This window comes from Streptomyces sp. NPDC090077, from assembly GCF_044747545.1.
In the GTDB taxonomy this organism is placed as follows: domain Bacteria; phylum Actinomycetota; class Actinomycetes; order Streptomycetales; family Streptomycetaceae; genus Streptomyces.
Genome location: NZ_JBIVEG010000023.1, coordinates 1 through 54,351, shown reverse-complemented (window position 1 = coordinate 54,351; position 54,351 = coordinate 1). Strand labels below are relative to the sequence as shown.

Sequence of the window (54,351 nt, the reverse complement as noted above, 5' to 3'; positions counted from 1 at the left end):
ACCCGAGGCCATCTCCAAGCGGTGCTGCGCCGCGTGTCCGGCATCGACGTGACGATCGCAGAGGTCCACCTCGCGTCGAGCTTCACCGACCGGGCGATGCAGACGACGTCCTACCGGCGGGGACGCGTCCTGCTCGCGGGCGACGCCGCCCACATCCACTCCCCCCTCGGCGGCCAAGGGCTGAACACCGGCATCGGCGACGCCGTGAACCTGGGCTGGAAGCTCGCGGCGACCGTCCACCGGTACGCACCGGACGGGCTCCTCGACACCTACGCCGACGAGCGCCGTCCGATCGGTGCGGAGGTGCTCGACTGGTCGCGCGCCCAGGTGGCGACCATGAGGCCGGAACCCTACGCCCGGGCGATCCAGGCGGTGGTCCGCGACCTCATCGGGACCCGTGACGGGGCGACCTACGTGTTCGAGAAGCTGTCAGGCTCATGGATCCGGTACGACCTCGGCAGCGAGCACCCGCTGGTCGGCCGCAGCGCCCCCGACTTCCGTTTCGAGGACGGCAGCCGCCTCGGCGACCTGATGGCGGACGGCCGGGGTGTGGTGCTCGACTTCAGCACGGACCGAAGCCTGCGTGCTTCCGCGAGCCGCTGGGAGGACCGGATACGGTACGCGGCCGGGAGGGTGGAGAACGACCTCGGTCTGGGTGGCGCGCTGGTGCGCCCGGACGGCGTGGTCGCCTGGGCGGCCGACCGGCACCCGGACCCCGAAGGGTTCGAGCGGGCCGTGCGCCGCTGGTTCGGTGCTCCCTGTCCGGCGGGCCTCACCCCGGTCAGTGCGTCCTCCAGGGGGAGCTCGGGGGCGAACACGGCCCGCAGGGTGCGGTAGCCGGTCCGGACGTCGGCGTCGACGGGGGCGGCTGCGCCCCCGCGGGCCACCTCGAGGTGTCCGTCGGCCACCGCCACGCGGATCAGTGGGGCAGGATGCGCAGGACTGCCTCGCGTTCGCCGCTGAGCCGCAGGCCTTGCTGTTCCGCGGCGCTCAGGTCGAGGTCGCCGAGCAGGGTCGCGGCCAGCAGGTGCGGCGGTCCGGTCAGTGACGCGGTGGGGTGGTCGACCCGGCCGGCGTGCGTGTGTACCGAGCCGTCCTTGACTTCGATGACCAGGTCCTCGTTGCCGTCGGCGTGCAGCTGCAGGGCGATCGCCGGCTGGTCGGGGTGGCGGTCGATCAGTGCCCGGGCGGGCACGTCCAGCCAGTGGGTCCGGAACGTGTCGCTGCCGCCCGGCTCACGCAACAGCGGCACACCCCACCGGCTCAGCTCCTGCAGCACCGGCTCCAGCTCGCGGCCGCGCTCGGTGAGGGAGAACAGGTTGGTGGCCACCGGCGGCGGGGCGGCCTCGCGGTGGATCAGGCCGGCTTCCTCGAGTTCGCGGAGCCGGTCGACCAGCAGGTTGCTGGCGATCCCGGGCAGCCCGTTGCGCAGGTCGGTGTGGCGGCACGGCCCCAGGGCGAGCAGCTCACGGACGATCAGCAGGGTCCATCGGTCGCCGACGGTGTCCAGTGCCTTCGCGATACCGCAGTACTGCCCGTAGGTGCGCATGCCGCCACCCTACATCGCGGTGTTGATATCCAAAACTCGCTTGTTGACTTTCTCAACAAGGTCCGTCTAGCGTCGCTGCCCATGACCCGCACCCTTTCCGTACGTCGGCTGGCCTGGGCCGGCGTCGAGATCCGTCTCGGCGACACCCGCCTGCTGATCGACCCGCTCGAGAACGTCGCTCGGCTGGAGCCGGTGATGGGGCCGCCGCACCGGCCGGTCGACCCGGTCGACATCCCGCCCGGCACCCACGCCCTCATCACCCACCTGCACCCCGACCACTACGACCACGACCTGATTGCCCGGATCGCGGCCACCGGCACGATCGGCTGCCACACCCCGAGCGCGGCGGCGCTGCACGAGGCGGGCATCACCCCCGTCGCCCAGGACCTGGGCCGGTCACGCCGCATCGGAGAGCTGACCGTCACCCCGGTGACCTCGCTGGACTGGCGCGGCAACGACTGTGACCAGGTCGCCTGGGTCGTCGAAGGCGCCGGCCGACGGATCATCCACTGCGGCGACACCCAGTGGCACGGCAGCTGGTGGCAGATCGCCCGCGACCACGGCCCGTTCGACGTCGCGTTCGTCCCGGTCAACGGCGTCATCGCCCACTTCGAGGGCTACGCGGCCAACGTCCCGGCGACCATGACCCCCGAGCAGGGCGTCGAAGCCGCCGTCGCACTCGGCGCCTCCACCGTCTGCGCCATGCACTACGGCCTGTTCCACAACCCGCCGTTCTACACCGAACAACCCGACATCGAGCAGCGCTTCCGGCACGCCGCCGCCGAGCGCGGCATCACCGCGGCCCTCGTCGCCGACGGCCGACCCGTCCTGTGACCGTCAGAAACAAGGAGCAACACATGAAGATCGTCCTGTTCGGTGCCAGCGGCAACATCGGCCTGCCCGCCACCGAGGAACTACTGCGTCGCGGCCACACCGTCACCGCGGTCACCCGGGCCGGCCACGTCGACGGACTCGACCACAAAGCCCTGACCGTGACCACCGGTGACGTCACGGACGCCGCCGCGGTCGCCGGCCTCGCCGCCTCCCACGACGCCGTACTGTCGGCCGTCGGCCCCCGGATAGGCCAGGAGGACGACCGCGCCACGATCGTCGGTGCTGCCCGTGCGCTGATCGACGGACTCCGCCGGGCCGGCGTCACCCGCCTGGTCACCATCGGCGGTGCCGGCAGCCTGCGCACGCCGACCGGCGCCCGGGTCATGGACGACCCGGCCTTCCCCGCGCTGTGGAAGGCCAACGCCGAGGCCCAGTCCGAAGCGCTCGACCTCTACCGCGGTGTGCACGACCTCGACTGGACGTACGTGTCGCCCGCCGCGGTCATCGCAGCGGGCGAACGGACCGGGGCCTACCGCAGCGCCGGGGACACCCTGCTCACCGACGACGACGGCAACAGCCGCATCTCGTACGCCGACTACGCGATCGCCTTGGCCGACACGATCGAGAGCGGCACCGCGATCCGCCGCCGCATCACCGTGGCGTACTGAGCCATGAGCAACGACGCCGCCGGCCGGCAGACCCGGTTCATCGCCCTGCTCGCAGCGCTCGTGGCCCTGGGGCCACTGTCCATCGACGGCTACCTGCCCGGACTGCCGGACCTCGCCGCAGACCTGCGCGCCGGCGCCGCGGCCAGCCAGCTCACCATCACCGCCTGCCTGGCCGGGCTGGCCGTAGGGCAGCTGATCGCCGGGCCGCTGAGCGACACCTACGGCCGACGGCGTCCGTTGCTGGCGGGCCTCGCCCTCTACACGATCGCCAGCGCGCTCTGCGCGCTGGCGCCCGACGTCCGGACCCTCGTCTGCCTACGCCTGGTCCAGGGCATCGGCGGGGCGTTCGGCATCGTCATCGCCAACGCCATGGTCCGCGACCGCGCCTCCGGAACCCGCACCGCACGTCTCTTCTCCGCACTGACCTTGATCACCGGTCTGGCACCGGTGTTCGCGCCGGTCCTCGGCGGCCAGCTGCTGCGCGTCACGGCCTGGCCGGGGATCTTCGTGGCCCTGGCCGTACTCGGCGCCGTGATGCTGGCGGCCTCCGCCGCAGGACTGCCGGAGACCCGGCCCTCCGCGCCTCGTCAGCCGCTGCCGGCTGTCGTCGGTCAGCTGCTCGGCGACCGGGTCTTCACCGGGTACGTCCTGGCCAACGGCCTGGTCTTCGCGGCGATGTTCGCCTACATCTCCGGCTCGCCGTTCGTCCTGCAGGAGATCCACGGTCTGTCACCGCAGCAGTACAGCGCCGTGTTCGCCGTCAACGCCGCCGGACTCGTTGCGGCCGCCCAGATCAACGGCCGGCTGCTGGCCCGGGCCACCGCCCGCGTGCTGCTGCTCGCCGGTCTGCTGGGTGCGACCGCCGGTGGCACCACGGTCCTGGCCGCGGTGCTGACACGGGCACCCCTGCCCGTGCTCCTGACCGGCCTGTTCGTCCTGGTCTCCAGCGTGGGCCTGGTCATGCCGAACGCCGCGGCCCAGGCCCTGGCCGACCACGGCGGACACGCCGGGTCGGCAGCCGCTCTGCTCGGCTTCAGCCAGTTCATGCTCGGCGGGGCACTCGCTCCGCTGGCCGGCGCGGGTGGCGCCACCGACGCCTTGCCGATGGGAATCATCGTCGCCGTGCTGCCGGCGCTCGCTCTGCTCACACTCGGCGTCCTCACCCGGTCGAAGCCCATCAGTGCTGCGCCCGGCCAGGCCGCGCCCGCAGAGCCTGAGGTGCCCGCACACCGGCAGCAGCCGACCCCCGCCCGGTCTGACGGCCGGAGCCGGTGACGGGCCGGCCTGTGGAGGAGGGGCTCGGTGGCTTCTGCGTCGTCGGACTGCTTCAGCCGGATGTGCCGGCCGTGGTCGTGCGGGAGCGGCCTCAGCGGTGGCCCAGCACGTTGACCACCCGGCCGTTGGGGTCGCGGACGAAGAACCGCCGCACACCCCACTCCTCGTCCTGCAAGGGGTGGACGATCTCCGCACCGCTGTCCCGCACGGCGGCATAGGCCGCGTCCACGTCGTCCACTTCGATGCTCATGTCGGGCGCCATGGGAGCAGTCTTGTCGCAGGTCATGAAGCTGACTTGCGCCGCCGGACTGGACGTGGAGGCGAGCGTCATGATCCAGCCGTGGTTCATGACCTCCTCGAAGCCCAGCAGACCGTAGAACTCCCGGTTCTCCTGCACAGCCTCTGACTGAATGTTGGGCACGACACGGCGAGCGGCCATCGACGACTCCAGATGAGAACGGACATGCCTTCGGACCCTCCACAAGTACTACGGCACACCCGCCGCCGCACACACCTTCGCACCACATCGGGCTGGTGTCCGGCGCGGACCGGCCGGCGACGGTCGACCTCCCCTGGCAGTACGGGAGTCTGACGAAGCGTCGGCCGGGCACCTCGCCCTGGCGGTAGCGTCGGCCCTGGACCGACGGGGGAGGGGTTCGTATGAGCGGGGACGGGTCCGCGCGCTGGCGGGTGGGGGAGGTCGTCGACGGCCGGTACGAGGTGACGGCACTGCTCGGCCGGGGCGGCATGGGCGAGGCGTTCCGGGTCCGGCACCTCGGCTGGGGCACCGACCTGGCGGTGAAGAGCCCGCTGCTCGGCGGCGCCGACAGCCCGCGCCGCCGCGAGCTGTTCACCGCGGAGGCCCAGACCTGGGTCTCGCTCGGCCTGCACCCGCACGTCTGCGGCTGCCACTACGTCCGCACGATCGGGGGCGTGCCGCGGGTCTTCGCCGAGTACGTGCCCGGCGGCAGCCTGGCCGACCGGATCCGCAGCCGGCAGCTGTACGCGGGCGAGGAGGCGGAGGTGCTCGCCCGGATACTCGACGTGGCGGTGCAGACGGCCTGGGGCCTGGAGCACGCGCACCGGCGTGGCGTGGTGCACCAGGACGTGAAGCCGGCCAACGTCCTGCTCGACGACTCCGGCACCGCGAAGATCACCGACTTCGGCCTGGCCCGGGCCCACGCCGCCGCCCTGAGCGGCTCGGCCGACGTCCGGCCGGGAGCGAGCCTGCTGCTCACCGGCGGCGGGATGACCCCGGCGTACGCCGCGCCCGAGCAGGCGGCCGGCCGCCGGGTCGGCGCGCGCAGCGACCTCTTCAGCTTCGGTGTCTCGGTGCTGGAGATGTTCACCGGCGAAGTGCGCTGGCTGCTCGGGCCGCTCGCGGAGGGCGTGCTGGAAACCTGCCGCGCCCAGGGGTCCGCGGGCGAGGGGCTGCCGCCGATCCCGCCCGAGCTCGCCCGGGTGCTGGCCCGCTGCCTGCGCCAGGACCCCGCCGACCGGCCCGCCTCGGTGGCCGCGGTGGCGGTCGAGCTCGCCGCCGTGTACGGCCGCCTGCTCGGCCGCCCCTATCCGCGGCCGGAGCCCCGGGCCGCCGACTTTCTCGCCGCCGAGCACGGGAACCGGGCGCTGTCCCTGCTGGACCTCGGCTACGAGGAGGGCGCCGCCGCCGCGTTCGCCGCCGCCCTGGAGAGCGACCCGCAGCACCTGGCCACCCGGTACAACTCCGGCGTGCTGGACTGGCGGAGGGGCCGGATCACCGACGAGGCCCTGCTCGCCGACCTGGCGGCGGCCGGCGAGACCGGCCCGGGCGACGCCGGGCCGGCGCTGCTCACCGCCCAGGTCCACCTGGAGCGCGGCGACCTCACCGGGGCCGGGCGCCTGCTGGCCGCCGCCGAGGGCCGGCCGGGCCCGGAGCACCCGGAGCTCGCGGCTGCCCGCCGGGCAGCGGCCGCGCTCGGCGCCCCGGCCGACCGGGTCCGAGCGATCGGCTGGTACCACTGTGCGCCGAACAGGCTCCCGCCGGACTTCCCGGTGAGCACCGGCGCGGACGGCCGCCTGGCGCTGACCGCCGTGCAGGGCGGGCTGCTGCGCCTGTGGGACCTGACGACCGGTCAGTGCCTGCGTGAGCTGGACTGCGGGGAGGCCGGGGTGCCGGAGGCGGACCTCGGCGCTGACGGCCGCCAGGCACTCGTCGCGGGCCGCGACGGTGCCGTCCGGCTCTGGGACCTGCAGGACGGAAGCCGACTCCTGACCCTGCGTCCGGACGGGATCGGCCGGGCGGCCTGGATGCGGCGGCCGCGGCTGCACCAGGAGGCCGGGGTCGCGCTGGTCCCGATCGCCGAGCCGGGTGAATTCGGGCCGATGGACACCCGGGGCCGGGTGGAGGTGTGGGACCTGCGGACGGGCCGGGCCCGCTTCACCATCGACGACGGGCTCGGCTGGGAGGCCGCGGGCGTGCTCGGCCCGGACGGCCGGCGGGCCCTGGTCACCGGCTACGCGGACGGCGCCGCCCGGCTCTGGGACCTGGAGGCCGGCCGCCGCCTCCAGGCCCTGCCCGGGGCAGGGACCCAGGTGGCGACGGCCTCGTTCTCCGCCGACGGCCGGCACCTCGTCACCGGGGAGCACTTCTCCCGGGCCGGAGGCGCGCTGCGGCTCTGGGACCTGACGACCGGTCAGTGCCTGCGCGTCCTGACCGGCCACACCCACAGGATCACCACCGTGCGGCTCAGCCCGGACCTGCGCCTCCTGATCTCCGGCAGCCTGGACGGGACCGCCCGCCTCTGGGACCTCTCCACCGGCCGCTGCCTGCGCACCTACCGGGGCCACGGGCGGGACGTGGAGCTCGTCCGGCTGGACCGGGCGGGTGGGACGGTCACCACGGGCAGCTCCGACAACACGCTTCGCCGCTGGAACCTCCCGGGCCGGTACACCGCCCCCTACCTGGTCAGCCGCCCGCAGCAGCAGGGCCGGACGGCCGCCCTGGCCGGCCGGGTCCGGGCCCTCGTCGAGGAGGCGGAGCGGGCCCGGACGGCGGGCGACCACAGCACCGCGCTCACCCTGCTCGGCCGCGCCCGGGCCGTCCCCGGCCACGAGCGCTCCCCGGCCGTGCTGGCGGCCTGGCGCGGCCTGGCCCCCCACACCACCCGCACCGGGCTGCGCTCGGTCTGGTCGCGGCAGATCCTCACCGGGCACCCGTCCAACGTGCTCTCGGTCGCCCTCTCCGCCGACGCCCGGACCGCCCTCACCAGCGGCAGCGACCGCACCGTCCGGCTCTGGGAGGTGGCGAGCGGGGACTGCGGACACGCCCTGCCGACCCGCGACATCGGCCGGGCCGCGATGAGCGGGGACGGAAGCCGGCTGCTCCACTCCACCTTCGGTGGCGAGCTCTCGGTCTGGTCCGCGGAAAGCGGTGAGCGCCTCGTCCACCTCGACGGGCGCGAGGTCCGGGCCTCCCTCCCGGCCTCGTTCTCCGCCGACGGCCGGCACGCCCTGGTGATCGGCCCGGACCACGTCGTGCGGCTCTGGGATCTGGACCGCGGCCGGGTGACGGCCGAACTGGCCGGGCACGGGGCCCAGGTCCACACCGCCCACCTGGACACCGCGGCCGGGATCGCCGTCACCGGCGGCCGCGACCTGACGGTCCGGCTGTGGGACCTCGGCTCCGGCCGCTGCCTGCGCACCCTGCGCGGCCACGGCCGGACGGTGGTGGCGGCCCGGCTCTCCACCGACGGCCGGCACGTGCTCAGCAGCGCCGACCAGGAGCCGGCCCTGCGGCTCTGGGACACCGCGACCGGTGAACTCCTGCGCACCTTCGAGCCGCAGCCCCGCTTCGCCAACGCCGTCCGGCTCGCCCCGGACGGCCGGTTCGCCCTGTCGGCGGGCGAGGACGCGACGGCCCGGCTGTGGGAGACCGGAACCGGCCGCTGCCTGCGGGTGCTCCCGGGCCACGGGCAGCGGGTGATCGGCGCGGACTTCACCCCGGACGGCCGGTACGGCGTCTCCTGGAGCATCGACGCCGTGCAGCTGTGGGAGTTCGACTGGGAGCTGGCCGTCACCCCGGGCGTGCCGATCGGCGTACACGTGGTGCCGGACCCGTCCGAGCGATAGCGCGTGCGGGCGGGGGTTGCGGGGCCTGCCTCATAATCCAGACCCGACCGACGGGGACACACTCCTGAACGGAGTTGTCGATCCCCGGCGATTCGAGGATCTGGCAGCACTGCTGACCCGGTTCGGCTTGCGGTTCAGCCTCGAGCTCTATGCCGATGACGGGGCACTGCTGCGGGAGATCGAAGCCGGCACCCTGTCGACGCCTCATGGCTAGGGCCTGTGCGGAGGCGTGATCAGGAGCAGGTCGGAAGGTCCCGATGAGGGCCGGTTATGGTCGGTGCCATGTCATCTGCCTCTGAATCTGTCCACGTGGCCGCTCTCACGCTGCGCCCCGCGGCGCGCGCCGACCTGCCTGCGGTGCTCGCTCTGCTCGCTGACGAGGAGAACGTGGTGGACCCGGCGGCGCTCGTGGTTGACGAGGCGTACGAGCGGGCCTTCGCGGCAATCGACGCCGACCCGCGCAATGAGGTTCTGGTCCTGGTCGAAGGCGTAGACGGTCAGGGCGATGGCGGCAGAGTGGTTGGCTGTCTGCAGGTGACGTACATCCCGGGGCTGGGGAAGGGCGGGGCCGAGCGGGCCCTGATCGAGGCCGTGCGGGTCCGCGCGGACCGTCGGGGCGGCGGGCTCGGACGGATCCTGATGGATCGCACGATCGAGCGGGCCCGCACGCGTGGCTGCGCGCTTGTCCAGCTGACCAGCAACAAGCGGCGCGAGGACGCGCACCGCTTCTATGGCGGGCTGGGCTTCGCGCGCAGTCACGACGGGTTCAAGCTCGCTCTTTAGCCCCCGGCGCCAGTCACTGGCGAGCGGGACTGCCCCGTGGGCGGCGAAGCGGTCTGCGGTCGGTCACCTCAGCAGACGTGCTGTGCAGGGCCCACCGTTTCGGGTGGGCCCTGCCTGGCGGTCCGGGGTCAGCTCGCAGTCCGGCCCGCCGTTGCTGCCGTGAGGGGTTCTTCCGGTGCCGGCGGCAGGCCGCGCAGTCGGCTCACCGGGGACAGGGCGAGCGCGATCAGCACGGTGGCGGAGCCGATCGCGGCCACGGTCAATGCCCCGTGGGCGCCGATCCGGCCGGACAGCAGGCCTGCGGACAGGCCGCCGAGGGCGCCGCCGCCGAACAGCAGGGTGCGGAAGACCGCCGTCATCCGGCCCATCATCGACCGCGGGGTGCTGGCCTGGCGCAGGCTGACGATGACGACACCGGCGACGCCGAGTCCGAGGTAGGTGGTGAAGAAGGAGAGGACGAACATCCCCACCATCACCGGCCTGGGTCCGCCGGCCAGGACGATCAGGGTCGGGCCGACGAGCAGGGCCGACTGGGCCACGAGGTAGACACGGCCGAGCCGGAAGCGCCGGATGACCCTGCGGGAGATCGCCGCGCCGATCAGGCCGCCCACGGAGGCCGTGGCGAAGATGCCGCCGAGCGTCGTCGAATCCAGGTTCAGGTCGCGCGTTCCGTACAGCAGGAACATCGTCCACACGGTAACCATGGAGAAGTTGCAGCAGAACCCGATCAACGCCAGTGACCGCAGCACCGGGTTCCTCAACACCAGGCGGAGGCCGTCCCGGAGTTCGGTGGGCAGGTGCCGTGGCGCCGCGGGTGGCTCGGGAGGGGGTTCCGGCGTGCGGATGAGCAGCAACGAGATCACGGACACCAGATAGGAGAAGGCGTCCACGATCAGGGCCACGGGCGCGGTCAGGGCGCCGACCAGGACACCCGCGAGTCCGGGACCCGCCACGTCGGCGGCCGAGGAGCTCATCCCCATCTTGGCGCCGGCTTCCACATAGCGCTCGGGGTCGCGCACGAGAGTCGGTACGTACGACATCCAGCTCACGTCGAACAGCACCGAGGCGACGCCGACGGCGCAGGCGATCACCAGCAGAGCGCCCAGGCCGAGCGCGTCCGCCCAGTACAGGACGGGGACGAGGGCCAGCAGGATCATCCGGACGAGGTTGGCGCCCAGCATGATCCGTCTCCGTCGGGCGCGGTCCACCCACACGCCGAAGACCAGGGCGAGCCCGAGGTACGGCACGAGCTGCAGGAACCGCAGGACGCCGACCTGTTCGTCGGTGGCCTTGAAGGCGACGATGGCGGTGAGCGGCAGGGCGAGGTTCGTGACCTGGGTGCCGAGGAGCGAAAGGGTCTCGCCGAGCCAGAACCTGAGGAAGTCGGCGTTGCGCCAGAGGCTTTCGCCGGCCGGCTCCCCGGCCGGCTCCCCGGTCGGTTCCTCGGTGCGTGTCTGCGCGGTGGTCATCGCCGTCCCCGGCCGGCGAGCTCGGCGACCACGTCCGCGACGTGGTCCACCTCCTCCTCGGTGTTGTAGTAGTGCGGCGACAGGCGCAGGCACCAGTCGACGTCTTTGTCCCCGAAGTCGAACTGCGCGAACTCGCGGAAGCTGAGGGCGGAGTTGATGCCGCGGGCGTCCATGGCCGCCTTGAAGGGCTGCGGCTGCCAGCCCGCCATCCGGAAGGTGACGAGCGCGGCGAGGCGCGGGCCGCGGTCGAGCACGCGCACCCCCGGGATCGGTGCGAGCCGGTCGCGCAGGCGGGCCGCGAGCGCCGGGGTGCGCTGTTCGATGGCCCGGATGCCGACCGTGCGGGCATAGCGCGTGGCCGCGGCGCTGCCGAGCACCGTGGCGTACGGGAACTCCCATTCCTCGAACCGGGCCGCCGTCGCCACGGGTTCGTAGCCGCCCGGCTCGGTCCATCGGGCGCCGTGCATGTCGATGAACAGCGGTTCGTATCCGGCGCGCAGGACGCGGTCGGACACGTACAGGAATCCGGAGCCGCGCGGGCCGCGGAGGAACTTGCGGCAGGTGGCGGTGAGGAGGTCGCAGCCGATCTCCTCCACGTCGATGACGAACTGACCGACCGACTGGCAGGCGTCGACCAGGTAGAGCAGGTCCAGCTCCCGGCAGTGGCGGCCGATCTCGGCGACGGGCGAGACGAGGCCCGAGTTGGTGGGGACGTGGGTGGCGGACACCAGGCGGGGGCGGTGGCTCCGCATCAGTGCGGCCATCGCCTCCACATCGACCCCGCCTTCCGGAGTGTTGGGGGCGTGGACGATGCGTACGCCGAACCGCTTGCGCAGGGACAGGAAGGCGATCTGGTTGGAGACGAAGTCGTCGCGGGTGGTGAGGATGACGTCGTCGGCCTCGAACGGGATAGACGACAGGGCGTTGGCGTAGGCGTGGGTGGCGCTGCCGGCGAAGGCGATGTTGTCGGGCGTGGTGTTGATGAGGGCGGCGATCTCCGTGTAGAAACCGCGGACTTCGGCGGCCCGTGCGGCCGAGGCCTCGTAACCGCCGAGCCGCGCCTCGAGGTGCAGATGGCCGATCATCGCGTCGAGGACCGGGGCCGCCAGCAGCCCGCAGCCCGCGTTGTTGAAGTGGACGGCCTGGCGGCACCCCGGGGTGTCGGCCCGCAGGGCGGCGACGTCCAGCCGAAGTGCTTCCTGACCAGGACCAGAAGCGCTACTGTTGTCTCTCATGAATGACAGTAGCACTTCTGGTGAGTTGGCCGACAGCCTCCGTGTACTGCTCTCCCGGCTGTCGCCCGGAGACCGACTGCCGAGCAGCCGGGAGCTGACCAAGGAGTACCGGGTCGGCCCCGCGACCGTGGCGCGGGCCATCGCCGCGCTGGCCGCCGAGGGCGCGGTGGTGACCCGTCCGGGCAGCGGGACGTACGTGGCCCAGCGCACCCGGCGCCACGACGGAGGCGCTTCCGGCGACACGTCGTGGCAGACGGTCGCCCTCACCGACCGGGCCGTCGACACCCACCTGATCGCCGACCCGCTCGGCCCGCCGCCGGCTGGCACGATCACGATGGACGGCGGCTACGTGCACCGGTCGCTCCAGCCCACCCGGGCCCTGAGCGCGGCGATGGCGCGGGCGGCACGCCGGCCCGACGCCTGGGACCGCGCCCCGGCCGGCGGCCTGACGGCGCTGCGCACCGTGTTCGCCCGGGTCGTCGGCGGCAGCGTGGCCCCGGACGACGTGCTGATCACCGCCGGCGGGCAGAGCGCCCTGTCGATCGCGTTCCGGGCCATCGCCGGGCCCGGCAGCCCGGTCCTGGTCGAGTCCCCGACCTACCCCCGGGCCCTGGCCGCCGCCCGCGCAGCGGGGCTGCGCCCCGTTCCGGTACCGCTCGACGGCGACGGCCTCAGGCCCGACCTGCTGGCCGACGCGTTCGCGATGACCGGCGCGCGGCTGCTGTACTGCCAGCCGACCTACCAGAACCCGACCGGCACCGCCCTCACACCCGAACGGCGCCGCCAGATCATCGACGTGGCGCGCGCCTCGGGCGCGTTCGTGCTGGAGGACGACTTCGCACGGCACCTGGGACACGGCGGCGCCGTGCCGCGCCCGCTGGTAGCCGACGACCGCGACGGCACGGTCGTCCACGTCACCTCCCTGACCAAGCCCGCCGCACCGAGCCTGCGCATCGGGGCACTGGTGGCCCGCGGGCCGGTCATGGAGCGCATGCGTGCAGTACGTCTGGTCGACGACTTCTTCGTCACGCGCCCGCTCCAGGAAGCCGCGCTGGAGGTGCTCAGCTCCCCCTCCTGGGACCGGCACGTCCGCGCTCTCGGCGCGGCCCTGAGGGAACGGTGCGCCGTACTGGCCGCCGCAGTCACGCAGGAGATCCCCGGCGCGACGTTGACCGGCTTGCCCACGGGCGGACTGCACCTGTGGGTCCGCCTGCCGCCGGGCGTGGACGACACGGTCCTCACCGCCGCCGCCCGGCAACGCGGCGTCGCCGTGAGCGCCGGCAGCCGCTACTTCGCCACCGAACCGCCCGCGGCCCACCTGCGCATCGGATTCGCAGCGACCGCCGACCACGCCGAGCTGACCGAGGGCGCGCGCAGGCTGGGGGAAGCGCTTGCGGATGTCCGTCCTTGAGAGGAGCCACTCCTCCTCGGAGAGAAGTCCGTGGCGGGCGCGGTCGGGAGCGGTCGGGAGGCGGGGCATCGGCCGGATGAGGGAGGAGCCCCTCGGGCACGAGCCCGTCAGCGAAGGCCGTCGAGCACAGCCCCTCCACCGGCGCCGGACTCACCGATTCGTCCGGCTCCTTCGCGGGCGCTCCGAAACGCGCGAGGTAGTGCCACACCTTCTTGACCACCTGGGGGTCATGGATCCGGGGCGAAGATCCAGGCCGGGCAACCACAAGGCCGGCCGGACTGCCTATCCGTCAGTCGGGGGGCTCGGCGGGGCGGGGCCTGCCCGGCTCGGGGCGGGGAGGCTCAGGGCCGGGGGCGGGGCGGGCCGGCTGATCCGGCCCGGTCGGCGAGGTCGGCCCGGGTGGGGTCTGCGGTTCCCTCGGTTTCGGCGGCTCTGCTGGTTCCGGCGGGCTCGGCGGCTCCGCGGGTTCCGGCGGGTCCGGCGGCTTCGGAGGGTCGGGCGGTGGGACGGGGGTGATGTCGGGGTCGGTCGGTACGGGAACGGTTCCCATGGCTGTACTCCTTCACTACGGAGGCGCATTGCCCCGCCTCGTGATGACGATCGGCCTGTGCCTCGTACCGGTCGGCGGTCACGCCGGGTGGCCCGGGTCGATCTTCTTGACGTCGGCGTACCGCAGCAGGGCCGGGCCCGGCCGGGCCGGCGGTGACACCTCGGTGGGCGCAAGGACGAAGCCCACGTGGTCGCCGCCGTCGATCCGCGACTCGATCCGGCCGACGAACCAGGCAGGGACGTCGGCCAGCAGCGGGCTGCCGTCGGCACTGGGCCGCCAGGAGACGCGTGCGAACTTGTCCACCTGGTCACCCGTCTCGCCCCCGAAGAGTTCCGCCATCCACCGGTGGTCGTGATCGAGTAGGTGCACCGCCAGGTGCGAGGCTCCGAGGGCGACGTCGTACGTGCGGTTGAGCCGGGAGAGCCACACCGTGAAACGCGGTGGCCGGATCGAACACTGCGAGGCGAAGCCCACGAGGCAGCCGGCCCGCTCACCTCCGACCGCCACCGTGACCACGTACACGGGCGCGTCCAGGATGCCGGTGAACGCGTCGAGTCCCGTCTCCTTCACGACGTCTCCTTCGAGGTGCGTTCACGTCAGCCGCCTGCCCGTCGCGGGCAGCCGTACGGCCGGCTCCCCGGCCGGGGAGCCGGCCCCCGCCGCGATCAGGTCCTGCGGCGCTTGCCGCGCAGCGCGTCCTTGGCGTCCTCCTTGGCCTCCTTGGCCTCGCCCTTCACCTGGTCGATCTTCCCCTCGGCCGTCAGCCGGTCATTGCCGGTGACCTTGCCCACGGCTTCCTTCGCCTTTCCCTTGGCCTTGTCCATAGCCCCTCTGTCAGCCATGCCTGCCTCCTTCGCCGTTCGGATCTTCGCCGTGCGCCTGCCCCGAATGCCGCCGGACACACACCCATGCCGGAGACGGACGTAAACGCACTCGGCCCAGGTAACGGGGGCGGAATGTCTTCCTCGGGAGGACGCATGAACCGGCTGCTTCGTGGTAGGCGCCGAGTGTCCGTCCTTCCAAGAGGGCAAGGAGGCCTTCTCATGATCGTCCTCGGAGTAATTCTGCTGATCCTCGGCTTCGTCTTCGGGATATCGATCCTCTGGACGCTCGGCCTGATCCTCCTCCTGGTGGGCGTGGTCCTCTGGGTCCTCGGCGGGGTGGGGCACGCGGTCGGGGGCCGGCGGCACTACTGGTGACGCGCTCCTCTCCGGGTTCCTGCTGACGGTCGCCTTCACCCGGGTTTTGGCGGAGCTCGACCAGACCGACCGGACCATCTGCCTGATCGCCTGATCACCGTGGTGCTGGGCTCGCAGGCGACAGGTGCCCTCATCGGCCCGGTCGCCTTCCGCGCTCTTCCTCGTCCTGCCCGTGTGGGCACGGATCCGCTACACGGACGGTGGCGCCCACGAGGCCGAGGGCATGGTGCACTGGGTCGGGTGCGGGTTTGCCGTGCTCCACGTCGTCGGCGCCGGTGGTCACGGCGATGACGTCGTCGGCGTTCACGGCCCGCCGCAGGGCTTCCAGTTCTGCTGGCTGCGCGGGGGTGACCAGCACCACCCGCCAGCCCTTCCGGTCCACCGCGCGCAGCAGGTCGGCCGCCGAGTCCAGTGCGGGCAAGCGGTCGAAGTAGGTGCCGTAGAGGGTGTCGTGCGCGGCGGTCAGGATGTCGTCCTCGCCGGTGTCTTGGTCCTCGCCCAGCAGGTGGGCGAGCAGGTCCTCGCCGGGCAGGCCGATCGCGCCGTGTATGGCGTGCATGGCGACGTCATGGCCCGCCTGTCGCAGGGCCTCCCACCAGCAGGTGACGTGCAGGTGGTTGGTGTCGGCGAAGGTGCCGTCCACGTCGAAGAGCGCTGCCCGGTTCATGTGCGTGCCGTTCCGCTGGCCCGGTTCAGTGGCCGAGCTTGCGCTTGAGTTCGGCCTTGTCCATGGACGAACGGCCGTGCAGGTTACGGCGCTTGGCCTCCTCGTACAGCTGGTCGTACGTGGGCCCCTGACTGCCGCTGTGGGAGCGCTGTCCGCCCCACTTGTAGGAGGACATGTCCTCGGTCGAGGACTTGCTCGCCGGACGTGTCTTCTGCCCGGGCATGCCGCCTTCGCGCCGGATGTACTGCGTGAGGGCCCGGCTGCCCTTCTGGAACGGTGCCGCGTCCCGGCCCGACTGGTGGTCGCGGCGGACTCCGCAGGCGCCTGACCGGCCCGTACGACCCGTGCCGGGGTAATGCCGAGTTCGCCGAGCCGGGCATGCTGCTCTTCGTTCAGCCAGCGGCCGATGTCTTCGCCGTGCCGGGTGATCCCGGGGACGATGGCGACGAGGCGGGTGCCCTCCAGCTCGGCGGCCCGTTCCCCGGTCATCGCTCCGGCGCGGAAGGTCCTGCGCTGGTCGGAGAGCCACCACCCGAGCGGACAGGGGCCTTCGGTCTGGTCGTAGGGGACGACCTGGAGGCCGCCCTTGCGTTCGCGCTACCGGAAGGCCGCCTCGACGCCTTGGCGCCACTCCTGCCGTTCGGTGTTGAAGACCTGCCGGCTGATCCATGGCCGGAGGACCCGGCTGGGGCCGCGAGCCGACCCGGCGGCTCAGCACGCCCGACCGGGGAGTGCCCCGGGCAGCCCGGGGTCAGCCGCCACCCGAGCCGGCCGAAGCCGAACCGCCGGAAGTCCAGCCGGAGTGGGGTTGTGGCCGATCGCGCGTGCTGCGCTCGGTGCGCAGTTCCACCACGACCCCGGCCGGGCCGAGCAGAGCCTTCAGCTCATTGGCGAGTCGCTGCGGGTCGCCGCCGAACGGGAGCGCGAGCCGCTCCCGGACGCCCCGCACGACGAGTTCCAGCGTGAGCGTGGAGACGGCTGGCTTGCAGTCCCCCCGGTACGGTTCCACCACCGTGTGCGTCAGCCGCACCTCGCGCAGGGTCTTGACGGGCAGCCAGTCGTCCGGCCCGGCGGCCCGGACCAACCGCAAAGACGCGGGCACCCCGGCCGGTGCGAACTCCACCCGCAGGATCTCCCGGGCCCGGGAAGAGGCCAGCGCCAGCCAACCGATCAGGTACCCCAGCCCGGCCATCACCCCCACCACCACGAACACGGTCGACGCCCGCGCTCCCGCCAGGGCCATCCAGAAGGCGACGACCAGGGTCGGCACGCCGAGAGCGAGCGGAGTGAACAGCGCCGGCCCCGCCGAGGTCAGTACGTTCCACGTCGGCCCGGCCGGGCCGACGCGCAGGACCAGATCCGTTGAGTCGGGGCCTTGTCTCAGCAGGGGATCGGTGGCCATGCCTCCAGCGTAGGACCGGTCCGCAAGAGCGCCTCGACCATATCCGGCCGCTGGGGCACAACCCGCCGTAGCCCACAGCCGGCGGGCTACTAGGGCTCGAACCACTGCTCGGCGGCGGCCATCAGCGGGTAGGGGGTGGCGCTGTCCAGGCTCTCGTAGATGATGTCGGCGTGGCCACCCTGGCGTGCTGTCGCGGACCGATGAAACTGCGCAGTCGTCAGGTTGTCGACCTGCGGAGTTCTGAGCCTGGAACCCAGCTGCTCAGGTTGGCTGGTGACGCTCCCGCATTCGAGGAGGGTCATGGACCGGATACGGGTTCCCCGGCCGGTCGGCATGCCTCGGACCACACCAGCTGCTGTCCTTGCCGACAAGGCGGATTCGTCCCGGGCGATCCGCCGCCATGTGCGGCGGCGGGGGATCCGGGCGGTGATCTGGCAGCCCGTGGACCAGGCCGCCGACCGTGGGCGGCTGGGCAGCCGCGGCGGTCGGCCACCAGCCTTCGACCGCGAGGCCTACGAACAGCGGCGCGTGCTCGCAAAGGTCCGAACCCACCTGAGGTGGGCGACCGCGCTGCTGCAGGCCCTGCTCGTCCTGACGAACCGGCGATCTCCACCGATAGTCGGCTCCTGACGCAGGGTGGGCGCCGGGTTCAGACGTAGGTCCTGCGCCACTGGTCGGCCGCGCCGAGAAGGGTCATGCCGGCGGAGGTGTAAGCCTGCATGGCGCCGGCGTTATGGGTGTCCACGTCGACGCCGACCGTGCGGTGGCCGCGGGTGCGGAGGAGACTGAACACGGTGGTGAGGAGTTGGGCGCCGAGGCCGTGGCGGCGGTGGGCGGGGCGGACGCCGAACCAGGCGATCCAGGCGCGGTCGACGGGGTCCCGGGCGATGAGGGCGCCGGCGGGGACGCCGTCGAGTTCGGCGAGGAGCCACAAGTCGGGGTTGTAGCCCTCGCGTCGGCTCTGGGCGTCGTGGAAGGCGTCGAAGTCTGGGTGGGGGTGCGCCGGATCGTCGGTGAAGGCCTCGTTCAGCACGGAGTGGACGGTGCGGAGGTCGGTCTCGTTCCGGGCCGAGCGCACCGCAGGCGCGGGGCGCTCGGGGAGGCGGATGGCGTCCAGGCCGACGGTGAGGCGGCTGCTGCTGTCCACGACGGCCCAGCCGCGGCTGAGGAGCTGGTCGTGGGGGAAGCAGCCAGGAAGCAGATACAGCGTCACCGGCGTGTCAGGGGTCGGCAGGTCGTGGGCGGCCCAGACGTCGAGGCGGTCCAGGAGGACCGCGGTGACGGCAGGCGCATCCGGGGACGGCGCGACGACCAACTGGGCACGCAGCTCGCCCGGCTGAGGCGCGGGATGGAGGGCAGCGAAGCCGAGCAGGCCGCCGCCGGGGCCCGCTGCGGTCCACGTGCGGGAGGGCAGGTCCAGCCCGGGGGCGGCCAGCATCCTGCGCGCCTCGGCGGGGCCGGACTCGCGGCGACCGACCGTCGCCTCCTCGTCCCGGCCGAGCAGTTCGGCGAGGGCGTCGACGTCCGCCACACAAACGGCTCTCCACTCCATTCCCGCACTGTCGCAGGACGATGCCTTGGCCGCCAGCGGATTTAGGGCGGCGCTGCGACAGTGGGCGATGACGGGGGAGGGCGCCCACGCCTCCTCATCCTCACCAGCGGGGACGCCGGCCGCTGACCGGCGATCTCGACCGAAGTCCCCCGCCCGTCACCAGCATGAGTCCCCCGGAGCCGAGGCACACCAGGCCCGTGACCTGTTACTTCACGATGCACATCACTCAGTGAGGGCCTGGCATGCCACCTCAGCGGCGATGCCTGTTGGTAGAGGTTGTCGAGCAGGAGGAGTCAGCGGGAGGTGCGTTCCTCGTTCTGCAGTATTGGCTGGAGCGACGGTGTGTGGGGAGGGATGACATGTGGGATATGAAGGTCGCTGAGGGCGGTCTGGATGAGGTGGGGGACTTCGTGGCGATGCTCCACGACTACGATTCCTGGCTGGTTTCGGCCCAGTACCCCCACTTGTACGAGACGCTGGAGTGGGAGGAACCCCCGCGAGTGGTCAAGCAGGTGCTGCGCCATGCCCGGGCTGGGGAGACGCGGATCTGCTGGGACCTGCTGACCCGGATTACGGGTGGCTCTGTGCTGACTGGTGAGGCCCCGGAGTTTGCTCCGTGGGCCGGGGAGCCTGAGCTGTATCTGCATTTCCTGGTGACTAGGGTGAGGTTCCGGCAGCTCAGCATGGCGGCCTTGGTCGATGACGCCCGTGCACAGGCCGGCAGATGTGGTGTGAGGCTGCTGCGGACGCACTGCTGGACCGGTGAGGACGGCCGCTTTGTGCGGGAGTACGAGGAGTTGGGTTTCACCGCGACCCTGGAGTTCGAGGAGCTGCGGCTGGACGGGTCGTTCTGGCGGGGCCAGGTGCTGCAGACGCGGGTGTGAGCCGTTGGCCTTTTGATTTCGGTAGCCAAGTGTGGTGTGCCGTCCTGATCCCTAGGTTTGTCCAGCTTCCGGGTTGAGCCACCTGGACGTTGTCCGGGGTGGTGTGGTGGGCTGCTGGATCGAGCGGTGCAAAGAGCATGGCCGGGCTGGTGGGGGTGAAGGCAGTGGCTTGGGAGGTCAGGCGGGATGAGGATCGTGGTGAGTGGGTGTATGAGCCGTTGGTCGGTGTCGGTGGGCTGGTGTTTGGGATGCCACTGGTCGAGGCGGCTGCCCTGCTGAGTGGACTCCCTCCGGAGCCAGCCAGACCTGGTGACTGGATCGTGGACACGGAGCATTCGTTTCCCGAGCTGGGCGTGACGCTGTACGGGACGGATACGGGCCGGCTTGCGGCGGTTGCTGTGGATGCGTTGAGGGGTCCGCAGGTGAGGGCGGAGGGCATGCCGCTGGTGGGGCGGGTTCCTTCGGTGGTCGAGCAGTGGCTGGAGGAGTACAACGAGGAGCATGGTTTCGAGTCAAGGTTCTCCCCTGACGGGGGCCCGGTGTCGGCGGAGCTCGGGGTGTTTGTTCGGGTGCAGAGGGCGGGTGACATCCTCCTGACCCGTCCGATCTTCCTCGCTAAGGAGTGGACCCGGGACATGTGGGACTGCATGCATCCGAGCGAATGGAGGAACGGCGCGCACCACTCCTGATTCGCTAGACCATGGCATGGACGAGCGCGTGCGCTGTAGATCTTCATGGACCGGGGGACCTGCGTGGAGCCTAAGGAAGAGGCCGAGGCGGAGCTCCTGTACATCGTGGAGCAGGCATTGAGGATTCGAGGGGCGTGGGAGCAGGTCGCCATGACCCACTGTTGCCGTCGGCCGGAAGAGGTGCAGGCCGCGTACGAGGTAGCCGCGAGGCACTGGAAGGTCCAGCTTGACGAGAGGGTCGTCAAACTGTCGAGCTTGTGGATAGGGAAGTCTTCCTACTGGGAGTGACCTGCTTGCGGGGTGTCTGGGGAGGGTGGCGTGGTCGGGCTGGCAAGCGTTCCCCTAACGAGCTCGTGCATGGTTGGCGGTGCGACGCTGGATCGTGATCCCTGATCATGTTCGTGTGGTGGGGAACGGGACTCGTGCACTGATTGTCAGCGACCGGAGGATCACAGGGCTGTCGCCCAATGTGATCGCCGAACTCGTCGCGGAGGTCGGTCCGTTATGGCATGAACGGCATCAGGCGGGGCTGGAGTCCAGGCCACGTCAGCGGGCCGTCGGCGCCTGGCCACCACATCACCGCTGTCACTGCACACGCGCTTATTGATCACCTGGGGAGCCGACCGACGCCCACTTAGGCCGACGAATGAATATGCGAGCGGCGTGACGTCCTCCCAGGTGCCGGCCTTCCCAAGGAGACCGACGCGAAGTTCGCTTCGTATCGAGACCGGCGATGGCGCTTTCGAGCGCCACCCGCAGGCATGAGCTCACCGATCTCCGGTATCTCGCGAGCCACTTTCGCAACAGGCCCTAAACTTGTTCTTTATCTTCCGGCCTCGACGTCGAAGGTTGGGCAGGCAGCCGCGTGAGCTTTGATCTGCGATGCGCCACAGCGCTCTGACCTGGCAAGATGCTCACATGGAAACTGGGTTCCCCTGGGGTTCTACACCGACCGTCGATCTCCGCCTGTGGCGTGCTGACGCGATCGTGTTGTTCGACTGGCTGATGAGCACCGACCTGAACACCGTACCGATCACGCACCCGGCCCAGAAGCAGGCTCTCGTGGACCTGCTGGCACGCTTGGAGGACGTGGACGTCATGGAGTCCACTGAGGAAGAGATCGCCACAGCCCAGGCCGAGGTGGCCAAGGACATGGGCTGGTAGGAGCTCGCTCGAGGGGGTCCCTCGAAGGGCGCTTCGAACTTCGTCGCTCACATGGAGAATCCCCGGACATAGGGGCGGCCTTCGTCTGATCATGTGCTCCGACCAAGGTGCACGTGACCGCGACGAAGGCCGTGAGGTGAGTCTGCTGCCAGATGCTGTCCGGAGGAAAGCGTTCGCGGAAGCGATCAGGCGGCATACCTGGAGCGGCATGCCGATCGCGGCCTGGTAGCCGTCGAGGTCGGCCTTGTTCTCAGCGACCCCGGCCAGGACGAACCGCCGCACGCCGACGTCGAGGTAGTTGGCGGTCAGGCCGCGCAGGTTGCGCAGCAGCAGGCGGAAGTTGAACGGGTCCTCGTCAGGTGCTGGCCACGACTGGTTGAGGCGGTCCAGGTCCATGACCGCGTGCGGCACACTGGCGCCGGCTGGAGCTGTCCGGCCGATCATGTGACTGCTCCGTCTTGGACTCGTTGACGGGGAGATGGGGCGGGGTGATCCGAGTGACGCTGAGTGGGAACGGCTGCGGCCGTTCCTGCCGGTCAGCAACAGGCGCTGGGGCAGGTGGCGGGACCATCGGCAGGTGATCGACGGGATTCTTCACCGGGACCGGACCGGCGTGCAGTGGCGTGACCTGCCCGAACGGTTTAGGCCGTGGAAGACGGTCTGCGAACGACATCGCCGGTGGTCGGCTGACGGGACCTGGGAATGCCTTCTCCGGCAGGTCCAGGCAGAGGCCGATGCAGCGGGTGAGATCGACTGGGACATTTCTGTCGACTCGACCATCGTGCGGGCTCACCAGCATGCCGCCGGCGCCCGCACCGATCCGCCGCCGGCTCCCTCCGCAAAGGGGGACGTGCTGGCAGAACACCAGGGCGAGACGCCTTGGCGGAGCCTCGTCGCCCGCCTGGTGGAGGTGGTGCTGGAAGTGAGGGCCTGGGCCGCTCGCGCGGCGGATTCACGACCAAGCTCCACCTGAGCGCGGACGGCCGCTGTCGTCCGCTGTCCCTGGTCGTCACGCCAGGGCAGCGAGCGGATTGCACCCAGTTCAAGCCGGTCCTGGAGAAGATCCGCGTTCCCCGACTCGGGACAGGCAGGCCCCGCAAAAGGCCGGACAGCCTGGCCGCGGACAAGGCCTACAGCAACGGGCCCTGCCGCGACTACCTGCGACGCCGCGGCATCCGGCACACGATCCCGGAGAAGACCGACAGCCAGGCCGCCCGCCTACGCAAGGGATCGCGGGGCGGACGGCCCCCAGGCTTCGACGAGGACCGCTACAGGAAGCGCAACACCGTCGAGCGGGCCATCAACAAGCTCAAGCACGCCCGAGCCGTTGCCACTCGGTACGACAAGCGCGGCTACGTCTTCCTCGGCACTGCAACGGCGGCAGCCGTCGTCATCTGGCTCCGAACATGACCGCGCTTCACGACGTCATCCCAGCGATGCGTCTGGGGCCAACGCCAGGCCAGAGGCCGCGAGGAAGGCTTCAAGACTGATGACGCCGCTGCCACTGCCGTCGTCCCATTCGCCCAGAAGTTCCGAAAGACCCTCATTCCAGGACTCCGGTGTGTCGATGTCAGGGCCAGGATGCCGCTCGACGCTGCCTGCACCGTGCCGGTATCGAAGGGACAGGTACTGGCCCTCCGCCGTCCATGCATCCCACTGGGACGGGAAAGCAGAACACGTCTGCACAACCCGCACCAGCGTCAGAACCTCAACCTGATCCATCTAGAGATGGTCGCGCGCCAACGGAACCTGGGCAATCGACTTCAGCAAGGTCGACTCTGCCCATGATCGGCCGGACAGTTCCTAGTAGTGCTTTGTTAGCTGGTCTTGTCACGTCGGGTGTCTGGTAGTTCGCTGGCTGTATGAGGGTTGGGGAGCTTGCTGCGGTGCGGGGCCGGTTGGAGGAGTTCGCTTCCGAGGTGTTTGCGCCGCTGGTGCGGCGGGACCAGCGGGCGAAGGGCCAGTTGTATCTGCGGGGCCTGCTCCTGGACGGCCGGCGCAAGTCGATGCAGCCGATGGCCGAGCGGCTTGGGGTGGACCATCAGCAGTTGCAGCAGTTCGTGACGTCCTCGACCTGGCCGGTTGCCGACGTGCGGGCCCGGCTGGCCTGGCGGGCAGTGGCAGTGGTCCGCCCGCAGGTGTGGGTGGTGGACGACACCGGCTTCCCCAAGGACGGCACAGCCTCGCCCGGGGTGGCCCGGCAGTACTCGGGCACCCTGGGCAAGGTCGGCAACTGCCAGATCGGTGTCAGTGTCCACGCCGCATCCGACACAGCCTCGTGCCCGCTGTCCTGGCGGCTGTTCCTGCCACGGTCGTGGGACGGGCCCCAGGCGGCCCCGCGCCGGGCGGCCTGCCGGATCCCCGACAGCGAATGCCACCGCCCGAAGTGGCAGCTCGCCCTGGACATGCTCGACGAACTCGCCGGGATCGGCCTGCGGCCCGCCGCCCTGGTCGCGGACACCGGCTACGGCGCGAACGCCGACTTCCGCCGCGGTCTGGAAGACCGCGGGCTCGCCTACGTCCTGCAGGTCAAGGCCGAGATGACCGCTCATGGCGAGGAAGCGGTGCCGCATCAGCCCGCCTGTTCAGGGCTCGGCCCCCGCCCGCTGCCCCGTTACCGCACCCGGCCCGTGTCCCTACGCGAACACGTGCTGGCCGCGGGACGCCGACGGGGCCGGGCCGTGACCTGGCGCAAGGGCTCCAAAGCCGCGATGAGCTCGCACTTCGTGCTCCTGCGGGTCCGCCTTGCGGGCCGCCGGCCCAAACCCGCCGAGGACGGCACGATCCCGCTCCTCTGGCTGATCGCGCAGTGGCCCGAAGGCGAGGCGGAACCGGTGAAGTACTGGATCTCGAACCTGCCCGCGGACATTCCCGCCAAGGATCTGGTCCGCCTCGCGAAGTCCCGCTGGCGCATCGAGCACGACTACCGCGAGCTGAAAACGGCCCTGGGCCTGGACCACTTCGAAGGCCGCTCGTTCACCGGCTGGCACCGCCACGTCACCCTCGTCAGCGCCGCCCACCTGTTCCTGACCGAACAGCGGAGCAGCCCAAAGCCCCTGCCAGGGCCTGACCCTCTACCAGGCCCTGGACCTCCTCCAACACCTCATCGCCACCTGGACCGGAACCTGCCCCACCTGCCGACAAACCGTCCCCTGGCAGACCTACGACACCACCTAACAAAGCACTACTAGTTCACCAAGAGCGGTGGGCTGGGGTCTGACTGCCGACCAACAGCCGGCTGACACGGTGGTACTTCGACAGGCGTGACGCACTTTGCCTGTCCCCACAGGTGTGGGTGGTTCGCATACCTGTGGGGATGGCAGAGTCGCGGCTCTCTCCACGTTTGTCGCTCCAGCGTTGCAGGGGTGCGGAGAGCAACTGGTTGTGGACCCGTGCGGGCCAGGGCACGGTTGCCGCACCGCCGACCTGTCGGCGTCACGAGTGGGGCGAGATACCTTCCGGCCGGGACCTGGCCCCACCCCCAAGAACTGCTGCCGGCGGATCCTCTTGGGTTGCCCTGACAGCCGACCTGTTCGTAAGGCCGTGTCATCGGGCCAAGAGACTCAAGCGACTTGTTTCGGTGAGTGAAGCGGGGCGAGCTCTGGGCTTCCGTACACAGCGCCTCCCTTGTATCGTTTATCGATAGCATCGATAAACGATACAACGGGAGGCGCTGTGCCGGAGGACCGCAAGCTCCTTGAACCCCTCTCTACCGTGGTCTCGGGAGCCCTTCGCCTACTGATCGGTCTCCTCTTGATCAGTTTTGTCCTGAGTCTGTTCAACGGCGCGGTGCCGTTCTGGAGCGGCACGGACAACTGTGTCACTGCGGATTGGATCGCCGGCAGCTCTAGCACCGCCGACGCCCTGTTCGACGTACGGGGGGGAGCGCATGTCAAGGCCATCCCCCAGTACTGCGCTGAACACCCCAGCAGCCAACAGCGACTGCTTGCAGTGCTTGGCGACGTCCCGTCTCTCGTCCTGCTGACTGGTGGACTTCTCATACTCAATGGCCTCCTGCGAGCAGCTGCTCAAGAAGGCGTGTACACGCTACGTACTGCGTCCAGCCTGCGCCTGCTCGGCTGGTGGCTTCTCCTCGGCAGCCTGGCAGCCGCACTCACACAGGCCGGCGCTCATGCGGCACTGCTGGCCACACTCACCACAGAGGTCACATTCTCGGCCGACGCCGTGCTGCACACGTCGACATTCCCCTACCTGACGATCCTGACCGCCCTGGGATTGCTCACGTTCGCGCGCATCACGCGCGCCGGAGCCACCATGCGCGGGGATCTCGAAGGAACCGTCTGATGCCCGCCGAGGCGAACGACATCCAGGTACACCTCGATGACCTGCTCGCTGAACGAGGCATGACGCTGGCTGAACTTGCCGCTCGCGTAGGTGTCACCAACGTCAATCTGTCCGTCCTCAAGAATGGCCATGCGAGGGCGATTCGGTTCACGACGCTGACAAGCATCTGCCAGGCACTGAACTGCCAACCGGGCGACCTGCTCAGCTACCGTCCGGCCTGCGCACGAGGGGACTGAGCCGGGACACCGTCCTCGGCCCACCAGAGGAGTTACCCGCTCCGCAAAGCGACGACCAGGCGTTCGACCTGCCCACAAACAACGAGGGAGCCAACAGATGATCGGCATGATGGACACCGGAATGAAGGTCATGATGGTGATCACCACTGTGGTTGTAATCGGCCTGGCCGTCTCCATCGTCAAGTGGCTCAAGCGGCGCTGAAGCCTGACGTCACCCATGGTCCGGGCGCCCGCATCACTCGGACGAGAGAGGCTACTGATACAGCTCCTTCGTTCGCGGGATCAACGGCCCCAGTCGCTGCACCAGCTCTTCGGAGCTCAGGTAGCCCTTGTCGCTCAATTCATCCCAGCTCGCCACCAGCCTGGCCGGGGACAAACCGATATCGAAGGCTCGCCTGAGCATCCGGATCATGACAAACGAACTCGCTTCAGGATCCACACCCCTTCCCTCTAGATCGCTTTTCAGCCATCTGAGAACCGAAAGAGTGGAATCACCAGCGAGCACCCGCCGGCGCAAATCTTGAACGATCTCTCGCGTCAGTGAATCGCTATCCACGCGTAAACCTCACAAAGACTTGAGTGTAGTAGCCTGGTTCCCCGACGAGAATCTCAATGTCGACGTTCGTGAAACCGTGACGGGCTGCCATCTTTCCGGTGAAAGTGGAGAATGCCGCCTCCTCTTGTGTCGCCCCTAGCTGGGGGCTCCCTCCCTGTAGCGGAGGAAGACCTCCGAGGTCGCAGCGCCAGTCGGTGCGGCTGGTGTTGAGTGCCTTCTCCTGTGGGGAGGGTGCTGCGCGATCCGGTGCTCTTGCCCGTGTGGCTTCCTGCTGTCCTGTGGGGATGACACGTTAGGTTCCAAGTGGGGAGAGGGACGGCAAGGGTTCGCCGGGGTTGGCAGGGCGGCCTTCGGACAGCCAGAAGAGGTAGTGGCGGAGGTCCTGCGCGAGGTCCTCCGTCGATGTACGTGACGTACTCCCGGGCCCCGTCTGCTGCCTCGCGTTCTGCCTCCCGCTTCGAGGTTGACCAGGCGCGGTGCAGGGTCGCGGCCCACTCCCGTACCCGGCCGCGCTCCCTCCACCAGTCGCGGACGAGCTGGGGGGTCCAGTGGTCGTCACCGTCGCAGGCGTAGCCGGCCATCGGGTCTTGTGCGACCGCGCCGAGCAGTGCCAGCGCCTGCGCCGTGTCGCGGGGCTGGCGGTAGATGAACTCGGCGCCCCATTCGTCGTCGTAGAGCACGTGTGCGGGGGCGATCAGGCGGCCCATCCAGCAGTTGTCGGTCCCGGCCCCGTAGAACGGTCCCGGCACGTTGCGCCAGTCGTGTTCCGCCCAGTACTCGGGGCGGGTGTTCCACCAGTTGCCGCGGTATTCTGGGGCGGGCAGCCACGTGCCGCCGCCGGGGTCGGGCAGCGGCCCATTCTCTGCAGCCCGAACAGACGGCAGTGGGTCCCAGTAGCTCATGGTCGACATCCTGTCAGGTAGCCAAACCGGTTCCGGAATCGCGTGCGGAGACCGTCTGCGGTCCACTATCGGTGCCCGTGGACGGGTGCCTTGCCCTGCCCGGGTGTTGTGGGTCAGCAGAGCGGACCTTGGCTGTGGATCCCGAGTGGATCTGCAAGTTATTTTGAATCATGCTGGTACTACGCACGTCATTCGCAGCTTGGTGTGGAGGCGTGCGAACGACGGGGCCGGGCTGGCGAGTTTGTAAGAGGCCCTGGTTTTCCGGTGCTGGTTGGGCCGTGACCACCCCTGTGCAGACCGGGAGGACTGCCGTTGAGTTTCCAGTGCTGGATGCTTCGGAACCGACCCCGTCATCAGGGAACCCTAGGACTTGTCCGGCCGATCATGTGACTGCTCCGTGCGCGAGTCGTTGCTGTGGGCGTGGGGCGGGGTGATCTGAGTGATTCCGAGTGGGAACGGCTGCGGCCGTTCCTGCCTGTGAGTAACGGGCGTTGTGGCAGGTGGCGGGATATCGGCAGGTGATCGACGGGATTCTGCACCGGGTGCGGACCGGGGTGCAGTGGCGTGATCTGCCGGATCGGTTTGGGCCGTGGAAGACCGTCTACGAACGCCATCGCTTGTGGTCGGCCGACGGCACCTGGGAACGTCTGCTTCAGCAGGTCCAGGCCGCGGCTGACGGTTCTGGCGAGATCGACTGGGATGTTTCGGTCGGCTCCATCATCGTCCGTGCGCGTCAGCATGCGGCTGGAGCCCGAACCGGCCCGCTGCCGGCCTCGGGTTCAAAGGGGGGCCGCAGGGGTGGAACACCAGGACGAGACAGCGTGGCAGAGTCTCGTCGCCCGCTTGGTGGAGGTGGTGCGGGAAGCGAGGGCCTGGGCCGTTCGCGCGGCGGGTTCACCAGCAAGTTCCATCTGAGCGCGGACGGCCGTTGCCGCCCGCTGTCCCTGATTGTCACTCCAGGTCAGCGGGCGGACTGCACCCAGTTCAAGCCGGTCCTGGAGAAGATCCGAGTGCCGAGACCTGGCCTGGGGTGGCCGTGCAAGAAGCCGGACAGCCTGGCGGCCGACAAGGCTTACAGCAACGGTCCCATCCGCGAGTACCTGCGGCGGCGGGGAATCCGCCACACGATCCCGGAGAAGACCTACAGCCAGGCGGCTCGCTTGTGCAAGGGCGCACGCGCTGGACGGCCGCCCGGCTTCGATGAGGACCGCTACAAGAAGCGCAACACCGTCGAGCGGGCGATCAACCGTCTGAAGCAGTCCCGAGCGGTTGCCACTCGCTACGACAAACGCGGCTACGTCTTCCTCGGCACCGCCACCGCGGCGGCCGTCTTCATCTGGCCCCGAACATGAACTCCTAGGCAACCCAGCAGTAGACGCCCTGGTCGTGGCGCCGGGCGCTGCTGACGAAGCCGGCCAGATCACCCACGATCGCCTCGGCGATCTCCGTGTCGATGACCTCACCGTCCTCCGCACGCAGCTGAGCCCACGAGGCGGCAACGTCACGCAACCTGGAGGGCCCGGCGTCCGCGAGAGCAGTGGACAGACGAGGCGAGATCGCGAAGACGACGCACCCGTCATTGTCCTGGCCGGCAACGATGCGAGCCTCACCGGCATCGACGAGTTCCTCGAAGCTGCCACCGGCCAGAAGGCACTCCCACTCGATCACCGCCTCCTCGGGATCGAAGCTGCCGAACGAGACCGACTCGAATGCCCGTCCTGGCCCGGAGTGGAGGGCCAGACCCGCTGACGTGTCGTCCGGCGCCACGAAGAACTTCACCATGATGCTCACTCGGGCATCATGCCCGACTGCCCCCAACCATGATCGGCCGGACAAGTCCTAGGTGTATTGACCCACAGCGTTGTTGACGCGGCTGATGGGCGGGTGTCCGCCCAGTGCGGTGTGGCAGCGGTGGTGGTTGTAAGTGTGCAGGAAGTCTGCCAAGGCGGCTGTCCGCTCGTGGTTTGAGGTGTAGGGCCGCAGGTATGCCCACTCGTCGAGCAGGGTGCGGTTGAAGCGTTCGACCTTGCCGTTGGTCTGCGGCCGGTAGGCACGGGTGAGCTTGCCGGCCGCGCCGGGGTCGGCCAGGACGGCCTTCCATGCGAGGCCCTTGCGGTAGGCCCACGCGTTGTCCGTCAGGACTCGTTCGATGCGAGGGATGCCCTGGCTGTGGAAGAACGCGCCCGCGCGGGCCAGGAAGCCTGCGCAGGTCGCGACTTTCTCGTCGTCGTGGATCTCGCTGTAGGCGAGGCGGGTATGGTCGTCGACCGCGGAGTGGACATAGTCGAAGCCCATGCCGCGGACCGGGCGCCCGGCATCGCGGCCCAGGACCCGGTGGCCGCCGCCGTCGGGGATCCGTCCGAGTTTCTTCACGTCAACGTGGACGAGTTCGCCGGGTCGTTCGCGTTCGTAGCGGCGGATCACGGTGCCGGTGGGACGGTCGAACCAGGCCAGCCGGTTGAGACCGTGTCGGGTCAGGATCCGGTGGACGGTCGATGCGGGCAGTCCCAGGACGGGGCCGATCCGGGCGGGGCCGAGTTTGCGGGCCCGGCGCAGATCACAGACTCTCGCCTCGACCTCGGGCGGGGTCCGACGGGGTGTCGTGACAGGGCGGCTGGAGCGATTGTGAAGCCCGGGCATGCCCTCGGTCCGCCACCGACGTATCCATTTGTGGGCGGTGGCCCGCGATATGCCCATCTCGGCGGCGACGTGGGCGACCGGACGGCCGGAATCGACCCGTTCGACCAGCAGTCGCCTACCAAAGACGGTCAGCCGGGCATTACGGTGGGACACGAAGATCTCCGTGCGGTGAGTTCCTAGACAGCTCCCACCACACCGGAGGTCTTCGCCATGTTCAAGACCTAGCCAGTGTCAACAACGCTCGTGATCAATACACCTAGGCGGTACCACTGACGCTGTCTCGGGTGATTCCGTTTAGATGGTGTTGTAGTCCTTGCGTTGGGTGCCTGGGATCGGTTTGTTGGAGATCACGATGTATGCCTCGGCGTAGGGGCTCTGTGTCTTGACGAGCTCGAATTGGTCCAGGTCGTATGTGCAGAAGCGTCGCAGGAGAGCTTTGAGCTGTTCCAGTTCATCGTCTGTCAGGTTTTTGCCGGTGGTCTCGGTCTGATCGTTGTCCATGGGGGCACGATACTGATTCTGACGAGTACGTGTCGGGGGTCATTGAATCTGCGCGGTGTCGATGCTTCTGACCTGGTGTTATGCAGTTTCGGTGAGCGATTTTTTGGCTGGGTGGCTCATTGAATCTGTGCAGGGTTGGGATGGTCTAGTCGTTTGATGTGTGGTGCATTCTGGCTCTGAGGGTGTCGGCGCAGGTTGGTTGAGTGCTGCGCAGTTTCATTGGTCCTTGGTATGTGGCGGTAGCTACGGGTGCTTGGGCCAGCGATCAGTGCGTCGGCCAGGTCGAGGTAGGCCCGGCGGCGGGTGGGGCTGGGATGTACGGGAGGATCGCTTTGTGACCACTCTTATCCCGCCTCCCGGGCCAGACCGGCATCGGGCGATTGTCAGGGAGGTGGCCCTCTTGTGGGCCGCGCACCACCCTGGGCCGTTCCCCGACGTGCCGTTCGACGACAGGCACGATCTGGCGTACCTGGATTTCACCATGGCCGGCTGCGTCATGACCTACCTCAAGAACAGTGGCGTTGCCAGCCCAGGCCACACCGACGTGCTCCGGGACTGCCGTCCGAAGCTCCGTGCCGCCGTCGCGCTGCTGGCGCGCTCGGCGGAGTATCGGGAGGGACTCAGGGTCTTCCATGGCTTGCTTGCGATGGCCGAACTGATCCTCGCCGACGAGGCCTGAACTTGCCGTTTAACCTTCGGTGTCCGGCGGAGCAGGTTCAGTTCCGGCGGCGAGGGCGACTTGAGCGGTCCATGACCAGGGCTCCTGAGGGGGATCCCAGCTCACCTCGACGTCGGTGTCGTGGAAGTCGCGCGCCAGGTCCGTCACCATCCGGGCCGCCGCGGCTCGCGCCTCTTGTGGGTCGGTGTTGATCGGCACGTTCAGACGCCCGCAGAGCATGCCGCCTTCCATGGTGAGGACGCTGTGGCGCCAGCCCTCTGGCGTCGCCAACAGCACGATCCCCTTCGGGACGCCCCAGTCGGGCCGCTTCTTCTTCTCCTTCTTGCGTCGCACCATGCGGCTATCCAACATCGTCGGGGTCGTGGCGATGAGGTCGGGTGCAGCTCAGCCTGTCGGTTGCCCGGTTCTCCGGGGTTTGGTGCCGATCTTGTGGTGCGCCGGTCGGGTGTAGGACTCGCCGGTGGCGAGGACTCGTCCGACGTCGTAGCGGGTGGCGGGCCGCTTGTTCTTCGAGCCGGGCGGCCGGCCGGGGCCGGGCCCGTTGGGTTTCGGTGCACGGGCTGGCGTGCCGGTCTTCGCATGCAGGTTCCTGAACCCCCGGCGTACTCGGGCGGGGGTGAGTCTGTTCGGTTCAGCCGGTCGCTCCCACGGTCGTCGGAGATCGCGTGTGAGCGGTCGAGCGAGGCGGAGTTGGGCGTGTGCGGCCAGGACAAGCCAGGTCCAGTGATCGGCCGCGGCGGAGTCCCGGAGCTTGGGACGGGTCCAGCCCAGCGTCTGCTTGAGCAAGCGGAACGTGTGCTCCACGTCGAAGCGCCGCAGGAAGGCCTGCCAATAGCGGTCGACATCCTCGGGACGGGCGCCGGTGCCCGACCACCACAGCCAGACCGGCTTGTTCACGCCGCCGCTGGGCAGCTTCGCCACCGTCAACCGGATCACGGTGCCCTCGATGATCGGCAAGGGCCCTTCGTGGTCAGCCCAAGGCGCCCGGCGGGTCAGCCGGGGGTGCAGCCGATCCCACGCCTGTGCGGTCGCGGTCCCATACCGCTCGGTGTCGGTCACGGTCACCACCGCCGCCTCGCCCCAGGTCTCGGGGCGCCCGAACACGAACTCGCCGCCGTGTTTGGGCGGGCGCCCGCCCTGCGGCGGGCAGATCCACGGAACGGGGACCGGCTTGCGCATCACGCGGTCCGAGCAGAGCCGCCCCAGTACCTCGACCGGCATGTCTGCGAGAAGGTGTGCGATCCGGGGTGCGTCGTAGCCTGCGTCGAGAACGACCAGGACCTCGGGATCACCTCGGCGCCACTGGCCGGCCGCGACGAGGCGTTCGACGACCTCGCGGATCTGGTCGGCGGTGACCGCGGCCAGGTCGGCGCCGGGTTCCAGCCGAATAGCGTCCAGCAGCGCGGTCCAGGACGTGCGGCCGGTCTCCAGGGCTGCGACGATCGAGTACGGCCAGCCGGGCATCATCTGGTGCTTGCCCAAGCCCCGGCCGAAGGTGTGGCAGAACGACCGGTCCGAGCAGGTGTCGGCGTCGGGCCGTAGCCACGGCGAGACGTCTACCGCCAGCACCAGTCGGCCGTCCGCGGCGCGGGGCAACGGCACCTCGGCCAAGGCCCGGCGGAGTCGGGCGACGTCGATCCGGCCCTGGTTCAGCCCGGCATAGAGGGCGCCGTGCCCGCGCCGGTGCTCGGGCGCGAGCGCCAGGTCCGCGAGGGTGCGAACCGGCCTGTCGGTGCACAGCAGGGCGTCACACAGGTCGAAGAGGGCGTCGCTCCGGGAGACCAGGCACGCGTACAACTCGGACCGGAACGTCGTCACCGCCGCGAACGCGTCTCGTTGAACCCCGTGCTCGACCAGTTCCACGATCCGGCCTCCATGCCGCGCCGACCCTTCCCGCAGGACCATGCCCCGGCCCCACGGACACGCCGCGAACAGGGAAAACCCGAACAAGTTCGAGCTCAGTTCGACGCCGGACCAAAAACGACAAGCTGAGTACCTGATCCTGATCCATGCATGACAAAAGGCTGCCCCTTGGGCAGTCTTGTGGTCACCTGCGAGGTGTGACGTCGGAAGGTCGTCTCAGTTTTTGACGGCCTCGGCAATCAGCTGGGCGGCCTGGGCGGGGGTGAGGTGCGTGGTGTCGACGACCTCGGCCTCAGCATGCAGCCAGGTGCGGGCCGCTTCGGCGTAGGGCTCAAGGTAGTGGAGCCGGAACGGGGAGTTGGGGCCGAGAACGGTGTCGTTCGCGATGCGTGTGCGGAGGGTGTCCTGGTCAGCGTGGAGGACGAAGTGCCTGACCGGAATGTCGTGCTGGGCAAGGTCCACATCCGCCGAGGCGACCTCGACGCCGCTGTGAAGATAGGCCACGACCTCCTGGCCACCAGCCCCACCCTCAGCTCCGCGCGCGTCATCCACCAGCTCGACGATCTCCGCCGTGACCTGGAATCCCACCGGGCCTACACACCTGTCGCCCAGTACCTGCTGCGGTTCGACGACGTGCGCCGGGCCAGAATGCTCCTGATGGCTGACATCATCACCACGCCCAGGAGAGGCGACGTCCATGAGGCCCACGCCCGATGACCCCGACGCCTGGAACGCCTACCTCGCCGAGGGCAACCGCACCCAGTGCCGCAAACGCGTCGCGTCCGACGCGCTGATCCACAACCAGGCCGGCCACATCCTCCTAGTCAAGCCCACGTACAAGCCCGGCTGGGACCTGCCCGGCGGAATGGCCGAGGCCAACGAGGCCCCCCGAAGCCGCCCTCACCCGCGAACTACGCGAAGAACTTGGCCTGGAAGCCACCCTCCACGGACTCCTCGTCGTCGACTGGGTACCGCCCCACGGCCCCTGGGACGACCAAATCGCCTTCATCTTCGACGCCGGCACCCTCGACGACACCCAGACCGCCGCGCTCCGACCACACGACGCCGACCTCGCCGACCTCGCCTTCCTACCCCTCGACAAGGCCCACACGCTCCTGAGAGGCCGGATACGCAACCGGCTCAACGCCGGGGCCCGACCAATACGGTCGGGCCCTTCATCTTTGTGGATACGGTGCGTCACGGCTAGCCGTTCACCGTTCTTCGTTCGGCTCCTCAGCCGACGGCTCTCCGTGATCGCCGTTTGCAGCCCTGATGTCTCTGATCCCGCCCATATACTCTGGGGATTTCAGGAATTCACGCATGGCTGATATGACCTGCTCTCGGTCGGCCACGGTGTCCAAAATTACCGCCGCAGCGTCTGCCGGTTCCAGGAGGATCGCCAGGAAAAGGTGTTCGGAGCTGACATGCTGGTGCCCATGAAGGCGGGCAATTGTCCTGGCAGATCCCATCACCTGTTCAAATCGGGCGGTGTGCTTCAGATAACTGTCGCCAGTGTTGCTCATTCCGCTCCTTCGACTAGGCTTCCGAGCAGCGCCGAGCCCACACTACCCATGTAGATGGATGCTCAGCAGCCCTTCGGCGACAGGCATCCGTCGATCTGCTTCCAGGCCCACTCCGCGCTGGTCGCATTGGAGTTCCAGCTGCCACGGTGGTAGCCACACTGCCAGCGGTTGCCGTAGCGGTCATGGCGTGTGACTCCGGACAACCTGTTGTTGCACTCCGTGATGTCACCGCCCGGTGCGCACCAATAGAAGGTGCCCCCACCAGGCCGTGAGGAGACATACCAGCAGACCACATCGTACAAAGGAGCCGGTGTCACTTGCTGTTCAGCCGCCGGCCGCGGTACCCAGGGCTGAGGTGACGGCGCGCTCGCGCTTGCAGGTCCAGCCCCCGCGACCAGCGCGACTGCTGCAAACACCCCTAAGACGGCACTTCGAAGCTTCACGTTCTCCACCTAAGCGAATCTGTGAGATGGGTTCGACTTCCGATGAAGTTAACAATCAACGGGAAGGTTGCGGAAATCTCAGGGTGCCGTTCATCTGTTTTTTACAAGAGGAGTTGCTGGCGTGCGGTCGAAGTGTGGCTCAAATGAGGGTTTACGTAAGTTCGGATGGCCAATCCTGTGTGCTACATACATAGCCCGACTATGGATAATTATCACGATTTGAGAGGGATATTTCCTCCTGTGCTTCGTCATAGAGTCTGCCGAGCAATGCCGTGCGCACCTTGGTCGAGATCAAGTCGCCGGGACAACTGCGACACCGGCCTTTGACGGCCGTGGCAGCTGCGTCGAGATCACGACCACGGCCACACCGCCGGACAGCGCGCTGAAGCGATCGCCCACGCTCGCTGCCGCGGTCGCGCCGCCACAGTGGTGCGATCAGGCCAACAATCAGGTGTGGCCCCCGACACTTCGCCGCCATTTCCCGAGGCCCAGCCCTGCTGCCTCAACACGCCCGGCTACACCGCGCCGCCCGGGTCGTCCCGGCCCCCTTCGTCGGCACCGGCACCGCCGCGGCAGCAGCCAAGGCCCGCCTCGAAGCCGCCCGCCACGCCGAAGCCGAAGCCAGGGCCGCCCACGAACAGGTCCTCGGGGAGCTCGCTGAGGCCGCCACCGTCTTGGAGCGGGCCCGGGGTGAAGCGGCAGCCGTACGAGAGGAGCTCCACGGGGTCCAGGTGAGGCTGGAGGCCGCCGAGAAGGCGGCTGCTGCCGCTGCCTCGCACCACCACCGGGTCGAGGCAGTCGCAAGGAAGGCCGGATAGACAGCTGAGTCCGCACGCCTCAATAGGGCGTTCAACTCCTCAAGGACTGCGCCATGACCACCGCTGACAGGAGGAGTCCTGCACCGGCCATGATTTTGGCCGCGGTCCGACGTTCGCGCGGGTCCGCCCCGGTGGCCAGCAGGAGCTGCAGCGCCGAGGGGAAGAAGAGGAACATTCCTGCCATGGCCCCAACGAACGACCACAGCACCAGCAGTGCCGCGATGCTGCCCGTGACGTAGACGAAAGCGGACGGCCGGGCGTGAAGAAACAAGGGTACGGAGACCAACGCGGTGGTCGGGATGGCGAGGGTGAGGCCGACGGACCCCGCGAACCATACGGTCAGCACCGGCAGAGGGGTGAGCACGGCAGACAGCACGAGGCCGAACTGCCATGGATGAATGCCCGCTCGTGTAGTGGCCTGCATGACCCACCCCTGACTCCGATATCTTGAACGCGTTCAAGGTATCGGAGACTCGCAGGTTGCCCACAACCCGATACACACCCTGGCTAGGACGACCTGGGCAAGCCTCCCGCGCACCGGCTTGCCCACCCCGGCCGGGGCCCGCGCCATCGGTCACGGCCACCGCCGACCTTCACGGCCAGGATGCGGCTGACCGATGACGCCTGACCGATGACCGGTCACCGCGCAGAGCGGAGTTGCATGGACCGGTCACAGCGCTGCGCTGACGTGCTGGTTGACCGATCGTGGGAGACGGATCGCTCACCACCGGCCCGCAGACCGGTCACCGGTTCTGATGGGCAAGCCCTTGGCGCGGAGGGCTTGCCCAGGGTCCGGATCACGTGGCGGGACGGCTCCCGAAGTCGCGGCGTCACCCTTCGGGCCGCAGCTCTTTGGAGCCGGCCGACGCCTTCTCGTCGGTCGTACACCGGAGCCATGAGACGAAATAGGTAGAACAGCCCCGGGCCCTCGCCGAGCGCTGCGGGGGCCCCTATCTCCTTCGTCAAGCGATCGTGATGATGGCTGGCATGACGGATGAGAATCAGGGCTTGGGTCGTGAGAGCCGCGAGGGGTGGACGCAGCTGCACTTCGCGGCGGATGAGCAGGATGCCGCGGCTGTTGGTGCTCTCCTGGTGGCGGGTGTGGAGGCGGATGCGCCTGATGGGCAGGGCAATACGCCTTTGTGGCAGGCCGTGTTCACGTATCGAGGCGATGCTGCGGTGTTGTCCCTGCTGGTCGAGGCCGGTGCTGATCCGGACCGGGACAACTTTCATGGTGTGAGCCCGCGGCGTCTTGCTGGCTGGCGTATTGGCTCAGATGTCGCGGCGCATCTCGGGGACCGTCCTTCCTCATAGTCGAATTTCTGCAGGTCAGGCGGCCTTGGCGGGCTGGGGTTCGTAGAAGGTGCCGTCGCGGAGCATCGCGAAGAGGACGTCGGCCCGGCGTCTGGCGAAGCAGAGCAGGGCCTGGGTGTGGTGCTTGCCCTGGGCGATCTTCTTGTCGTAGTAGGTCCTGGATGCCGGGTCGCCCAGGGCGGCGAACGCGGAGAGGAAGAAGGCTCTTTTCAACTGTTTGTTGCCCCTCCGGGACGGCTGTTCGCCGCGGATCGATGAGCCCGAGCTGCGGGTCGCGGGGGCGAGTCCGGCGTAGGCGGCGAGGTGGCCGGCGGTTGGGAAGGTGCTGCCGTCGCCGACCTCGATCAGGATGCGGGCTCCGGTCCTGACTCCGACTCCAGGCATCGAGGTCAGGACCTTCGAAAGAGGGTGGGCGTCCAGGAGTTCCTCGATCCGTCCGGCCAGCAGCTTCCGCTGGTCAAGCACGGCCGTCAGCGACCCGGCAAGGCTCGGGACGATCAGCGCGGCCGCCTCGGTCCCCGGAACGGTGACGGTCTGCTCGTCCAAGGCCGCGAAGATCTCCTCGACCAGCCGCTCGGCCATCCTCGGAGCCTTCGGCCGCAGCAGGGTGACCAGACGGCGCCGTCCGGCCTTGCGGATCTGGGCCGGCGACCCAAACCGCTCCAGCAGGGTCAGGACGGCCGGGTGTTGCAACCGCGGCCCGAGCACCCGCTCCAGCGATGGGTGGATCTGGGTCAGCAGGCCGTGCAGCCGGTTGGCGACCCTGGTGGCCTCGCCTGCCAGATCGTCGTCGAAGCCGACGATCATCTCCAGCTCGGCGATGGTCTCGTCCTCGCCGTCGATCGCCCGCAGCGTGTGAGGCATCGCGCGGGCAGCGTCCGCGATGATGAACGCGTCCTTCGCATCCGTTTTGGCCTCGCCGGGATAGAGATCGGCGATCCGCCGCATCGTCAGCCCCGGTAAGTAGGCGACTGGGCAGCCCATGTCCCTCGCGACCGCCAGTGGCAGGGCGCCGATCGAGGCCGGCTGGTCGACCACGACCAGCACCGTTCCGTGCTTGGCCTGGAGCTTCGTGAACAGCTCGCGGAGCTTGGGTTCGGTGTTGGGCAGGCGCTTGTCGAAGGCTTTCTTGCCGGCCGGGGTGACGGCGGTGGCGTGGTGTTCGCCCTTGCCGACGTCCAGGCCGAGGAAGACGTCGATGGTGCTGGTGTCGATCACGTGCAGAGCCCCTCCATCACGCTTTCGTCCGGCCTTGCCTCGGCACCGAGCTGCCACACCCACGTTACGGAGAGCTCTTCCGACTCGGGTGAAGCCGGTGCTCAAGCCCCTCATCAGCGGTCCGTCGATGCCTCCGGACCCGGTGACGCCACCCCCCGGATCATCAACCGCAACAGGGGGGGGAAGTCATGCCGGACCTGAAGGCCGGTAGCCCCATTGCGGAGCCACGAAAACGGTAACGGGGGGCATGTGGCGCGCCCTCGCCGCTCTCCGCCGGACCCACTGCGAACCCGTCGGGCGCCTCGCCCCCTTCGAGTGCCCCGACGCACTGCTCTCCCTCACCCGGCCCGGCGACATCGCCTTCACCGCGCGGGTGGAGCTGTCCGGCGGGGAGACGATGGGCCACATCCACGACCTGATCACCACGGTCACCCGCGGCATCACCTACGAACTGGGCGCCGCCGCGCCGGGCACCGCGCTGGAGATCCTGCTCGGCAAGCGCCACCGGCTCGCCCTCCACACCGACCACGTGGACGGCCTCACCCACCTCCTGCGCGACGCCGTCACCACCATCGACGCGCCCAGCACGCCCGGCGGCGGACTGTGCTCCCACTGCCACGGCACCGGCCGTGCGCACCCCCTGTGGGCGCCGACGGCCGGGCAAGCCTGAGCACCTGGGCAAGCCGTAGGCGACCCTGGGCAAGCCCTCCTCGAAGAGGGCTTGCCCAGGGCCTGTGGCTATGGGGCTTCCCGTCCCGGGCGCAGGACGTCGGCGTAGATTCGGGCCCGGACGCCGGGCTCGCCGGGCTCCTGGCGCACCGGGCTGACGCCTGAGGTGGCCCAGCGCTCTTCCCGCGCGGCCATGACGGCGCGGACAGTGCACTCGTCCCGGCCGGTGATGTCCAGGACCACCAGGCTGGGCTTCGCGATGTGCTGCTCGTCGATTGGTTTCATGAGCTCTGCGACGGTGCTGGGACCGGGCTGGTTTGCCGCTGGTCCCGGGTCCACCCGCAAGAGGACCTGACTCAGGCCGTGGCGCGGTCGGTTCTGTCGGGGTGCGGCCCCCGTCGCGGCCCTGGTGGCCAGGGCCGCACCCCGTACGTCCGAACGTACTCTGTGGCCGAGACCAACGGTTTGGCATTTTCGCTGGCGGCCGCGCTCTGCGGCCTCACGCGTTCGCGTCTGGCCGGGTGACGGTGGGGTGCGACGGGGACAGGCTGGGCGCATGGTCGCGAAGCTGATCGTCTACCCGCCCGACGAGCAGGGTTCTCCAGACACTCGGAGATGCCTCATTTGGGAGGGCCGGTAGAGTGGCGGCAGTCAAAAGAAGAGATCCTCCGATGGACTCCCGGATATCCCGCATACGCTCCAAGCTGGCGAAGGCCCCGTACCAGGCGCAGCGCAGTCACTCGTCCGGTGCCTGGCGTCACCAGTTCCGCGTTGGCCCACGGCTCAGTTCCGCGCAGGCGGACGCTTTCGAGTCCGAGCACCATATCGAATTGCCTTCCGCCTACCGGAAGTTCCTTGTCGAACTGGGGGGCAGCGGTGCCGGCCCGTTCTACGGTTTGCTTCCGCTGGAGGAGTGCAGGCTGTTCACCATGGATCGACAGCCGTCGGACGGCACCCCGCGGGGGTTCCATCACGTGAGCCACGCGGACGCGATGCAAGGGGATCTGTTCCTCGAAATCATCGAGATGGGCTGCTCCGACCTGTGCCTCATCGGTGTGACCGGGCCCCTCACCGGCCGCATGGTCACTGGCAATGCCGATGGCTTCTGGCCTCCGAACGTCTCCTCGGCCCAGGACTTCCTGAGCTGGTACGAACGGTGGCTCAACCACATGCGGGACGGCAAGGACAACAAGGCTTTGGGGCTCACCTCCCCGGCGACCGTCGCAAGCGCCCCCTGGGGGCCCCGGGCCAGAGCTCGGAATACTGTGTGGTCGCAGGCCGCAGGGGGGTAAGGCGGCGGAACCCGGAACCGGGATCACCCCAGCGCCCCTGTCTCATGAGACAGGGGCGGAGTCTGGAGAAGCAGGGCTGGCGCCGGGTGCGCTACGACGGGGTCGCCATCGGGGTCGCGCACCGGCCAGCCGACATTCGGGTCTTCCTCGCGGTCGCCGGGCTGGAGAAACGCCGACGACGTGGATCTCACCGACCCCGACTTCGTGGAGTGGCGAGGCGCCGGCCCGGAAGCCTGAGAGCCTCTCCGCTGACCCTCCGCGGGGGTTGCACCGGAGGGCGGCTGGAGAGTTGTCTGCACGGTTGCTCTAGGCGGGGGACCGTAGGTGTGACCGACGGTGGGACCCCCCGAATCTTGTGATCTTGCATTCCTACAGGTCAGATGCAGTGGGCAAGCCCCCTTCGGAAAACGACACCTCTTTGTCCGCGATAGCCGGACGAAGAGGTCTGTCCCGTGTCCCGGGGGCCGGCGGCGCCGCAGGGGTACATGTACCGGTATGGCTCGTGAACGGATCCGGTGGCCCCTCGTCGTGGACCGCGCGCGGGAGCTCGTGGACGGGTACGCCCCGCTCAAGGTGCCCTTGAGACAGGTCATGTACCGCTTGGCCGCCGAGGGCGTGCTGCCGCACACGCCGCCGATGTACCGCCGCCTGTCCGCCCGGCTGGCCCAGGCCCGCCGCGAGGGCCGCTTCCCCGACCTGACCGACACCGTCCGCCAAGTCCACGTCCCGCCGGCCTGGCCGAGCGCGGACGCCTTCGTGCGGCAGATGCCCGACTGGTTCCGCCTCGACCGCACCGCCGGCCAGGAGCACGCCCTGTACGTCGCCGCGGAGAAGGACACCCTCCGGCAGCAGCTGACCGGCTGGCTCGAGTCCGCAGGCATCCCCGTCCTCATCGTCCGCGGCTCCAGCTCCCAGTCCTACGCCGACGTCGTCCGCGACCGTGTCGCCCACGAACAACGCCAAGCCCACCTCGCCGTGGTCGGTGACTACGACCCGAGCGGTGAGCACCTGTTCAACGCGCTCGCCAAGGACGTGATCGCGTTCGCCCAGGCCGCCAGCGCCGAGGTGGAGTTCGAGCGGGTCGCGGTCACCGACGAGCAGGTTACTGACTACAACCAGCCCACCGCCCCGCCCAAGGCCACCGACCGCCGCTCCTTCTCCGGCACCGCCACCACCCAAGCCGAGGCCCTGCCCCCGGACACCCTGGCCGCCATCGTTCGCCAGGCCGTCGAGGCGCACCGGGACCCGGTGGTCCACCAGCGGACCCTGGCACGCGAGGAGATCGAGCGCCAAGCTGTCCGCGACGGACTGGGACGGGGCTAGCTACGGCGTTGCCAGCCCATGAACTCGGCCAACGAGTACCCGGAAGTCTTGACCAGCTTGGCCGCGATCATCGGCTCCATTCCGTACTGCTCGGCTTCCGCCGCGATCGTGCGCGAGGCGATCGAGGCCCGCCGCGACATGGACATCCTCCAGCAGGTGATCGAGCGGGAGCCGGCCGAGCGGCAGGCCATCATCGACCGGTTGAGCAGCCTGGAATGAGCCTCCGGCTGGCCAGCGGCGAAGGTGTCGGCTGATCCGCTGAACCTCGGGGGCTCATTGTCGGTGGCAGCCGCCAGACTCTCGCCATGGAGACGATCCCTTCACCGGCCGAGGCCGGGGTCGACGCCGCGACGGAGGCGCTCACGCCGTTCGGCTGGCGGACCTACGAGCAGATCCAGGTCGGTGATCACGTCCTCGGACTGGACCCCGTCGACAAGCAGATCCGCTGGAAGAAGATCACGCGCGTCCACCGTCGTCATTGGAACTCGGCATCCGACGGGCCGCTGACGGCATGGCAGCACAGGGCCGTGAAGGCGCTCAGCGCGCCCGGCCAGCCCTGGCTCCAGCTGAATGACCTCGGGCGCAAGCTGGGCGACGACCGCCCCCACGACTGGGCCACCACGGGAGCCCTGGCGGGCCGCGGCTGGGTCAGGATCGTCTTCGGCGGCGGGGCGCCCTGCGCCTTCCCCCACGCCTCCCCCTACAGCAACGAGTTCGTCGAGCTACTCGGCTGGATCATCACCGAAGGCTGCTACCCCAAGCCCCGCCACGAGGGCACCTGGAACCACGTGCAGGTGTCTCAATCAGAGCGGGTCAACCCGGAGAAGACCCAGATGCTCCGCCGCCTCGCGGAGCACTTCCGCCAGGAGGGCTTCACCTTCAACGAGCATCGGCAGGCACCGACCGGCGTGGTCCCTTTCTACATCGGGGTGGACCTTGGAGCCCGCATCCGCCAGGCGCTGCCGGACAAGCAGCTGCCGCCGGCGCTCATCAGCTCGCTGACGGCCACCCAGGCCCAGATCCTCTACCAGTCGCTCATCCTCGGCGACGGGAACCAGCACGTCGGTGGCGGCGACTACTTCATCCAGCTGGACCAGGGGCGCATCGACAGCTTCCAGATGCTCGCCGCCATGCTCGGCTTCCGGACGGCCCAGAAGACCTGGGACGCGTTGAACGGCGTCTTCCGGACCACGGTCTACACCAGGGACTACGGCACCTCGGGCAGCACCAAGCCCGAGCAGCAGGACTACGTCGGCACCGTCTGGCAGATCAGCTTCGCCCGCCCCACAGCCTGGCTCGCCCGGCGGGACCGCACCACCTTCTGGACCGGGGCTGCCCAACCGAGTGAATCCTGAGCCCCGATCCGTGCACCACACCTGTTGCATGCGCTATCGTCATCCGGACCGCTTCTGAGCTGCGAGAACTCGAACCGCACGCTCGCGGCGCCCCGGAGAAACGTAGGCGACTTCGACTGCTCGGGCGAAGACATCGAACGCGACTGGGTGGAGCGGACCGGCTGCTGGAGCTCGGTCACCCGGGTGCTGCTCACCCACGAACAGGTCCGCGCGTACGGTCTCCCGGCGACCGAGGGCAAACGCGACGACCCAAGGTGGCCGGCCTTCGCCCGCCGCTACGTCTTCGACATCGAGCAACCGGTCCAATGGGAAGTCGAAGCGCTGGAGCCGGACGAACTCCAGTGCCTGGGCCTCGCCGCTGTCGACCCGTACATCGACCGAGACGCCCTCGCTCGGGAGATTGCCCGCGAGGAGCAGCAGCGCCGCGCCCTGGAGGACTTCGCTGGCGGGTGGGGAGCGGCGGGTGAGGGGCGGTTCTAGGCGGTGGCCCAAGCCGCACAACCCGGCGGCCAGGCCCTGGTGGAGAGCGGTACGCGGCGCATCACAATCCGCTGCAGGCGTTCCCGAGCAGCCGCAGGGCCCCGTTGCGGCAGAAGGTGCCCAAGCGGGCGCCGCGGTCTCTGCCCGACACGGCGTTCGACGAGCTGTTCGCCGCGATGAGGTACGACCGCGACCGCGCGCTTCTCGCCTTCTACGTCAGCAGCGGTGCCCGCCCGAGTGAACTACTCGGTCTCACCAACAGGTTGGTGGATCCGGAGAACCAGACGATCGGGGTGATCCGCAAGGGCACGAAGGCCCTGCAGCACGTGCCGGCCTCGCCGGACGCGTTCGTGTGGCTGCGGCTGTATCGGCGAGATCTGCCCGCCTTGTGCCTGCGCCGCTCCGCGCCGGTGTTCTGGACGCTCCGGAGACGGCTGCGCCCCTTGGAGTACGACGCAGCCCGCGCCGTGCTCCTGCGGGCCCAAGAGGCACTGGGAACGGACTGGTCACTGCATGATCTACGGCACACCGCGCTGATGCGGATGTCGCAGGACCTGAACCTGGTGGAGGTCCGGGACATCGCCGGGCACGGTTCGCTGCGGTCGACCGAGCCATATCTGCAGCCGCGACAGGAGGAGGTGCTGGCTCACGTGCGTGAGCACTTCGAGCGGCTGCGGGATCCGCAGCGGCGCCACGACGCCCAGCCGCATCTGCCGTCCTCGGTGCTCGGCTACGACGCAGAAGACATGCTCGAACTGTTCGGAGGAGTCCGATGAGGGTTGTTGCTCCTCCCACGCCCCTGCCACGGACCGATGATGCTGTTCCCGCCTCAGACGCGGCGCCGGGCGGTTCGGCAGCAGCAGAGTGGAAGCCTTGGCCGGCGACGCTCCTGAGCGAAGAGGACATCATCGACCGTATTGCTGCTCTGCCCGCGCTCTCTGAGCCGCGGCGGCAGGAGGCCGCACGGGGTGTCCGCATCGTCCTGGCGGCCTTGCGCCGTGCGGAAGGCTCCTGCTGGCAAGAGCGCTGGCACAGCGGCGGCTGGAACCAGGCCCCGGAGCTGGCGACCTTGTTCGGCGACTCCGTACGTGTGAGTGCCTTCAAGAGCTGCGAGATCATGCACGGTCTGGGTGTCTTGCTCTGCTTGGACGTCGTCCGTCCGTCTTATGACTGGCTCGGCCGGTTCCGCTTCACCGCGGGGTTCGAGCGACTGCGCCAGATCCGGGATGCCGAGTTCTTCGCCGCCGTCCGTGATGCGTGCCAGGGGCGGAAGGCCACCCGAGTGCAGGAGCAGCATGCCGTCCGCATGCTGCCGACCCTGCACGGCGCCCGGCGCCGGCAGCGGCCCAACATCCCCGACATGGTCGACTTCTACGGCCTGTCCTGCCCGGATGTCCGCGACCTGATCATCCGGTATGTCACTGAACGCGCCCCGGCCATCGACTACAGCACCACTCGCCAGCTGATCTGGAAACTCGCGAAGCGCTTCTGGAAGGACCTTGGAGAAGCACCACCCCGGCATCGACAGCCTGCACCTGCCCTGCGACGTCGCCCAGGCGTGGAAGAAGCGCATGGGACACGACAACCCGGACCGTCCCTACGAGGGCTACTCGGTACTGTTCGCCGTCCGCGCCTTCTACCTCGACATCTCCCAGTGGGCGCTCCACGACGCCTACTGGGCGCAGTGGGCGGCGCCGTGTCCGGTCTCACTGCAGGACACCAAGGGAGTCGCCAAGCACCGCAAACACGTCACCGCCCGGATGCACCAGAAGGTCCGCCAGCTGGCTCCCCTGCTGCCACAACTGATGGCCAGCGTCGAGGAGCGACTCCGCTTCCAGCAGGAGTTCATCGACCGGGCCCGTGCCGCCGCCCCGGGTGGGGAGTTCGTCCACGGCGGACGCACCTACCAGCGCCGTCGCTACCCGGCCGTCAGGGACCATGACCCGGCGGGGCTGCGCCGCCTGCACGCCACCGACCCGGACACCGGCACGCACATCGACCTGCTCCGTGCCGAAGAGCGAGGCTTTTGGACCTGGGCGGTGGTCAACACCTTCTTCTACACCGGCGTCCGGGTCGAAGAACTGCTGGAGATCACACAGACCGCGCTCACCACCCTGCGTCTCCCCGATTCCGGTGAGACGGTACCTCTGCTGCAGATCGTCCCCAAAGCCGACGCCGAGCGCGTACTGCTCGTCCCGCCAGAGCTCGCCCACGTCTTGGCCAAGGTCAAACAGCGAATCCGGGACGGCCACGAAACCGTCCCAGCACTCCAGCGGTGGGACCCCCACGACCGCGTACTCAGCCCACGACTGCCCTTCCTCTTCCAACGCCGCCACGGTCTCGAGCGCCGCGTGCTCACCGACAAGTACGTCCAGCGCCTGGTCAACGATGCCCTGACCGCACTCGGACACGGAGAACTGAAGCTCACCCCACACGATTTCCGAAGGCTGTTCGCGAGCGAGGCGGTCAGCAGCGGACTGCCCCCGCACATCGTCGCCAAGATCCTCGGTCACGAACATTTGTCCACCACCGAGCACTACATGGCGGTCTACCCCGAGGACGTGCTCCGGCACTACCGCGCCTTCCTCGCCCGCCGCCGCCAACTGCGGCCGAGCGAGGAGTACCGCGACCCCACTACGGAGGAATGGGAGGAATTCCACCAGCACTTCGTCAAGCGCAAGGTCGAGCTCGGCACCTGCGGCCGCGGCTACGGAACTCCTTGCGCGCACGAGCACGCCTGCCTCCGGTGCCCGCTCCTGCAACCCGACCCGGCCCAGAAGCGCCGGCTCGACGAGATCATCGTCAACCTCCGCGAGCGCCTGGCCGAGGCCCACGAACGCGGCTGGCTCGGCGAGGTCGAAGGGCTGGAGATCACCATCGCGGCGGCCGAACGCAAGCTCGCCGGCATGACCCGCCAGATCAACCTCGGCATGCCCGCCATCCCACCCGTACGCCCACCGGGCTCGTCCTAACTAACTGAACGGCGTTGGTACTAGCTACACGAGAGCAAACGAGTAACGGACAAGACGCAACTGTCACTGCAATGAACTATTGCGGCAGCAACGAACATACAATGCGACTATCGCGACCGAAGGGCAGGATTGATAGCAGGGGATGACACTAGCAGGCCGCACCCTCACCGCCCCTGGAGTGCGTGATGATCACACGAGGTAACACTGAATTTAAGAACCCTCACCACCCTGAACCAGATTATGTAGTCAGAGGTTTCGAGCTGCGCCATCAGGACCAGGAAGCAGATTTTCGGTACCGGATGCGCAAGGCAGAGATCGGCCGCCCAAGCGAGGAGCAGCGGGAATACGCCGCGAGGATTCGAGCAGCAGAGGCACGCTCCCAGGGCGTCGACCCAGAGGAGCAACAGAAGAAGGTACACGCTTGGAACGAAAAGCGGGTGGCTGAGTTGCGGGACCATGTCGAACAGGAAGGCGCCCGCGAATACCTAATTGACATCAGCCACATCTTGAATGGCATAGACTTCACAGACTTCGATCCCACCTTCTGGTTCGCTTCGGGGAAAATGGTCCCCGAGCCTCCCTTCGTTGGAGAATGGCCCCCGTCTGACACTTTGCACATCACGGGCAAGGAGACCTGGAGCGAGGGACGGCTCCATCAGCGCTACTTTGGCGCGAGGGTACGATTCGAGCTTCAGCCAAGAAGAATGCCGGATGCACCGACTGGCAGATACAGGTCTGATCCCACCATGGGTCTCGTCGGTGGAGTGACGGGGTACGTAGGCGACGGGGACTACCTGTCAGGCGACCGCTGGTCTAACTGCTGGCTGCACAGGAAGCAGACAATGTATCAATTTGGCTTTGCGGCACCAGGAGACGACAATCGAAAAATCATCGCCATCAGCGAGGCCCCGGCCGAGACGATCTTCTTCATCGAGAGAACTCTTGCCGATGATAGCGTCCTGGATTTTCACACGTTCAGCGGGCAATTTCCAATGCCATCCGTTACGTTCACCCGGAACGACATAGTTCCGACACAAAGCATATGGGTTGAGCTGGAACTCATGTTCCACGTGCAACTTGAAGGAAATAGCCTCTTCTGGATCGATAGAGAGCTCCTTCTTCAAGTATTCCAATGGCCCTTGATTGGCTCCTAACATCAGCGACTCGCCCGCCCTCGACGTCGCCCTGCGGATGCACCGCGCGGGCGCGGACGTCCGCGTCCACGACCCCAGCGTCAACGACCTGGTGCGACGCCACTACCCCGAGCTCACCGTGGTCAACGCCCCCGCCGAGGCCCTCACCGGAGCCGGAGTGCTGATCGTGGCCACCGACTGGCCGCGCTACACCGCCCTGGACCCCGCCTCCCTCGCCGACAGCACCACCCGCACCGTCATCGACGCCCGCCGCTGCCTGGACCCCGCCCGCTGGCAGGCCGCCGGCTGGGACCACCAGCAGCTCGGCGTATCCCCGCCACCACACGGCCCGAAAGGCCTGAAGACATGGACCTGTTCGCGAACGCCGCCGTACACCACGGCGTATCCGGCACCCGAGGCTGGGTCGTCGCCCCCGTACGAGGCGGTCGAGTCCGCTGCGGGCGGCGGCCTCGGTCAGCCCGAGCGCGGCCGCGGCCCGCGCGGGGGTCGAGTCCTGCTGGGCATAGCGGGCCGGGGCGTTCAGCCCCTCCGAGAGAACCCGTAGCCGCCGTGCCCGCGGGGCCGCCCGGCAGCCCGAAGGGCTGGCTCTGACGGCCGGGTCATCGCTGTGGGCGCGGGCGGGCGACGGAGCCCGTTGTCGTCGGCACGGGTCTCGCGGGCAGCGTGCTGCCCCCTGGCGGGCTGCTTCAGCGCGCCGAGCTGGGGATCGAGGGGGAGGAAGTGAAGTGAAGTGGAGCGGGTCCCTTCCCGTCGTCCTTCCAGTCCAGGATCAAGATCGGCTGGACCAGCGTGTCGAGTACGAGGCGGGCGTGAACGATCCGTCCTTCGCTCGGTTGCCCCGGCGCGCGGCGTCAGGTGGGTTCTGCCGGGTCCGGCCCCCAGCCGATGTCTTCGCGGTGCCCCAGCCGTGCGTCCGGATGTCGGGCGGCGCTATGCCAGAGCCAGGGCTGAGTTGGCGTGCCGTACGAACTCGCGGGCGGGCTTGTGGTTCTGCCAGGGCTGGAGGCTGTCGACGACTTCGTGGACGTAGGCGTGGGCGCGGTTCGAGCGGACGCGGGTAAGGATCTCGACGGCCTGGGCGCCGAGGTCGAGACCGTGGTCGAGTTCGCCGGCCCTGATGTGCGCGGAGCTCAGGACGGCCCGGCGGATGCCGACGGCCCGCGTGTAGACGCCGACGGGCATTACTTCGGCCTGCCGGCTCCAGCGCAGCGCGGTCTCCAGGTCACCGAGGTCGCGGCAGATCTCCACGGCGTCGGTGCTGATGCGGGCGTGGGTGAGGTAGCCGACGTGCTCGGCGTCGCGGATGCCCGGGCGGATCGAGGAGAGGAGGTTCTCGGCCGCGGCGAGCGCCTGCCCGGCTGAGCGGGCATCGCGGGCCCGGCCGTGTGCGCGGGCCTCGGCGAGTTTGGCGAAGGCCAGGACCCGGGGAGCAGCATCTTGCTTGCCCTGCTCGTAGGCGCCTTCGGCCATGTCGATTGCTTCGGTGACGTGGCCTTGGAGGTAGGCGTGCAGGCTCATGGTGGCCAGCACATATGAGCCGGTCTGGACATCGCCTGCCGAGCGGGCCAGGCGCAGGGCCTGGATGAAGTGCTGCTGGGCCGTGCTGTGCCGTCCCATGTCGACGGCGGCCCACGCGGCGACGCGGGCGAGTTCGGCGGTTGCGGAGAACAACTCGGCACCGATTTCGTCGGTGTAGGTGCCGCGCAGGAGTGGGGCCGCGCGGTCCTGCAGTACAGCGGAGACGGATGAGGCCATGGCGTTGCCGCCGCCGAACTTGGAGTCCCACCGCCGGGCGTCCTCGGAGGCCAGCCACAGCTCGTCCAGGTCCGCACGGCCCACCTGCCTGCCTCCGGTGCGCGGTGCGGGGGTGTCGGCCGGCTTGGCGAGCCAGCGTCGGACCGGGGTGTGGTAGGCGGCGATGGCGAGCGGGCCACCGGTCAGCAGGGTGCGGCGGTGCATGCTGCTCCAGTATTCGGCGGACAGACGGAGGGCCTCATCGGGGTCTCGCGGGAAATCCAAGCCCATGTCCGCCCAGCTCTCCCGCAGCTCGCCCATCCCGATCTCGTCGAGCGTCACCGTCCGCCCTAGGCGTTCTCCCAGCACAGCGGCGATCAGGGCGGGTACGGGGGCACGGGGGGTCATGCCGCGATCGATCCAGTTCGAGACACTCGTATGGGTGTAACCCCGTGACACCCCTGCCTGGCTGCTGAGGGCGTTGACCCGCCGGGCGAGGCCCTCCCGTGTGACCCCGGCGAGCTCCAGCAGGCGCTTGAGTGCCGCGTTGGGAGGCTTGCGCTGTCGCTTTGCCGTCGCCATGGCGACCTTCCTTCCGCCCGTAAGGCCTGCAACGTCGGTTCCGGCTGGGGTCGTTCGAGCCTATGCCCGCCCACTGACATGTGGGCCCCGTGCGATGTGTTGGCCCCCTTGTGCGCCTCCCGGGGAGCGGCGGCCGCACGGTTTCCTGGACTCCTCACCGGAACCCGGGCCACTGGAGGAAGGCAACGGGCACGCCCCGTAGAACAACGCGAGCGCGGCACCGAGACCGTTCGGCTGCGCGAGCCGTGCGCAGAGCCCGACCCCGGGCTGCACAGAAGCCGCCGGGCTACCACGGCTCCACCCGGGGCCAACCGTCCGCCACCGCACACCCTCAGCGTCAACCGAAAGGGAAGACCTGTCATGCTCAAGATCGCCCTGTACGGGCTGCCCGGCGCCGGGAAGAGCACCGCGGCGAAGGTACTTACCCAGGAGCTCTCCTCCAAGGGAATCGACGTCGCACGCCTGAGGCTGGCGGAGCCCCTCTACGAGGCTCAGCGTGCCGTCTACGCGATGGCCGGGCGGCCCTTGGCCGACGAGAACCAGCAGGACGGCCGGCTGCTGAACCTGCTCGGTACCGAGATGCGGCGCATCAACCTGGAGGCGCTGACCGGCCCGTTCACCTACCGGGTGCGGCAGGCCGAGGCCGAGAGCCCGAAGACGGTGCTGCTGTGTGACGACCTACGAGCCCCGGACGTGGCAACCGTGACCCTGCTCGGCTTCCGGCTCGTCGAGATCAGCGCCCCGGCCGCCCTGCGCAGGTCCCGACGGCAGGCGCGTGGTGACCTGAGCGCCGGCGACGAGAGCCACCCCACCGAGGCGCCGCTCCGGTGGAGCCGTGGCGCAGGATCGACAACGCCGGCAACCTTGCCGAGTACCGGAAGCGTCTGGCCCTGCTGGCCCGGGAGCTGATCGCGTGATCCTGACCGGACCCGAGATCCAGCGCCAGCGCGCCCTGGGCGCCCTGACCATCGAGCCCTTCGACCCCGCCCTACTCAACCCAGTCTCCTACACCTACCGGCTCGGGCCGGTGCTGCGCACGCACCGTGCGGGAACGGCCGACACCCACGGCGAACTTGAGCTGGACGAGGTCAAGATCCCCGATGACGGATTCGTGCTGATGCCCGGGCGGGTGTACCTGGGAACCACGATGGAGGAGATCGGCAGCACCGACTTCGTCGCCTCGCTCATCGGCCGCTCCTCCATCGGCCGGCTGGGGCTGTTCGTCCAGTACAGCGCAGACCTGGGCCAGCTCGGCGCCTGCCACTCCTGGACGCTGGAGCTCAAGGCCTCCGCGCCCACCATCGTCCGGCCCGGCCTGAAGATCGGCCAGGTCAGCTTCTCGGTGGCCACCAGCGGCCGGATGCCCTACACGGGCCGCTTCGGCCGGATCAACGAGGCCACCGTTGCGCCGCCCTGGCTGCTGGCCCCGGCCGCCCTCGCCCACACCTGAGGAGACCTCGTGATCCTGACCGGACCGGCTATCACCGCCGAGCGCGAGCGCGGCCGTTTGATCCTGGAGCCTTTCCACCCCGAACAGGTCCAGCCGAACAGCTACGACCTGACGCTCGGCCCCACCCTCATCCACTACACGGGCGAGGTCCTCGACACCCGCGCCGAGAACCCCTACGTCGAGGTCGACATCCCCAAGGACGGGTTCGTGCTGGAGCCGCACCGCGTCTACCTTGGCGCCAGCGCCGAGGTCATCGGCAGCAACTTCCACGTGCCGAAGATCAGCGGCCGGTCGGGCGCGGCCCGGTTCGGCCTGTTCATCCACTGCACGGCGGATCTGATCGACATCGGCTCGATCGGGCAGACGACCTTCCAGTGCCACTCGGTGAATCCGCTGAGGGTGCATGCCGGCGACCGCCTCGGGCAGGTGACCTTCACCCGCTCTTACGGCGACATCGTGCTCTACGACGGCAAGTACCAGGGCAGCCGCGGCCCACAGCCCTCCAAGATCCATCAGGACACGGCCCAGGCGGCAGCCTGATGAGGGGCGACGTCGTCCCGAACCCGGCCGCCGGCTGGACCGACCCCGTCGCGCGGGACCTGGTGTCGGCGGCCTTCGAGACGATCCGGGACCGCTACGTGCTGGCCCGGCACCAGATCGCGGCCGCAGTCCTGGACGCCGACGGGCGGGTGCACCTGGGCCTGCATGTGGACGCCATGGTCGGGCGGGCGGCGGTCTGCGCGGAGGCCGGAGCGCTGTCCGCGGCCCGCTTGGCCACCAGCGCCCGCCTGCTCGCGGTGGCTGCCGTCCGCTTCCCCAAGCCCACCGAACCACCGCTCGCACGCATCGTGCCACCGTGCGGGCTGTGCCGCGAGCTCCTCCTGGACCACGCCCCGCACATCTGCGTCGCCCTGCCCGACAACCCGCAGGCGCTGATCCCGCTGGCCGGCCTGCTGCCCCATAAGTACGTGGGCACCAAATGGCCCGCACCGCCGCTCACCCACCCCTAAACCACCAAGCAAAAGGAGCCCCGTCATGAGCCGGACCGACTTCCGCACCGCCGCCCTGGACGCCCTCGCGAAGAAGGTCATCCCCGAGGAGCACTTCGAGTTCTCCATGGAGACCGCCCGCGACAACTTCTTCAAGGACACGGGGATGCTGGACGTCAAGCAGGACGTCCACAACCGCTTCCGCACCAACCCGAAGTCAATGGTCAGCCACATGACCGACAACCTGGACCTGATCGGGCAAGAGGACCTCCTGGACCTCGGGTGCGGCAACGCCTTCGTCCTGGAACACCTGCGCCCCCACCTCGCCGACGGCACGATCACCGGCCTCGACGTCGCGCCCGCCGTCCTGGACGCCGCCCGGGCCCGGATGCATGGCACCGCCACCCCCTGCACCTGGATCGAGGGCAGCGCGGACGACCTGTCCATGCTCGCCGACGGATCCTTCGACCGGGTCATGGCCAACTACATGATCCACTACGTGCCGGACCTCGACCGCTGCTTCACCGAGGTCCGCCGGGTCCTGCGCCCCGGCGGCATCTTCCAGCTCACCACCGACCGCACCGACAGCATGCTGGAGATGTACCAGGTCCACTTCGCCGCCCTGAAGGCGATGGGCGCCCCCAAGGACCTGATCAAGGCCACCCCCAAGGGCAGGCTGTCCCTGGACAACGGCGCCGGCCAACTGGAGCGGCACTTCGAGAACGTGAAGCGGGTCACCTGGCAGGACCAGCTCCGCTTCACCGACCCCGAGCCTTTCCTGCGCTTCTACCAGGTCGGCCACAACCACTGCTGCGCTTCCTCCGAACCCGACGAGCGCCTGGACGAGGCGTTCTTCAGCGAGCTGCGCGCCCGGGTGCGTGCGCAGGTCACCGAGACGATCAAGGAACACGGGTACTTCGCGGTGACGAAGTACACCGGATCCTTCCTCTGCTCCTGACCCGTGCGGGGCGGGCGGGGCCGAGGAGCGTTGGTAGCGTCGGCGGTGCCGTGCCGGCCGGTGCGGCACGGGCCCACCGACGGAAATGAACTCCCGATGAACCCGACGATCCGCAGGGCTGTGATTCCCGCCGCCGGACTCGGCTCCCGCCTCCTGCCGCTGACCAAGGCCACGCCCAAGGAGATGCTCCCGGTCGGCGACCGGCCGGTCATCGAGCACACCGTCCGCGAGCTCGTCGCCTCCGGGATCACCGACATCACCATCGTCGTCTCCGGCGGCAAGTCCCTCATCCAAGATCACTTCCGGCCCAACCCGCAGCTCGTCGAGCAGCTGCGCGCGGACGGCAAGGACGAGTACGCCAAGGCGGTGGAAGAGGTCGCCGAGCCGGGGAAGGGCGGGGCGGCTAGAAGTCCTGCCAACTGGGCGTACAGCGGGCGTGTGGTCTGCCCGATGTAGTGCACCACCTGGGGTTCACGAGGGTCGATGAGGGCATAGATGATGCCGCTCTCCTGCATCGCTGATCCTTTCCGGGGACCCGTACGGCCTGGGGCAACACTGGTCACAGCGGTTAACAGCAGATTCAGCATGCAGAAACGGGGGGCTGCCGGAGGGCGCGACCTGAGAAACGGCTACCGGCGTCGCGGCTTCGTTGCGGTTGGGTGCCGGACGGGGAGTCCGGCGGCGACGCGCCTCCCTTAGGGTGATCGTTTCCAGAGGGAGTGAGGAGCAATTGAAGACGATGCGCATCCGGCGGCGCTTGGTGGCCGGTGTGGTCATGGCGTTGACGGCCGCGACGGCGGGTTGTTCGCAGGCGCCCGACCGTCTTGACGCGGTACCACCCGCAGTGAAGCAGCCCGTGGTGCCGCCGAGGGTCGCCCACGACCCGCCGGCGACGTTCAGGCCGACGGGAGTTCTCATGCCGTGGGAGGCCTACTCCGGCCTTCTGAACATCGCAGG

Annotated in this window: 57 protein-coding genes and 7 pseudogenes (1 of these 64 only partly in view); 39 read left to right on the top strand and 25 right to left on the bottom strand. The window is 69.1% G+C overall.

The features are described from left to right. On the top strand, positions 1-837 hold the 3' portion of the coding sequence (locus ACIPW5_RS29700) for an FAD-dependent oxidoreductase (RefSeq protein WP_401251300.1). 753 nt of this gene lie to the left of the window's left edge; the window shows 837 of its 1,590 coding nt (coding positions 754-1,590); its start codon lies off the left edge, out of view; it ends in the stop codon at positions 835-837. A gap of 82 nt (positions 838-919) precedes the next feature. Here the strand turns inward: ACIPW5_RS29700 and ACIPW5_RS29695 are convergent, their stop codons facing one another. After that, positions 920-1,549, bottom strand: a complete 630-nt coding sequence (locus ACIPW5_RS29695; RefSeq protein ID WP_401251297.1) for a winged helix-turn-helix transcriptional regulator — start codon at positions 1,547-1,549, stop codon at positions 920-922. Positions 1,550-1,630: 81 nt separating this feature from the next. On the opposite strand from ACIPW5_RS29695, the gene ACIPW5_RS29690 reads away from it, so the two are divergent. Genes ACIPW5_RS29690 through ACIPW5_RS29680 form a run of 3 tightly spaced genes read left to right on the top strand, consistent with a single transcriptional unit; the run spans position 1,631 to position 4,326 of the window. After that, the gene (locus ACIPW5_RS29690) at positions 1,631-2,383 is read left to right on the top strand and encodes an MBL fold metallo-hydrolase (protein ID WP_401251294.1); all 753 of its coding nucleotides are present in this window, start codon (positions 1,631-1,633) and stop codon (positions 2,381-2,383) included. Between the two features lie 23 nt (positions 2,384-2,406). Further along, a complete protein-coding gene (locus tag ACIPW5_RS29685; RefSeq protein WP_401251291.1) occupies positions 2,407-3,051 on the top strand; it encodes an NAD(P)-dependent oxidoreductase in 645 nt (214 codons plus the stop codon). A gap of 3 nt (positions 3,052-3,054) precedes the next feature. Then, positions 3,055-4,326 (top strand): multidrug effflux MFS transporter, encoded by a 1,272-nt coding sequence (locus ACIPW5_RS29680; protein ID WP_401251288.1) that lies wholly within the window; start codon positions 3,055-3,057, stop codon positions 4,324-4,326. Positions 4,327-4,417: 91 nt separating this feature from the next. Here ACIPW5_RS29680 and ACIPW5_RS29675 read toward each other — a convergent pair whose 3' ends face one another. Next, the gene (locus ACIPW5_RS29675) at positions 4,418-4,765 is read right to left on the bottom strand and encodes a VOC family protein (protein ID WP_401251285.1); all 348 of its coding nucleotides are present in this window, start codon (positions 4,763-4,765) and stop codon (positions 4,418-4,420) included. A gap of 221 nt (positions 4,766-4,986) precedes the next feature. Between ACIPW5_RS29675 and ACIPW5_RS29670 the strand changes: the two genes are divergently transcribed. Continuing rightward, entirely contained in the window at positions 4,987-8,433 is a 3,447-nt protein-coding gene (locus ACIPW5_RS29670) for a protein kinase (protein WP_401251282.1), read from the top strand. 282 nt (positions 8,434-8,715) lie between these two features. Next, positions 8,716-9,216 carry a GNAT family N-acetyltransferase gene (locus ACIPW5_RS29665; protein ID WP_401251279.1) on the top strand — a complete coding sequence of 167 codons (501 nt, stop codon included), beginning with the start codon at positions 8,716-8,718 and terminating at the stop codon, positions 9,214-9,216. Positions 9,217-9,344: 128 nt separating this feature from the next. Here the strand turns inward: ACIPW5_RS29665 and ACIPW5_RS29660 are convergent, their stop codons facing one another. Beyond that, complete coding sequence (locus tag ACIPW5_RS29660) at positions 9,345-10,685, bottom strand: MFS transporter (protein ID WP_401251277.1); 1,341 nt, start codon at positions 10,683-10,685, stop codon at positions 9,345-9,347. Next, the gene (locus tag ACIPW5_RS29655) at positions 10,682-11,920 is read right to left on the bottom strand and encodes an aminotransferase class V-fold PLP-dependent enzyme (RefSeq protein WP_401251275.1); all 1,239 of its coding nucleotides are present in this window, start codon (positions 11,918-11,920) and stop codon (positions 10,682-10,684) included. The genes ACIPW5_RS29660 and ACIPW5_RS29655 overlap by 4 nt, the downstream gene beginning before the upstream one ends. On the opposite strand from ACIPW5_RS29655, the gene ACIPW5_RS29650 reads away from it, so the two are divergent. Then, positions 11,919-13,331, top strand: a complete 1,413-nt coding sequence (locus ACIPW5_RS29650) for a PLP-dependent aminotransferase family protein (RefSeq protein ID WP_401251272.1) — start codon at positions 11,919-11,921, stop codon at positions 13,329-13,331. The two genes, ACIPW5_RS29655 and ACIPW5_RS29650, sit on opposite strands and share 2 nt — an antisense overlap. A 628-nt stretch (positions 13,332-13,959) precedes the next feature. Here ACIPW5_RS29650 and ACIPW5_RS29645 read toward each other — a convergent pair. Then, positions 13,960-14,451 (bottom strand): flavin reductase family protein, encoded by a 492-nt coding sequence (locus ACIPW5_RS29645; RefSeq protein ID WP_401251270.1) that lies wholly within the window; start codon positions 14,449-14,451, stop codon positions 13,960-13,962. A 95-nt stretch (positions 14,452-14,546) separates the two neighbouring features. Continuing rightward, the gene (locus ACIPW5_RS29640; RefSeq protein WP_401251267.1) at positions 14,547-14,723 is read right to left on the bottom strand and encodes a CsbD family protein; all 177 of its coding nucleotides are present in this window, start codon (positions 14,721-14,723) and stop codon (positions 14,547-14,549) included. Between the two features lie 201 nt (positions 14,724-14,924). On the opposite strand from ACIPW5_RS29640, the gene ACIPW5_RS29635 reads away from it, so the two are divergent. Further along, on the top strand, positions 14,925-15,080 hold the full coding sequence (locus tag ACIPW5_RS29635) for a DUF6131 family protein (RefSeq protein ID WP_401251264.1): 156 nt from the start codon (positions 14,925-14,927) through the stop codon (positions 15,078-15,080). 205 nt (positions 15,081-15,285) lie between these two features. Here ACIPW5_RS29635 and ACIPW5_RS29630 read toward each other — a convergent pair. The 4 genes and pseudogenes from ACIPW5_RS29630 to ACIPW5_RS29615 all read right to left on the bottom strand — a co-directional run. Further along, positions 15,286-15,747, bottom strand: a pseudogene (locus tag ACIPW5_RS29630) (HAD family hydrolase); the annotation flags it as partial. 25 nt (positions 15,748-15,772) lie between these two features. Beyond that, positions 15,773-15,946, bottom strand: a pseudogene (locus ACIPW5_RS29625) (plasmid stabilization protein); the annotation flags it as partial. Between the two features lie 272 nt (positions 15,947-16,218). Further along, a pseudogene (locus tag ACIPW5_RS29620) lies at positions 16,219-16,329 on the bottom strand (helicase associated domain-containing protein); the annotation flags it as partial. Between the two features lie 169 nt (positions 16,330-16,498). Further along, positions 16,499-17,149 (bottom strand): hypothetical protein, encoded by a 651-nt coding sequence (locus tag ACIPW5_RS29615; RefSeq protein ID WP_401251261.1) that lies wholly within the window; start codon positions 17,147-17,149, stop codon positions 16,499-16,501. 266 nt (positions 17,150-17,415) lie between these two features. Here ACIPW5_RS29615 and ACIPW5_RS29610 point away from each other — a divergent pair. Next, positions 17,416-17,779: pseudogene (locus ACIPW5_RS29610) on the top strand (IS5/IS1182 family transposase); the annotation flags it as partial. 19 nt (positions 17,780-17,798) lie between these two features. Here the strand turns inward: ACIPW5_RS29610 and ACIPW5_RS29605 are convergent. Next, complete coding sequence (locus ACIPW5_RS29605; protein WP_401251258.1) at positions 17,799-18,680, bottom strand: GNAT family N-acetyltransferase; 882 nt, start codon at positions 18,678-18,680, stop codon at positions 17,799-17,801. A gap of 380 nt (positions 18,681-19,060) precedes the next feature. Here ACIPW5_RS29605 and ACIPW5_RS29600 point away from each other — a divergent pair, with 380 nt between their 5' ends. From ACIPW5_RS29600 to ACIPW5_RS29580, 5 genes are all read left to right on the top strand, one after another. Continuing rightward, a complete protein-coding gene (locus ACIPW5_RS29600) occupies positions 19,061-19,585 on the top strand; it encodes a GNAT family N-acetyltransferase (RefSeq protein WP_401251255.1) in 525 nt (174 codons plus the stop codon). Between the two features lie 137 nt (positions 19,586-19,722). Next, positions 19,723-20,274: a hypothetical protein gene (locus tag ACIPW5_RS29595; protein ID WP_401251252.1), complete on the top strand. Its 552-nt coding sequence runs from the start codon at positions 19,723-19,725 to the stop codon at positions 20,272-20,274. Positions 20,275-20,337: 63 nt separating this feature from the next. After that, a complete protein-coding gene (locus ACIPW5_RS29590) occupies positions 20,338-20,562 on the top strand; it encodes a hypothetical protein (RefSeq protein ID WP_401251250.1) in 225 nt (74 codons plus the stop codon). 717 nt (positions 20,563-21,279) lie between these two features. Next, on the top strand, positions 21,280-21,438 hold the full coding sequence (locus ACIPW5_RS29585; protein ID WP_401251247.1) for a hypothetical protein: 159 nt from the start codon (positions 21,280-21,282) through the stop codon (positions 21,436-21,438). A gap of 478 nt (positions 21,439-21,916) precedes the next feature. Then, a protein-coding gene (locus ACIPW5_RS29580) for an IS5 family transposase (RefSeq protein ID WP_401251244.1) occupies positions 21,917-22,848 on the top strand; the annotation gives its coding sequence in 2 pieces (ribosomal slippage) (positions 21,917-22,249 and positions 22,252-22,848; 930 coding nt in all). 15 nt (positions 22,849-22,863) lie between these two features. Here ACIPW5_RS29580 and ACIPW5_RS29575 read toward each other — a convergent pair. Next, positions 22,864-23,160, bottom strand: a complete 297-nt coding sequence (locus tag ACIPW5_RS29575; RefSeq protein WP_401251241.1) for a hypothetical protein — start codon at positions 23,158-23,160, stop codon at positions 22,864-22,866. Positions 23,161-23,300: 140 nt separating this feature from the next. Between ACIPW5_RS29575 and ACIPW5_RS29570 the strand changes: the two are divergent. From ACIPW5_RS29570 to ACIPW5_RS29560, 3 genes and pseudogenes are all read left to right on the top strand, one after another. Next, positions 23,301-24,544 (top strand): annotated as a pseudogene (locus tag ACIPW5_RS29570) (IS701 family transposase); the annotation flags it as partial. A gap of 569 nt (positions 24,545-25,113) precedes the next feature. Then, entirely contained in the window at positions 25,114-25,743 is a 630-nt protein-coding gene (locus ACIPW5_RS29565) for a hypothetical protein (RefSeq protein ID WP_401251238.1), read from the top strand. Beyond that, positions 25,743-25,979 (top strand): helix-turn-helix domain-containing protein, encoded by a 237-nt coding sequence (locus tag ACIPW5_RS29560; RefSeq protein WP_401251236.1) that lies wholly within the window; start codon positions 25,743-25,745, stop codon positions 25,977-25,979. Before ACIPW5_RS29565 ends, ACIPW5_RS29560 begins: the two co-directional genes overlap by 1 nt. A 253-nt stretch (positions 25,980-26,232) precedes the next feature. On the opposite strand, the gene ACIPW5_RS29555 is transcribed toward ACIPW5_RS29560, so the two are convergent. Continuing rightward, entirely contained in the window at positions 26,233-26,535 is a 303-nt protein-coding gene (locus ACIPW5_RS29555; RefSeq protein ID WP_401251233.1) for a hypothetical protein, read from the bottom strand. Between the two features lie 1,322 nt (positions 26,536-27,857). On the opposite strand from ACIPW5_RS29555, the gene ACIPW5_RS29550 reads away from it, so the two are divergent. Then, positions 27,858-28,789, top strand: a protein-coding gene (locus ACIPW5_RS29550; RefSeq protein WP_401251230.1) for an IS5 family transposase whose coding sequence is annotated in 2 segments (ribosomal slippage) — positions 27,858-27,948 and positions 27,948-28,789 — 933 coding nt in all. Because the reading frame shifts where the segments join, the coding sequence is not laid out codon by codon here. A 4-nt stretch (positions 28,790-28,793) separates the two neighbouring features. On the opposite strand, the gene ACIPW5_RS29545 is transcribed toward ACIPW5_RS29550, so the two are convergent. The 3 genes from ACIPW5_RS29545 to ACIPW5_RS29535 form a co-directional block, all read right to left on the bottom strand. Continuing rightward, entirely contained in the window at positions 28,794-29,219 is a 426-nt protein-coding gene (locus ACIPW5_RS29545; protein WP_401251482.1) for a hypothetical protein, read from the bottom strand. A 57-nt stretch (positions 29,220-29,276) separates the two neighbouring features. Beyond that, positions 29,277-30,230, bottom strand: coding sequence for an IS481 family transposase (locus ACIPW5_RS29540; protein WP_401251227.1), 954 nt, complete (start codon positions 30,228-30,230; stop codon positions 29,277-29,279). Positions 30,231-30,371: 141 nt separating this feature from the next. Beyond that, entirely contained in the window at positions 30,372-30,578 is a 207-nt protein-coding gene (locus ACIPW5_RS29535) for a hypothetical protein (protein ID WP_401251224.1), read from the bottom strand. A 436-nt stretch (positions 30,579-31,014) separates the two neighbouring features. Here ACIPW5_RS29535 and ACIPW5_RS29530 point away from each other — a divergent pair, with 436 nt between their 5' ends. Next, positions 31,015-31,257, top strand: coding sequence for a hypothetical protein (locus ACIPW5_RS29530; protein WP_401251222.1), 243 nt, complete (start codon positions 31,015-31,017; stop codon positions 31,255-31,257). 9 nt (positions 31,258-31,266) lie between these two features. On the opposite strand, the gene ACIPW5_RS29525 is transcribed toward ACIPW5_RS29530, so the two are convergent. From ACIPW5_RS29525 to ACIPW5_RS29515, 3 genes are all read right to left on the bottom strand, one after another. Beyond that, the gene (locus ACIPW5_RS29525; RefSeq protein ID WP_401251220.1) at positions 31,267-31,593 is read right to left on the bottom strand and encodes a hypothetical protein; all 327 of its coding nucleotides are present in this window, start codon (positions 31,591-31,593) and stop codon (positions 31,267-31,269) included. A 48-nt stretch (positions 31,594-31,641) separates the two neighbouring features. Then, positions 31,642-33,120: an NF041680 family putative transposase gene (locus ACIPW5_RS29520; RefSeq protein ID WP_401251217.1), complete on the bottom strand. Its 1,479-nt coding sequence runs from the start codon at positions 33,118-33,120 to the stop codon at positions 31,642-31,644. A gap of 216 nt (positions 33,121-33,336) precedes the next feature. Continuing rightward, the gene (locus ACIPW5_RS29515; protein WP_401251215.1) at positions 33,337-33,819 is read right to left on the bottom strand and encodes a hypothetical protein; all 483 of its coding nucleotides are present in this window, start codon (positions 33,817-33,819) and stop codon (positions 33,337-33,339) included. Here ACIPW5_RS29515 and ACIPW5_RS29510 point away from each other — a divergent pair. Together ACIPW5_RS29510 and ACIPW5_RS29505 are read left to right on the top strand one after the other, a co-directional pair. Beyond that, positions 33,818-33,952: pseudogene (locus tag ACIPW5_RS29510) on the top strand (NUDIX hydrolase); the annotation flags it as partial. The gene ACIPW5_RS29515 and the pseudogene ACIPW5_RS29510 sit on opposite strands and share 2 nt — an antisense overlap. A gap of 97 nt (positions 33,953-34,049) precedes the next feature. Beyond that, positions 34,050-34,448 carry a hypothetical protein gene (locus ACIPW5_RS29505; protein ID WP_401251479.1) on the top strand — a complete coding sequence of 133 codons (399 nt, stop codon included), beginning with the start codon at positions 34,050-34,052 and terminating at the stop codon, positions 34,446-34,448. Here the strand turns inward: ACIPW5_RS29505 and ACIPW5_RS29500 are convergent. The 3 genes from ACIPW5_RS29500 to ACIPW5_RS29490 form a co-directional block, all read right to left on the bottom strand. After that, positions 34,332-34,643 (bottom strand): Clp protease N-terminal domain-containing protein, encoded by a 312-nt coding sequence (locus ACIPW5_RS29500; RefSeq protein WP_401251212.1) that lies wholly within the window; start codon positions 34,641-34,643, stop codon positions 34,332-34,334. The genes ACIPW5_RS29505 and ACIPW5_RS29500 overlap by 117 nt on opposite strands. 958 nt (positions 34,644-35,601) lie before the next feature. Continuing rightward, the gene (locus ACIPW5_RS29495; RefSeq protein ID WP_401251209.1) at positions 35,602-35,871 is read right to left on the bottom strand and encodes a hypothetical protein; all 270 of its coding nucleotides are present in this window, start codon (positions 35,869-35,871) and stop codon (positions 35,602-35,604) included. A gap of 64 nt (positions 35,872-35,935) precedes the next feature. Further along, positions 35,936-36,328, bottom strand: a complete 393-nt coding sequence (locus ACIPW5_RS29490) for a hypothetical protein (protein WP_401251206.1) — start codon at positions 36,326-36,328, stop codon at positions 35,936-35,938. A 563-nt stretch (positions 36,329-36,891) separates the two neighbouring features. Between ACIPW5_RS29490 and ACIPW5_RS29485 the strand changes: the two genes are divergently transcribed. Continuing rightward, positions 36,892-37,218 (top strand): ankyrin repeat domain-containing protein, encoded by a 327-nt coding sequence (locus ACIPW5_RS29485; RefSeq protein WP_401251203.1) that lies wholly within the window; start codon positions 36,892-36,894, stop codon positions 37,216-37,218. 15 nt (positions 37,219-37,233) lie between these two features. On the opposite strand, the gene ACIPW5_RS29480 is transcribed toward ACIPW5_RS29485, so the two are convergent. Then, complete coding sequence (locus ACIPW5_RS29480) at positions 37,234-38,436, bottom strand: IS110 family transposase (protein ID WP_401251201.1); 1,203 nt, start codon at positions 38,434-38,436, stop codon at positions 37,234-37,236. A gap of 247 nt (positions 38,437-38,683) precedes the next feature. On the opposite strand from ACIPW5_RS29480, the gene ACIPW5_RS29475 reads away from it, so the two are divergent. Next, positions 38,684-39,106 carry a hypothetical protein gene (locus ACIPW5_RS29475; protein ID WP_401251198.1) on the top strand — a complete coding sequence of 141 codons (423 nt, stop codon included), beginning with the start codon at positions 38,684-38,686 and terminating at the stop codon, positions 39,104-39,106. A gap of 68 nt (positions 39,107-39,174) precedes the next feature. Here ACIPW5_RS29475 and ACIPW5_RS29470 read toward each other — a convergent pair whose 3' ends face one another. Continuing rightward, positions 39,175-39,390, bottom strand: coding sequence for a DUF6207 family protein (locus ACIPW5_RS29470; protein ID WP_401251195.1), 216 nt, complete (start codon positions 39,388-39,390; stop codon positions 39,175-39,177). A 386-nt stretch (positions 39,391-39,776) separates the two neighbouring features. Here ACIPW5_RS29470 and ACIPW5_RS29465 point away from each other — a divergent pair, with 386 nt between their 5' ends. The 9 genes from ACIPW5_RS29465 to ACIPW5_RS29425 all read left to right on the top strand — a co-directional run bounded on the left by ACIPW5_RS29465 (position 39,777) and on the right by ACIPW5_RS29425 (position 48,225). Continuing rightward, a complete protein-coding gene (locus ACIPW5_RS29465; RefSeq protein ID WP_401251193.1) occupies positions 39,777-40,397 on the top strand; it encodes an SMI1/KNR4 family protein in 621 nt (206 codons plus the stop codon). Positions 40,398-40,892: 495 nt separating this feature from the next. After that, on the top strand, positions 40,893-41,720 hold the full coding sequence (locus ACIPW5_RS29460; RefSeq protein WP_401251190.1) for a hypothetical protein: 828 nt from the start codon (positions 40,893-40,895) through the stop codon (positions 41,718-41,720). Positions 41,721-41,738: 18 nt separating this feature from the next. Next, positions 41,739-41,939: a hypothetical protein gene (locus ACIPW5_RS29455; protein ID WP_401251187.1), complete on the top strand. Its 201-nt coding sequence runs from the start codon at positions 41,739-41,741 to the stop codon at positions 41,937-41,939. Between the two features lie 86 nt (positions 41,940-42,025). Next, complete coding sequence (locus ACIPW5_RS29450; protein WP_401251184.1) at positions 42,026-43,075, top strand: hypothetical protein; 1,050 nt, start codon at positions 42,026-42,028, stop codon at positions 43,073-43,075. 147 nt (positions 43,076-43,222) lie between these two features. Further along, entirely contained in the window at positions 43,223-43,555 is a 333-nt protein-coding gene (locus ACIPW5_RS29445; protein WP_401251181.1) for a hypothetical protein, read from the top strand. A 104-nt stretch (positions 43,556-43,659) separates the two neighbouring features. After that, positions 43,660-44,331, top strand: coding sequence for a tyrosine-type recombinase/integrase (locus ACIPW5_RS29440; RefSeq protein ID WP_401251179.1), 672 nt, complete (start codon positions 43,660-43,662; stop codon positions 44,329-44,331). Between the two features lie 723 nt (positions 44,332-45,054). Beyond that, entirely contained in the window at positions 45,055-46,527 is a 1,473-nt protein-coding gene (locus tag ACIPW5_RS29435; protein WP_401251177.1) for a tyrosine-type recombinase/integrase, read from the top strand. Between the two features lie 185 nt (positions 46,528-46,712). Beyond that, on the top strand, positions 46,713-47,681 hold the full coding sequence (locus tag ACIPW5_RS29430) for a hypothetical protein (RefSeq protein ID WP_401251174.1): 969 nt from the start codon (positions 46,713-46,715) through the stop codon (positions 47,679-47,681). Beyond that, on the top strand, positions 47,671-48,225 hold the full coding sequence (locus tag ACIPW5_RS29425; RefSeq protein ID WP_401251171.1) for a UDP binding domain-containing protein: 555 nt from the start codon (positions 47,671-47,673) through the stop codon (positions 48,223-48,225). Before ACIPW5_RS29430 ends, ACIPW5_RS29425 begins: the two co-directional genes overlap by 11 nt. Positions 48,226-48,611: 386 nt before the next feature. Here ACIPW5_RS29425 and ACIPW5_RS29420 read toward each other — a convergent pair whose 3' ends face one another. Beyond that, positions 48,612-49,997: a sporulation protein gene (locus tag ACIPW5_RS29420; RefSeq protein ID WP_401251168.1), complete on the bottom strand. Its 1,386-nt coding sequence runs from the start codon at positions 49,995-49,997 to the stop codon at positions 48,612-48,614. Between the two features lie 360 nt (positions 49,998-50,357). On the opposite strand from ACIPW5_RS29420, the gene ACIPW5_RS29415 reads away from it, so the two are divergent. The 7 genes and pseudogenes from ACIPW5_RS29415 to ACIPW5_RS29385 all read left to right on the top strand — a co-directional run. Further along, a complete protein-coding gene (locus ACIPW5_RS29415; protein WP_401251166.1) occupies positions 50,358-50,906 on the top strand; it encodes a hypothetical protein in 549 nt (182 codons plus the stop codon). Positions 50,907-50,910: 4 nt separating this feature from the next. Beyond that, positions 50,911-51,447 (top strand): dCTP deaminase domain-containing protein, encoded by a 537-nt coding sequence (locus ACIPW5_RS29410; protein WP_401251163.1) that lies wholly within the window; start codon positions 50,911-50,913, stop codon positions 51,445-51,447. Positions 51,448-51,456: 9 nt separating this feature from the next. Continuing rightward, positions 51,457-51,987, top strand: coding sequence for a dCTP deaminase domain-containing protein (locus tag ACIPW5_RS29405; protein WP_401251160.1), 531 nt, complete (start codon positions 51,457-51,459; stop codon positions 51,985-51,987). Further along, complete coding sequence (locus ACIPW5_RS29400) at positions 51,987-52,457, top strand: hypothetical protein (protein WP_401251157.1); 471 nt, start codon at positions 51,987-51,989, stop codon at positions 52,455-52,457. Before ACIPW5_RS29405 ends, ACIPW5_RS29400 begins: the two co-directional genes overlap by 1 nt. Positions 52,458-52,482: 25 nt before the next feature. Then, positions 52,483-53,394 carry a class I SAM-dependent methyltransferase gene (locus ACIPW5_RS29395; RefSeq protein WP_401251155.1) on the top strand — a complete coding sequence of 304 codons (912 nt, stop codon included), beginning with the start codon at positions 52,483-52,485 and terminating at the stop codon, positions 53,392-53,394. Positions 53,395-53,490: 96 nt separating this feature from the next. After that, positions 53,491-53,793: pseudogene (locus tag ACIPW5_RS29390) on the top strand (sugar phosphate nucleotidyltransferase); the annotation flags it as partial. A 331-nt stretch (positions 53,794-54,124) separates the two neighbouring features. Beyond that, positions 54,125-54,351, top strand: a 227-nt coding sequence (locus ACIPW5_RS29385) for a hypothetical protein (RefSeq protein ID WP_401251152.1), incomplete at its 3' end; no start/stop codon positions are given.

What these genes read in the sequence shown, in the direction of transcription:
- ACIPW5_RS29475 (WP_401251198.1), top strand. Translation starts at nt 38,684, where the DNA reads ATGTGGCGCGCCCTCGCCGCTCTCCGCCGGACCCACTGCGAACCCGTC.
- ACIPW5_RS29560 (WP_401251236.1), top strand. Translation starts at nt 25,743, where the DNA reads ATGCCCGCCGAGGCGAACGACATCCAGGTACACCTCGATGACCTGCTC.
- ACIPW5_RS29500 (WP_401251212.1), bottom strand. Translation starts at nt 34,643, where the DNA reads ATGAGCAACACTGGCGACAGTTATCTGAAGCACACCGCCCGATTTGAA.
- ACIPW5_RS29395 (WP_401251155.1), top strand. Translation starts at nt 52,483, where the DNA reads ATGAGCCGGACCGACTTCCGCACCGCCGCCCTGGACGCCCTCGCGAAG.
- ACIPW5_RS29420 (WP_401251168.1), bottom strand. Translation starts at nt 49,997, where the DNA reads ATGGCGACGGCAAAGCGACAGCGCAAGCCTCCCAACGCGGCACTCAAG.
- ACIPW5_RS29415 (WP_401251166.1), top strand. Translation starts at nt 50,358, where the DNA reads ATGCTCAAGATCGCCCTGTACGGGCTGCCCGGCGCCGGGAAGAGCACC.
- ACIPW5_RS29465 (WP_401251193.1), top strand. Translation starts at nt 39,777, where the DNA reads ATGGACTCCCGGATATCCCGCATACGCTCCAAGCTGGCGAAGGCCCCG.
- ACIPW5_RS29660 (WP_401251277.1), bottom strand. Translation starts at nt 10,685, where the DNA reads ATGACCACCGCGCAGACACGCACCGAGGAACCGACCGGGGAGCCGGCC.
- ACIPW5_RS29595 (WP_401251252.1), top strand. Translation starts at nt 19,723, where the DNA reads ATGGCCGGGCTGGTGGGGGTGAAGGCAGTGGCTTGGGAGGTCAGGCGG.
- ACIPW5_RS29400 (WP_401251157.1), top strand. Translation starts at nt 51,987, where the DNA reads ATGAGGGGCGACGTCGTCCCGAACCCGGCCGCCGGCTGGACCGACCCC.
- ACIPW5_RS29585 (WP_401251247.1), top strand. Translation starts at nt 21,280, where the DNA reads ATGAGCACCGACCTGAACACCGTACCGATCACGCACCCGGCCCAGAAG.
- ACIPW5_RS29675 (WP_401251285.1), bottom strand. Translation starts at nt 4,765, where the DNA reads ATGGCCGCTCGCCGTGTCGTGCCCAACATTCAGTCAGAGGCTGTGCAG.
- ACIPW5_RS29490 (WP_401251206.1), bottom strand. Translation starts at nt 36,328, where the DNA reads ATGCAGGCCACTACACGAGCGGGCATTCATCCATGGCAGTTCGGCCTC.
- ACIPW5_RS29680 (WP_401251288.1), top strand. Translation starts at nt 3,055, where the DNA reads ATGAGCAACGACGCCGCCGGCCGGCAGACCCGGTTCATCGCCCTGCTC.
- ACIPW5_RS29640 (WP_401251267.1), bottom strand. Translation starts at nt 14,723, where the DNA reads ATGGCTGACAGAGGGGCTATGGACAAGGCCAAGGGAAAGGCGAAGGAA.
- ACIPW5_RS29485 (WP_401251203.1), top strand. Translation starts at nt 36,892, where the DNA reads ATGACGGATGAGAATCAGGGCTTGGGTCGTGAGAGCCGCGAGGGGTGG.
- ACIPW5_RS29575 (WP_401251241.1), bottom strand. Translation starts at nt 23,160, where the DNA reads ATGGATCAGGTTGAGGTTCTGACGCTGGTGCGGGTTGTGCAGACGTGT.
- ACIPW5_RS29670 (WP_401251282.1), top strand. Translation starts at nt 4,987, where the DNA reads ATGAGCGGGGACGGGTCCGCGCGCTGGCGGGTGGGGGAGGTCGTCGAC.
- ACIPW5_RS29455 (WP_401251187.1), top strand. Translation starts at nt 41,739, where the DNA reads ATGAACTCGGCCAACGAGTACCCGGAAGTCTTGACCAGCTTGGCCGCG.
- ACIPW5_RS29695 (WP_401251297.1), bottom strand. Translation starts at nt 1,549, where the DNA reads ATGCGCACCTACGGGCAGTACTGCGGTATCGCGAAGGCACTGGACACC.
- ACIPW5_RS29535 (WP_401251224.1), bottom strand. Translation starts at nt 30,578, where the DNA reads ATGGACAACGATCAGACCGAGACCACCGGCAAAAACCTGACAGACGAT.
- ACIPW5_RS29460 (WP_401251190.1), top strand. Translation starts at nt 40,893, where the DNA reads ATGGCTCGTGAACGGATCCGGTGGCCCCTCGTCGTGGACCGCGCGCGG.
- ACIPW5_RS29655 (WP_401251275.1), bottom strand. Translation starts at nt 11,920, where the DNA reads ATGAGAGACAACAGTAGCGCTTCTGGTCCTGGTCAGGAAGCACTTCGG.
- ACIPW5_RS29515 (WP_401251215.1), bottom strand. Translation starts at nt 33,819, where the DNA reads ATGGACGTCGCCTCTCCTGGGCGTGGTGATGATGTCAGCCATCAGGAG.
- ACIPW5_RS29635 (WP_401251264.1), top strand. Translation starts at nt 14,925, where the DNA reads ATGATCGTCCTCGGAGTAATTCTGCTGATCCTCGGCTTCGTCTTCGGG.
- ACIPW5_RS29545 (WP_401251482.1), bottom strand. Translation starts at nt 29,219, where the DNA reads ATGGTGAAGTTCTTCGTGGCGCCGGACGACACGTCAGCGGGTCTGGCC.
- ACIPW5_RS29685 (WP_401251291.1), top strand. Translation starts at nt 2,407, where the DNA reads ATGAAGATCGTCCTGTTCGGTGCCAGCGGCAACATCGGCCTGCCCGCC.
- ACIPW5_RS29430 (WP_401251174.1), top strand. Translation starts at nt 46,713, where the DNA reads ATGATCACACGAGGTAACACTGAATTTAAGAACCCTCACCACCCTGAA.
- ACIPW5_RS29650 (WP_401251272.1), top strand. Translation starts at nt 11,919, where the DNA reads ATGAATGACAGTAGCACTTCTGGTGAGTTGGCCGACAGCCTCCGTGTA.
- ACIPW5_RS29450 (WP_401251184.1), top strand. Translation starts at nt 42,026, where the DNA reads ATGGAGACGATCCCTTCACCGGCCGAGGCCGGGGTCGACGCCGCGACG.
- ACIPW5_RS29600 (WP_401251255.1), top strand. Translation starts at nt 19,061, where the DNA reads ATGTGGGATATGAAGGTCGCTGAGGGCGGTCTGGATGAGGTGGGGGAC.
- ACIPW5_RS29665 (WP_401251279.1), top strand. Translation starts at nt 8,716, where the DNA reads ATGTCATCTGCCTCTGAATCTGTCCACGTGGCCGCTCTCACGCTGCGC.
- ACIPW5_RS29615 (WP_401251261.1), bottom strand. Translation starts at nt 17,149, where the DNA reads ATGGCCACCGATCCCCTGCTGAGACAAGGCCCCGACTCAACGGATCTG.
- ACIPW5_RS29470 (WP_401251195.1), bottom strand. Translation starts at nt 39,390, where the DNA reads ATGAAACCAATCGACGAGCAGCACATCGCGAAGCCCAGCCTGGTGGTC.
- ACIPW5_RS29525 (WP_401251220.1), bottom strand. Translation starts at nt 31,593, where the DNA reads ATGGTGCGACGCAAGAAGGAGAAGAAGAAGCGGCCCGACTGGGGCGTC.
- ACIPW5_RS29690 (WP_401251294.1), top strand. Translation starts at nt 1,631, where the DNA reads ATGACCCGCACCCTTTCCGTACGTCGGCTGGCCTGGGCCGGCGTCGAG.